The 57,671-nt window shown below is 37.6% G+C and carries 56 protein-coding genes and 2 pseudogenes (2 of these 58 cut by a window edge); 28 read left to right on the top strand and 30 right to left on the bottom strand.

The window, feature by feature from the left end:
- Positions 1 to 314, top strand: the final stretch of a protein-coding gene (ftsH2, locus tag DSM106972_RS31860; RefSeq protein WP_127084446.1) for an ATP-dependent zinc metalloprotease FtsH2. Its footprint begins 1,573 nt before the window's first position; only the last 314 of its 1,887 coding nucleotides appear in the window; the start codon falls outside the window, past its left edge; the stop codon is at positions 312 to 314.
- Between the two features lie 187 nt (positions 315 to 501).
- Entirely contained in the window at positions 502 to 759 is a 258-nt protein-coding gene (locus DSM106972_RS31865; protein ID WP_127084447.1) for a peptidoglycan-binding domain-containing protein, read from the top strand.
- Between the two features lie 59 nt (positions 760 to 818).
- Here the strand turns inward: DSM106972_RS31865 and DSM106972_RS31870 are convergent, their stop codons facing one another.
- Positions 819 to 1,256: a BON domain-containing protein gene (locus DSM106972_RS31870; RefSeq protein WP_127084448.1), complete on the bottom strand. Its 438-nt coding sequence runs from the start codon at positions 1,254 to 1,256 to the stop codon at positions 819 to 821.
- A gap of 547 nt (positions 1,257 to 1,803) precedes the next feature.
- On the opposite strand from DSM106972_RS31870, the gene DSM106972_RS31875 reads away from it, so the two are divergent.
- Positions 1,804 to 3,285 (top strand): sensor histidine kinase, encoded by a 1,482-nt coding sequence (locus DSM106972_RS31875; RefSeq protein ID WP_127084449.1) that lies wholly within the window; start codon positions 1,804 to 1,806, stop codon positions 3,283 to 3,285.
- A gap of 62 nt (positions 3,286 to 3,347) precedes the next feature.
- On the opposite strand, the gene DSM106972_RS31880 is transcribed toward DSM106972_RS31875, so the two are convergent.
- From DSM106972_RS31880 to DSM106972_RS31900, 5 genes are all read right to left on the bottom strand, one after another.
- Positions 3,348 to 5,966 carry a CHAT domain-containing protein gene (locus DSM106972_RS31880; RefSeq protein WP_186538393.1) on the bottom strand — a complete coding sequence of 873 codons (2,619 nt, stop codon included), beginning with the start codon at positions 5,964 to 5,966 and terminating at the stop codon, positions 3,348 to 3,350.
- A gap of 106 nt (positions 5,967 to 6,072) precedes the next feature.
- Positions 6,073 to 7,389, bottom strand: coding sequence for a sensor histidine kinase (locus tag DSM106972_RS31885; protein WP_127084450.1), 1,317 nt, complete (start codon positions 7,387 to 7,389; stop codon positions 6,073 to 6,075).
- Positions 7,386 to 10,118: a CHASE2 domain-containing protein gene (locus DSM106972_RS31890; RefSeq protein ID WP_127084451.1), complete on the bottom strand. Its 2,733-nt coding sequence runs from the start codon at positions 10,116 to 10,118 to the stop codon at positions 7,386 to 7,388. Before DSM106972_RS31890 ends, DSM106972_RS31885 begins: the two co-directional genes overlap by 4 nt.
- 50 nt (positions 10,119 to 10,168) lie before the next feature.
- A complete protein-coding gene (locus DSM106972_RS31895; RefSeq protein WP_233787045.1) occupies positions 10,169 to 10,909 on the bottom strand; it encodes a DUF928 domain-containing protein in 741 nt (246 codons plus the stop codon).
- A 258-nt stretch (positions 10,910 to 11,167) separates the two neighbouring features.
- On the bottom strand, positions 11,168 to 11,896 hold the full coding sequence (locus tag DSM106972_RS31900; protein WP_201800811.1) for an ABC transporter permease: 729 nt from the start codon (positions 11,894 to 11,896) through the stop codon (positions 11,168 to 11,170).
- Positions 11,897 to 12,606: 710 nt separating this feature from the next.
- On the opposite strand from DSM106972_RS31900, the gene DSM106972_RS31910 reads away from it, so the two are divergent.
- The 7 genes from DSM106972_RS31910 to DSM106972_RS31940 all read left to right on the top strand — a co-directional run bounded on the left by DSM106972_RS31910 (position 12,607) and on the right by DSM106972_RS31940 (position 17,385).
- On the top strand, positions 12,607 to 12,933 hold the full coding sequence (locus tag DSM106972_RS31910) for a hypothetical protein (RefSeq protein WP_127084454.1): 327 nt from the start codon (positions 12,607 to 12,609) through the stop codon (positions 12,931 to 12,933).
- 365 nt (positions 12,934 to 13,298) lie between these two features.
- On the top strand, positions 13,299 to 14,036 hold the full coding sequence (locus tag DSM106972_RS31915) for a hypothetical protein (protein ID WP_127084455.1): 738 nt from the start codon (positions 13,299 to 13,301) through the stop codon (positions 14,034 to 14,036).
- Between the two features lie 259 nt (positions 14,037 to 14,295).
- Positions 14,296 to 14,664, top strand: a complete 369-nt coding sequence (locus tag DSM106972_RS31920; protein WP_127084456.1) for a hypothetical protein — start codon at positions 14,296 to 14,298, stop codon at positions 14,662 to 14,664.
- A 4-nt stretch (positions 14,665 to 14,668) separates the two neighbouring features.
- The gene (locus DSM106972_RS31925; RefSeq protein ID WP_127084457.1) at positions 14,669 to 15,244 is read left to right on the top strand and encodes a bilin-binding protein; all 576 of its coding nucleotides are present in this window, start codon (positions 14,669 to 14,671) and stop codon (positions 15,242 to 15,244) included.
- A 93-nt stretch (positions 15,245 to 15,337) separates the two neighbouring features.
- Positions 15,338 to 15,892: a phycobiliprotein lyase gene (locus tag DSM106972_RS31930; RefSeq protein ID WP_127084458.1), complete on the top strand. Its 555-nt coding sequence runs from the start codon at positions 15,338 to 15,340 to the stop codon at positions 15,890 to 15,892.
- Positions 15,893 to 16,645: 753 nt separating this feature from the next.
- A complete protein-coding gene (locus DSM106972_RS31935; RefSeq protein ID WP_127084459.1) occupies positions 16,646 to 17,053 on the top strand; it encodes a CpcT/CpeT family chromophore lyase in 408 nt (135 codons plus the stop codon).
- Positions 17,054 to 17,079: 26 nt separating this feature from the next.
- On the top strand, positions 17,080 to 17,385 hold the full coding sequence (locus DSM106972_RS31940; RefSeq protein WP_223983890.1) for a CpeR family transcriptional regulator: 306 nt from the start codon (positions 17,080 to 17,082) through the stop codon (positions 17,383 to 17,385).
- A gap of 154 nt (positions 17,386 to 17,539) precedes the next feature.
- On the opposite strand, the gene DSM106972_RS31945 is transcribed toward DSM106972_RS31940, so the two are convergent.
- Entirely contained in the window at positions 17,540 to 18,325 is a 786-nt protein-coding gene (locus tag DSM106972_RS31945) for an MlaE family lipid ABC transporter permease subunit (RefSeq protein ID WP_186538394.1), read from the bottom strand.
- 380 nt (positions 18,326 to 18,705) lie between these two features.
- On the opposite strand from DSM106972_RS31945, the gene DSM106972_RS31950 reads away from it, so the two are divergent.
- Together DSM106972_RS31950 and DSM106972_RS55490 are read left to right on the top strand one after the other, a co-directional pair.
- A complete protein-coding gene (locus DSM106972_RS31950) occupies positions 18,706 to 19,101 on the top strand; it encodes a Uma2 family endonuclease (RefSeq protein WP_325052232.1) in 396 nt (131 codons plus the stop codon).
- Positions 19,079 to 19,258 (top strand): Uma2 family endonuclease, encoded by a 180-nt coding sequence (locus DSM106972_RS55490; RefSeq protein WP_325052233.1) that lies wholly within the window; start codon positions 19,079 to 19,081, stop codon positions 19,256 to 19,258. The genes DSM106972_RS31950 and DSM106972_RS55490 overlap by 23 nt, the downstream gene beginning before the upstream one ends.
- Positions 19,259 to 19,276: 18 nt before the next feature.
- Here the strand turns inward: DSM106972_RS55490 and DSM106972_RS31955 are convergent, their stop codons facing one another.
- The 4 genes from DSM106972_RS31955 to DSM106972_RS31970 all read right to left on the bottom strand — a co-directional run bounded on the left by DSM106972_RS31955 (position 19,277) and on the right by DSM106972_RS31970 (position 23,289).
- Positions 19,277 to 20,371: a hypothetical protein gene (locus DSM106972_RS31955; protein WP_127084460.1), complete on the bottom strand. Its 1,095-nt coding sequence runs from the start codon at positions 20,369 to 20,371 to the stop codon at positions 19,277 to 19,279.
- Positions 20,372 to 20,422: 51 nt separating this feature from the next.
- Positions 20,423 to 21,916, bottom strand: a complete 1,494-nt coding sequence (locus tag DSM106972_RS31960; protein ID WP_411675351.1) for an alpha-amylase — start codon at positions 21,914 to 21,916, stop codon at positions 20,423 to 20,425.
- Positions 21,917 to 22,130: 214 nt separating this feature from the next.
- Positions 22,131 to 22,667: a GNAT family N-acetyltransferase gene (locus DSM106972_RS31965; protein WP_127084462.1), complete on the bottom strand. Its 537-nt coding sequence runs from the start codon at positions 22,665 to 22,667 to the stop codon at positions 22,131 to 22,133.
- Between the two features lie 40 nt (positions 22,668 to 22,707).
- Complete coding sequence (locus DSM106972_RS31970; protein ID WP_201800812.1) at positions 22,708 to 23,289, bottom strand: class I SAM-dependent methyltransferase; 582 nt, start codon at positions 23,287 to 23,289, stop codon at positions 22,708 to 22,710.
- Positions 23,290 to 23,883: 594 nt separating this feature from the next.
- Between DSM106972_RS31970 and DSM106972_RS31975 the strand changes: the two genes are divergently transcribed.
- A complete protein-coding gene (locus DSM106972_RS31975; RefSeq protein ID WP_127084463.1) occupies positions 23,884 to 25,227 on the top strand; it encodes a cytochrome P450 in 1,344 nt (447 codons plus the stop codon).
- Positions 25,228 to 25,440: 213 nt separating this feature from the next.
- On the opposite strand, the gene DSM106972_RS31980 is transcribed toward DSM106972_RS31975, so the two are convergent.
- The 5 genes from DSM106972_RS31980 to DSM106972_RS31995 form a co-directional block, all read right to left on the bottom strand.
- Positions 25,441 to 25,665, bottom strand: coding sequence for a hypothetical protein (locus DSM106972_RS31980; protein WP_127084464.1), 225 nt, complete (start codon positions 25,663 to 25,665; stop codon positions 25,441 to 25,443).
- A 241-nt stretch (positions 25,666 to 25,906) separates the two neighbouring features.
- The gene (locus DSM106972_RS31985; protein ID WP_233787046.1) at positions 25,907 to 27,175 is read right to left on the bottom strand and encodes a phthiocerol/phthiodiolone dimycocerosyl transferase family protein; all 1,269 of its coding nucleotides are present in this window, start codon (positions 27,173 to 27,175) and stop codon (positions 25,907 to 25,909) included.
- Positions 27,176 to 27,250: 75 nt separating this feature from the next.
- Complete coding sequence (locus DSM106972_RS51045; protein ID WP_145837556.1) at positions 27,251 to 27,421, bottom strand: PIN domain-containing protein; 171 nt, start codon at positions 27,419 to 27,421, stop codon at positions 27,251 to 27,253.
- A gap of 2 nt (positions 27,422 to 27,423) precedes the next feature.
- On the bottom strand, positions 27,424 to 27,642 hold the full coding sequence (locus DSM106972_RS31990) for a hypothetical protein (RefSeq protein ID WP_127084465.1): 219 nt from the start codon (positions 27,640 to 27,642) through the stop codon (positions 27,424 to 27,426).
- Between the two features lie 430 nt (positions 27,643 to 28,072).
- Positions 28,073 to 28,336, bottom strand: a complete 264-nt coding sequence (locus DSM106972_RS31995; protein WP_186538396.1) for a hypothetical protein — start codon at positions 28,334 to 28,336, stop codon at positions 28,073 to 28,075.
- Positions 28,337 to 28,533: 197 nt separating this feature from the next.
- On the opposite strand from DSM106972_RS31995, the gene DSM106972_RS32000 reads away from it, so the two are divergent.
- On the top strand, positions 28,534 to 29,145 hold the full coding sequence (locus DSM106972_RS32000) for a TetR/AcrR family transcriptional regulator (protein WP_127084466.1): 612 nt from the start codon (positions 28,534 to 28,536) through the stop codon (positions 29,143 to 29,145).
- Between the two features lie 97 nt (positions 29,146 to 29,242).
- Positions 29,243 to 31,141: a DEAD/DEAH box helicase gene (locus tag DSM106972_RS32005; RefSeq protein WP_127084467.1), complete on the top strand. Its 1,899-nt coding sequence runs from the start codon at positions 29,243 to 29,245 to the stop codon at positions 31,139 to 31,141.
- A gap of 27 nt (positions 31,142 to 31,168) precedes the next feature.
- On the opposite strand, the gene DSM106972_RS32010 is transcribed toward DSM106972_RS32005, so the two are convergent.
- Positions 31,169 to 31,984 carry a metallophosphoesterase family protein gene (locus DSM106972_RS32010; protein ID WP_127084468.1) on the bottom strand — a complete coding sequence of 272 codons (816 nt, stop codon included), beginning with the start codon at positions 31,982 to 31,984 and terminating at the stop codon, positions 31,169 to 31,171.
- A gap of 262 nt (positions 31,985 to 32,246) precedes the next feature.
- On the opposite strand from DSM106972_RS32010, the gene DSM106972_RS32015 reads away from it, so the two are divergent.
- From DSM106972_RS32015 to DSM106972_RS32040, 6 genes are all read left to right on the top strand, one after another.
- Complete coding sequence (locus tag DSM106972_RS32015) at positions 32,247 to 33,869, top strand: Ycf46 family AAA ATPase (RefSeq protein WP_127084469.1); 1,623 nt, start codon at positions 32,247 to 32,249, stop codon at positions 33,867 to 33,869.
- Between the two features lie 109 nt (positions 33,870 to 33,978).
- Positions 33,979 to 34,353: a DUF1257 domain-containing protein gene (locus DSM106972_RS32020; RefSeq protein WP_127084470.1), complete on the top strand. Its 375-nt coding sequence runs from the start codon at positions 33,979 to 33,981 to the stop codon at positions 34,351 to 34,353.
- A 120-nt stretch (positions 34,354 to 34,473) separates the two neighbouring features.
- Complete coding sequence (locus tag DSM106972_RS32025) at positions 34,474 to 34,881, top strand: DUF1257 domain-containing protein (protein ID WP_127084471.1); 408 nt, start codon at positions 34,474 to 34,476, stop codon at positions 34,879 to 34,881.
- Between the two features lie 286 nt (positions 34,882 to 35,167).
- Entirely contained in the window at positions 35,168 to 35,419 is a 252-nt protein-coding gene (locus DSM106972_RS32030) for a DUF4258 domain-containing protein (protein ID WP_127084472.1), read from the top strand.
- Positions 35,420 to 35,432: 13 nt separating this feature from the next.
- Positions 35,433 to 35,672, top strand: coding sequence for a DUF2283 domain-containing protein (locus tag DSM106972_RS32035; RefSeq protein WP_019491880.1), 240 nt, complete (start codon positions 35,433 to 35,435; stop codon positions 35,670 to 35,672).
- Positions 35,673 to 36,011: 339 nt separating this feature from the next.
- Complete coding sequence (locus tag DSM106972_RS32040) at positions 36,012 to 36,296, top strand: hypothetical protein (RefSeq protein ID WP_127084473.1); 285 nt, start codon at positions 36,012 to 36,014, stop codon at positions 36,294 to 36,296.
- Between the two features lie 58 nt (positions 36,297 to 36,354).
- Here the strand turns inward: DSM106972_RS32040 and DSM106972_RS32045 are convergent, their stop codons facing one another.
- Positions 36,355 to 36,918: a GUN4 domain-containing protein gene (locus DSM106972_RS32045; RefSeq protein WP_127084474.1), complete on the bottom strand. Its 564-nt coding sequence runs from the start codon at positions 36,916 to 36,918 to the stop codon at positions 36,355 to 36,357.
- A gap of 276 nt (positions 36,919 to 37,194) precedes the next feature.
- Between DSM106972_RS32045 and DSM106972_RS32050 the strand changes: the two genes are divergently transcribed.
- Entirely contained in the window at positions 37,195 to 37,884 is a 690-nt protein-coding gene (locus DSM106972_RS32050; RefSeq protein WP_127084475.1) for a histidine phosphatase family protein, read from the top strand.
- Positions 37,885 to 37,918: 34 nt separating this feature from the next.
- Positions 37,919 to 39,541, top strand: a complete 1,623-nt coding sequence (locus DSM106972_RS32055; RefSeq protein ID WP_127084476.1) for a diacylglycerol/lipid kinase family protein — start codon at positions 37,919 to 37,921, stop codon at positions 39,539 to 39,541.
- 138 nt (positions 39,542 to 39,679) lie between these two features.
- Here the strand turns inward: DSM106972_RS32055 and DSM106972_RS32060 are convergent, their stop codons facing one another.
- The 8 genes and pseudogenes from DSM106972_RS32060 to DSM106972_RS32090 all read right to left on the bottom strand — a co-directional run bounded on the left by DSM106972_RS32060 (position 39,680) and on the right by DSM106972_RS32090 (position 44,725).
- Entirely contained in the window at positions 39,680 to 40,378 is a 699-nt protein-coding gene (locus DSM106972_RS32060; protein WP_158632909.1) for an Ig-like domain-containing protein, read from the bottom strand.
- A 254-nt stretch (positions 40,379 to 40,632) separates the two neighbouring features.
- A pseudogene (locus DSM106972_RS54020) lies at positions 40,633 to 40,836 on the bottom strand (hypothetical protein); the annotation flags it as partial.
- A gap of 249 nt (positions 40,837 to 41,085) precedes the next feature.
- Complete coding sequence (locus tag DSM106972_RS55925; RefSeq protein ID WP_411675352.1) at positions 41,086 to 41,370, bottom strand: lysozyme; 285 nt, start codon at positions 41,368 to 41,370, stop codon at positions 41,086 to 41,088.
- Positions 41,371 to 41,667: 297 nt separating this feature from the next.
- On the bottom strand, positions 41,668 to 41,871 hold the full coding sequence (locus DSM106972_RS32075; RefSeq protein WP_127084478.1) for a hypothetical protein: 204 nt from the start codon (positions 41,869 to 41,871) through the stop codon (positions 41,668 to 41,670).
- 1,053 nt (positions 41,872 to 42,924) lie between these two features.
- Positions 42,925 to 43,239, bottom strand: a complete 315-nt coding sequence (locus DSM106972_RS32080) for a hypothetical protein (RefSeq protein ID WP_127084479.1) — start codon at positions 43,237 to 43,239, stop codon at positions 42,925 to 42,927.
- Positions 43,240 to 43,664: 425 nt separating this feature from the next.
- A pseudogene (locus DSM106972_RS32085) lies at positions 43,665 to 43,790 on the bottom strand (AAA family ATPase); the annotation flags it as partial.
- The gene (locus DSM106972_RS51645) at positions 43,778 to 43,936 is read right to left on the bottom strand and encodes a hypothetical protein (RefSeq protein ID WP_158632910.1); all 159 of its coding nucleotides are present in this window, start codon (positions 43,934 to 43,936) and stop codon (positions 43,778 to 43,780) included. The gene DSM106972_RS51645 and the pseudogene DSM106972_RS32085, both read right to left, overlap by 13 nt.
- Positions 43,937 to 44,089: 153 nt before the next feature.
- On the bottom strand, positions 44,090 to 44,725 hold the full coding sequence (locus DSM106972_RS32090; protein WP_127084480.1) for a DUF8812 domain-containing protein: 636 nt from the start codon (positions 44,723 to 44,725) through the stop codon (positions 44,090 to 44,092).
- Positions 44,726 to 44,880: 155 nt separating this feature from the next.
- On the opposite strand from DSM106972_RS32090, the gene DSM106972_RS32095 reads away from it, so the two are divergent.
- Positions 44,881 to 45,063, top strand: coding sequence for a hypothetical protein (locus DSM106972_RS32095; RefSeq protein WP_127084481.1), 183 nt, complete (start codon positions 44,881 to 44,883; stop codon positions 45,061 to 45,063).
- On the opposite strand, the gene DSM106972_RS32100 is transcribed toward DSM106972_RS32095, so the two are convergent.
- On the bottom strand, positions 45,060 to 45,458 hold the full coding sequence (locus DSM106972_RS32100) for a hypothetical protein (protein ID WP_127084482.1): 399 nt from the start codon (positions 45,456 to 45,458) through the stop codon (positions 45,060 to 45,062). The two genes, DSM106972_RS32095 and DSM106972_RS32100, sit on opposite strands and share 4 nt — an antisense overlap.
- 55 nt (positions 45,459 to 45,513) lie before the next feature.
- Here DSM106972_RS32100 and DSM106972_RS51650 point away from each other — a divergent pair, with 55 nt between their 5' ends.
- From DSM106972_RS51650 to DSM106972_RS32110, 3 genes are all read left to right on the top strand, one after another.
- Complete coding sequence (locus DSM106972_RS51650; RefSeq protein WP_158632912.1) at positions 45,514 to 45,678, top strand: hypothetical protein; 165 nt, start codon at positions 45,514 to 45,516, stop codon at positions 45,676 to 45,678.
- Positions 45,679 to 46,191: 513 nt separating this feature from the next.
- Complete coding sequence (locus tag DSM106972_RS32105; protein WP_127084483.1) at positions 46,192 to 51,870, top strand: ATP-binding sensor histidine kinase; 5,679 nt, start codon at positions 46,192 to 46,194, stop codon at positions 51,868 to 51,870.
- The gene (locus DSM106972_RS32110; protein WP_127084484.1) at positions 51,845 to 52,591 is read left to right on the top strand and encodes a response regulator transcription factor; all 747 of its coding nucleotides are present in this window, start codon (positions 51,845 to 51,847) and stop codon (positions 52,589 to 52,591) included. The genes DSM106972_RS32105 and DSM106972_RS32110 overlap by 26 nt, the downstream gene beginning before the upstream one ends.
- 29 nt (positions 52,592 to 52,620) lie before the next feature.
- Here the strand turns inward: DSM106972_RS32110 and DSM106972_RS32115 are convergent, their stop codons facing one another.
- Together DSM106972_RS32115 and DSM106972_RS32120 are read right to left on the bottom strand one after the other, a co-directional pair.
- Positions 52,621 to 54,282 carry a HEAT repeat domain-containing protein gene (locus DSM106972_RS32115; RefSeq protein WP_127084485.1) on the bottom strand — a complete coding sequence of 554 codons (1,662 nt, stop codon included), beginning with the start codon at positions 54,280 to 54,282 and terminating at the stop codon, positions 52,621 to 52,623.
- Between the two features lie 180 nt (positions 54,283 to 54,462).
- The gene (locus tag DSM106972_RS32120; RefSeq protein ID WP_127084486.1) at positions 54,463 to 54,759 is read right to left on the bottom strand and encodes a hypothetical protein; all 297 of its coding nucleotides are present in this window, start codon (positions 54,757 to 54,759) and stop codon (positions 54,463 to 54,465) included.
- A gap of 70 nt (positions 54,760 to 54,829) precedes the next feature.
- Here DSM106972_RS32120 and thrS point away from each other — a divergent pair, with 70 nt between their 5' ends.
- Positions 54,830 to 56,032 (top strand): threonine--tRNA ligase, encoded by a 1,203-nt coding sequence (gene thrS / locus DSM106972_RS32125; protein WP_127084487.1) that lies wholly within the window; start codon positions 54,830 to 54,832, stop codon positions 56,030 to 56,032.
- A gap of 105 nt (positions 56,033 to 56,137) precedes the next feature.
- Here the strand turns inward: thrS and DSM106972_RS32130 are convergent, their stop codons facing one another.
- Positions 56,138 to 57,671 carry the 3' portion of a pentapeptide repeat-containing protein gene (locus DSM106972_RS32130; protein ID WP_127084488.1) on the bottom strand. 281 nt of this gene lie beyond the right edge of the window, so the window shows 1,534 of its 1,815 coding nt (coding positions 282–1,815); its start codon lies off the right edge, out of view; its stop codon occupies positions 56,138 to 56,140.

Raw genomic sequence — 57,671 nt, forward strand, 5'->3', positions numbered from 1 at the left:
CAAGGTTCGGAATGTCCGAATTAGGACCTCTTTGCTTAGAAAGTCAACAAGGTGAAGTTTTCCTTGGTCGTGACTGGACAACACGCTCAGAGTATTCTGAATCAATTGCAGCGCGTATTGATGCACAAGTACATACTATTGTTGATGAGTGCTACGCAAACGCGAAGAAAATTATGCGCGAACAGCGTACTGCGTGTGACCGTTTAGTAGATTTGCTTATCGAAAAAGAAACTATTGACGGTGAAGAATTCCGTCAAATTGTAGCAGAATACGCTGAAGTACCCGAAAAACTACAGTTTGTACCTCAGTTGTAATTATTACAAGTTGAGATTCTATTAGAAACCAGGTTTCTTGAATAAACCTGGTTTCTTTGTTTTATTTCCGTATTTATATAAATCATGTTTGTAGTTTCTATAGCAGGTAATTAACTTGTGAGTAAGCAATAAAGCCAAAGCAATACGGTTGAAACTACACGCATTAAGATTTTATAAAGGATTTAATATGGAAACCTCAGAATCTCAACAACCAACTATGCGATTACTAGCCAACACTAATGGGCTACCTAATTTACGTTTCGGCAATTCGGGTGAGTCTGTTAGAGTATTGCAAAGGCTATTACGCTCTAATGGCTATCCTGTTACTATTGATGGCTCGTTTGGCGCCATAACAGAAAGTGCAGTTAAAGCTTTTCAAGCTCGACGTGGTTTAACTATCGATGGAATAGTAGGTGCCATTACTTGGCGTGAATTAACTCGATGAACTAACTTATTAAAAAATAGGACTTACACGTATCAGTAAGTCCCATAATTTGAAACTAATTATTGTGCTTTCTGACCAGCAACAGTAGCTTCAACCTTAACGGTTTTAACACCTTGGAATTTGTACTCTTTTACAGCAGGCTCAATTTTATTGAGGGTTGCTTGATCAGGTACAGTACCTTTAACTGTTAGTACACCTTCTTTCTCTTCTACAGATAGTTTGCTGCCAGGAAACTTTTCTTCTAAACGGTTTTTAACGATGGTTTTTACTCCACCTGCTCCCGTTACTGCTGTCTTGGCGCCATCGGTAGTACTTTTAGCAGCATTAGTTGCTTTAGTAGCTGTGTCTGTAGCAGTTTTGGAAGTTGCTTCTTTTGCAGTGGTTGCAGGAGCTTCGTTAGTAGTGCCTGCGTCTGAAGTTTTCGAGGCATCTTGTTGGCAAGCTACGGCACCAACCATCAAAATACCGCTAACTAAAAATGGGATTATCTTTTTCATTTCTATCTCCGCTTTTGAGTAATGAACAGCGATTAGTTAATTGGGTGTGCGGTGCTGAGGAGCAAATCTTAAAACAAAATTAAATGTGAAATGGCAAAGGCATTTTAGTCAAGCACTCAAATAACTGAGTACTAAACTGTTAAATATCTTTATCAATGGTGAATAGATAGTAACAAATTTAAGAAAATCTGCTATCTCTAGACGCGCTTTAACTGAACTATTTTATTGCAATGCTTTTATTAGTCAATTAGTAGTTTAATTTTAAAATAAGTATTTTATATTACATTACCCTCTTGTGGAGCGGGCATCCTTGCCCGCCTTTGTATAAAGAACAGGCAAGGATGCCTGTTCCACAAGATTATTTACTGATGTACAATTTGAACAAGTACGAGTTTTAATTACGGATAAAGGTATTTGCGCGGAAATTGCCCTTTGCATGTTCGGTTCTACGACTTTCATACAGACGCAAATGCATATAACCTCGTAGTAGTTGTGTATGCTTATCAAACCTATTGATATCGCGCTCTCTCTGAAGGGGTGAAAAATTGTGTATAAATGGATTCTGCCAAGCCTGAGTGATATTTTAGCCGCCAACCAAACACCTATGGCGCCTGCTTGCTCTGCAAAAGCGGAAAGCCAATGGCGCCTGAGTTTAGCAGCAACCGAAAAATTACTGTTAAATACACTCGGCAATAGTATTAACGATAACACTCAAGGCTTAGTTTTAGCTGCACCTGCACCGCTTTTTAGCCAGCTTGAACTAACCCAGAATCTTCAAACAATTACTTTTACAGCAAAGCCATTTAACCCGTTAGCATTAATGCCGTTTCAGATGCCTACTGTAAAGGTACCAGAATTTAGTTCGCATCCATCTGAACCTGTACTACCGTTACTTGCACAAGACCCATTAGGTTCAGAACAATTTTGCTTAGTGTTTACAAATGCCTTTCAACTAGTGCTGGTTTTGGGTGAAGATGAAAATGGTAATAGATTATTTTCATTTTCGTTTGACCCCGAAGTTGTACAACAAGCTTGGAAAGCTTTAGGTGCGCGTATAATGTTGGTCAACCCTGATGAATTCGCTAATTTAGCTTCTTTAGTACAAAAGTATGGAGAAGTGGCGCCTGATTTTCGGGTAGTAACACAGTTTAGCCAATTGGTTTTAACAGAGTTTTCAGAAAACAAAGATATAAAATCAGCTTCTACTAATGATAAAGATGATTCGCTAGTTGTAGAAAGCGATGGAAATCAATCTCATCACATCCCAATTTCCTCAGCTAGCTCATACCGTTCTGACGTGGAACTTCTCCAAGCTTTTGCTCACGAAGTTCGTACTCCTTTAGCAACTATTCGTACAATGACACGGTTATTACTTAAATATAAAGATTTGCCAGCGAATGTCATTAAGCGATTACAGATGATAGATGCAGAGTGTACAGAGCAAATTGACAGGATGGAGTTATTGTTTAGAGCAGCGGAATTAGAAACATCTAATACGTCGGGTAATTCCGGGACACAGTTAACACCAATGTGTTTAGAGCAAGTATTACAAGAAAGTATTCCTCGTTGGCAACAAGCAGCAAGCCGTCGTAATTTAAATTTAAATGTAGTTCTACCGCAAAAGCTACCAACAGTTATAAGTAACCCTAATATGTTGGATAGAGTTCTCACCAATTTGATTGAGAACTTTGCTCGAAATTTACCATCTGGTAGTCAACTTCAAGTGCAATTTGTCACTGCTGGCAACCAGCTTAAGTTACAACTGCTGCCTTTGTTACAAGGTGATGATACAAATGCTAACAAACATGAATGTACACCACCAATTCGCAAAGCTATCGGTCAGTTGCTAATGTTTCAACCAGAAACTGGAACCATCAGTTTAAATTTGGCAGCGACAAAGCATTTGTTTCAAGCTATTGGCGGTAAGTTAATTGTACGTCAGCGTCCTAAACATGGTGAAGTTATGACTATTTTCTTACCATTAGAAGCTGTTAATGAGCCAGAAAGCGGGTTTTTGGTATCGAAATAGAAACCAGGTTTCTGATGAGAACTTATAATAAAAAAGCTAAATCGAAATAGAAACCAGGTTTCTTAAAGCCAGTCACCAATTAAAACGAACGGCGCCCAGTAAAATGGATGTAAAAAGTCTTTATCTTTTAAGAATGTAATTTGAGTGTTACGTAATGCTTGAGCTTTAGTTATGCCAGGAGTACTGAGTTGTTTATAAAATTCCACCATAAATTTTGCAGTTGACTCGTCTTGTACTGCCCATAAAGTTGCTATAGTACTACGGGCGCCTGAACGCACAGCGACTCCAGCTAATCCTAAAATTGCACGGTTATCACCTTTAGCAGTTTGACAAGCACTGAGAACAATTAAATCTACAGGTACTGACTCTGGTTCAGAACGGGTTTTTAATAGTTCATCTAAATCCTTAACGTTAATTCTGCCATTCCAAGTAACAATATATGTGTCATCTGACCTGCTACTAAATTGACCATGTGTTGCCAAATGTAAAACAGAAAAAGGTGTAGATTTGATTAAGTTTTTTAAATTTGAGTCAGTAAATTTATCATTAAGTAGTAACTTTGCTGACAATTCGTCAGAAATTTTTGTGACTTCAAATTTGACGGCAGGTAATGCTTTATATCCTTGATTTGCTTCGCTTAACCCTGCTGCGATTATTTTCAGGTGCCTGTTATTTACAGATTGCGAGCGCATAATTTGTAAGCCAGGAGACAGTGCAACATTATACTTTTCTAGCAAGTATTGTTTGCCATCGTGTAAAGCAGCCATTGGGATATTGCGAAGCGAACCATCAAGCACAAAAACTAAAGTTTTAATACCGTGACTTGCTAATTTGTCTTCTGCTGAACGAATTAGCCAGTTATATAGTTGTTGTGATGCCTTTAATCTTAATTCATTAGAGAATACAGGATTAAGCGATTGACGCATTAATTTTATTGTATTTTCAATCTCGCGTTGCCCAAGCTGTGTACGGTAACTTGAAAGTGCTTCACCATTGGGCATTGATAAAATGACTTCTAGGCGGTCTTGTAAGATAATTGGATATATTACTGCTGCTTGTGTATCGATTGTATCGATTTTTTGCTGTTTGGCATCAATACAAGCTTCGCGGAAAAAATTATCGAGTTCAGCAAGTTGCAACGCTTCTATAATTTCTCGTGCTTCTTTAAGGTTTTTTTGATTCGGATTTGAGGTTAGTAGTAATGATACGTATTCGCGATAAACAGGTTCAACACTTTCTTGAAACGAAAACTGAATATTCGGATTTACTGCCACTAAATCACTACGTAGTGATTTGAGAATTTCTACAGCAGAGCTATATGCTGAAGATGCTACTTCAATATTACCTTTACTTTTATTCAGGCGCCCAATTTGCCAAGCAGCTTGGTAGGCAATATCAGAAGCATTAATCGCTTGTGCAATAGAAAGAGCTTCATTACTCAATTTTAACGCTAATTCTGGCTGCTGCGAAGACTCGTATAATTTTCCTAACTCGTTTAAAGAGTAGGATAAGGCGCGCAAATCACCTATATTTTCAGAATCTTTTATTGCACGAGCTAAAATTTTGGCTGCTTGATGTTGCCAAGGTGTACTGTTGTCTTTCTGGGATAAATGCTTAATACTTGTAGCAAAATTAACTTCTGCATAAATTGACATCCGACTCGTTGGAAGCTTTGATAATAGCGGTTTGATTTTTGGTACAAGTTCAACAGCTTCGTTTATTTTTGATGTTTCAACATAGATACTTAATTGGTTAAGTAAAGCTTCTACCTGAACTCTAGGATTCGTAGCTATTGAGAAAGCTTGTTTATAATAAGAGAGAGCTTGTTCGTTTTGTGGCAAGCTGCGTTTAGTATTGCCCAAACTAAATAAAATTTCACTTGTGTCAGCAATTGAACCTAATTTTTGACTTATCGTAAGACTTTCTTTTAAAGCGTTTTCAGATTGCTGTAAATCACCAACAACTTGCAGTGCAACACCCAAACTTCGTAAAGCTTTGAGTCTAAGCGATAAATCTTGTTGATTTCTTAATTTTTTATTAACTTCTGTTAACACGTCTTTAGCACGACGGTATAAACCTAAAGCTTGCAATGCTTGAGCTTGATTGATTTTGCTACCAATTTGACCGGATATATCGTTCGCTGCTGTATAAGCTTGTTCTGCTTCTTGCCAGCTTTTTAAGGCCGCTTCGGGTTGCCCGATGGAAATTTTTAAGCTACCCTTAGTATTTAAAACAACTGCTAATAATAGCTGATTTACGGTTTTGTTCGAGTTATTTTGTAGTATTTTCAGACTATCATCAATTGCAGCTTGGGCTTTTTTCCACTCTCCTAAATTTTGGTAAGCAAGCGATAAGTAACTTAAAGTCCATGCTTGATTATTTATATCTCCTTGACGTTGATAATTAACTGCTGCTTGTTGCCAGATGTTGGCAGCTTCGGTAAACCGTCCAGCTTCATATCGAATTCTACCTTGGTCAAGAGATAATGTAGCACTTTGAATTTGAGCGGATTGAGCTAAACTATGTGATGATTCGTGCTTATTTGCATTTGCAGGCGCCATATTTACTACCAGCAAAAAAGCTAAAAATCCGATACTGAATTGGAACAGCGCACGAATTAAAAAATTACTTCTTAGTTTTGTACTAGTAATTAGACTAACATATTTTTTGGGATTGGTCATACTCACGCTAATTGTAATGAATTATTTTTGTGATAATTTATAATGAGAATAGTATAGTTTGTTATAAAGTTCATATATATAATTTCTTTAAAATTGATTTAAAAAATTAAGAAACTGGAATTTTAATGGTAAATTCTGTACCTTGACCTAAATTAGATGTGCAAGAAATTGTTCCTCCATGCTTTTCAATAATTTGCCGACTAATTGATAATCCTAAACCTGTTCCTTTACCAATAGATTTTGTGGTAAAAAATTGGTCAAAAATTCTTGCTTTTGTTTCTGCATTCATTCCTAATCCATTATCTTTAATTCTAATAGTGACGTACTCTTCTTTTTGCTGTTTGGTAATAATATTTATTGTTAAAATAACTTGATTTTTTTCTTGCTTTTCTAAAAGTTCTACACATTGTTCTAAAGCATCTATAGCGTTAGAAACAATATTCATAAAAACTTGATTAAGCTGCCCAGGATAACAGTTAACAAGAGGCAAATCTCCATACTGTTTGATAATTTCTATTTGTGGATGCTTTTTATTTGACTTTAAACGAGGTTTTAAAATCATTAAAGTGCTTTCAATTCCTTGATGAATGTCAAATTCAATTTTACTAGAAGTATCCGAACGCGAAAAATTTCTTAAACTGGTACTAATGTTGGAAATTCTATCAATTCCAACTTCCATTGAAGAGATAACTTCTGGAATTTCTTTAATTAATTCATCTAAACAAATTTCTTTTTCATTCTGAGTAATTTCTATAGCTGGTTCAGAATAATGACGACGATAAATTTGTAAATGATTAATTATTTTATGAGTATAATCTGCTAAGTGACTTAAATTACCTGTAATAAATCCAACCGGATTATTTATTTCATGTGCAACACTGGCAACTAATTGACCCAGCGTTGACATTTTTTCGCTTTGTACTAGCTGTAGTTGAGATTGCTGTAATTCGTGTAGTGCTTGCGATAGTTCATTAGTACGCGCTGCAACACGCTTTTCTAAATCTAGCTTTTGCTCTTCGAGTTGTTTATTTAAAGAGCGTAGTTGAAGATGTACATTAATGCGAGCTAAGACTTCCTCGGTGTGAAATGGCTTTGTAACATAATCAACACCACCAATAGAAAGACCTTTTACTTTATCGATTGTATCAGATAAAGCTGTCATAAAGATAATTGGAATTTCACGAGTTAAAGAATTAGATTTAAGATGTTGACAAGTATCAAATCCATCGATTCCTGGCATCATGACATCGAGTAGTATCAGGTCTGGGTGAGCATATTGAGCTTGTTCTATAGCGCTTTCACCATCATTAGCTACTAAAATTTCCCAACCAGAATCTGCAATTGCCTCACATAACACTTTCAAATTATTTTGATTATCATCTACTATTAAAATAGTGGCTTTATTAAATGTGTTTTGTTTCATACGTTTGCTTGACTAATAGTTTGAATAAATATTTTAATCTTTTTAGGTTGATAACTATCAGCTAGTTCTCGCACTTTCCAGACAAAAGGAGTAAATTCTTCACCCCTGCTTTCCAGTATATCCAATATTTTATGAATGTCTTTAACATTCCCTCGCATCGCGAGGTCAAGAATCTTATCTAAATCATTTGTAGGTGGAAGTACTAACTCTTGATTGAGGAGTGTATCATTTTTAATTGGTTCTGGTTTATCTATATAAATCCATTCCAGGTTTAAATATTTTTTTAACATGTTTAATAACAAATCAAGCTGTATAGGTTTTGGAATAAAATCATCTCCCCCGGCTGCCAAACTATTATTTTTATCGGTTTCAAAAGCACTAGCAGAAGAAACAATAAGTATAGTTTGTTGTAAACTTTGATATTTTTTAATGCTTCGCATTAACTCAAAACCATCCATTACTGGCATTGCTAAATCAGTAATAATTAAATCAGGATATATTTGTTCAGCTTGTAATAATGCTTCTTTCCCGTTGCTTGCTTCAAAACAGTCAAAACCAATCGGCGCCAGTAAATTACTAATTACCGAGCGGTTTTCCCATTGGTCATCAACAACAAGTATTTTCTTTTTATCACCTCGAAAACCAACAATATTTTTAATTGACTGTATTATTGGAGGTTTAATTAATTCGCGCGAAACGACTAAATCAACATCGAACCAAAATCTACTTCCGGCGCCTAATTGGCTTTCAACATTTATTTTGCTACCCATCAGTTCAATAATTTTAGAACTAATAGCTAACCCAAGTCCCGTTCCTTCAGACTGCTTTCTATTCTCTCCGACTTGTTCAAATGGTAAAAAAATCTTTTCTATTTGAAGAGTAGACATTCCAACTCCAGTGTCAATGATTTCAAAGCGAATTTTATTAATTAAGGTTTGTTGCTCATTTGTGCTGGAATTTAAAAAATTAACATTCAAATAAACTTGCCCTTCATCAGTAAACTTAATTGCATTACCAATCAAATTAATTAAAATTTGTCGTAATCTTTTTTCATCAGCATTAATCGCTAAGGGTAGCTGTTCATCTAGATTGGCAACGAAAACAATATTTTTTTGCTCCCCTCGAATTCGGCACATTTCAATAATGCCTGTTAGAAATGAATAAAAATGAAAATTACTATTGTGTAATTCTAATTTACGCGCTTCTATTTTGGATAAATCTAAAATATCATTAATTAAGGTTAAAAGATGTGTGCCACATTCCTGAATAATATTTACACCATCAAGCTCGCGCTTCGCCATAGTTTGAGAACGTTGAAGAATTTGGGCGTATCCCAGAATACCATTAAGAGGTGTTCGCAACTCATGACTCATCGAAGCCAAAAATTCGCTTTTTGCTTGGTTCGCAATATCCGCACTTTCTTTAGCTGAAGCTAGTTCACGTGTACGTAAGTAAACTTTTTGCTCAAGGGTACGTGAGTATTCTTGAAGTTGTAGATTAGCTTGTTCGAGTTGAAACTGTTTATGATAGATAGTGCTAATAACTGTAGATACAAGTAAAGCTAAAATTGGCGAAATCGAAGGAATCCACCAACCGAATGTAAAAGCAGTAAAGTTAAAAACTAGTATTACACCAGCAGAAAATGTAATTACAAGTAACAATCCTGGAAAGGGTTTTTTGTATGATGCTCTGACTTTCAATAATTGCCAGCTAACCGAACTACCAAACAATGACCAACTCAATATCCAAACCCATGTTCCTGGTAAAGATAATCCACGTAGTAAAGGTGTTCCATCAATTGCCGCGCTCAAAATTTGACTTGTTAAGTTGGCATGAATAATTACTCCTGGCATTCGTTTGTATTGGCGCCAACCACGTTTAAAGCCAACACTATGAAAGTCATTGCTGCTAGGAGCTATTGAACCTATCAAAACAATACGTGAATTGATTTTATATGAAGGAACTGACTCATTCAGTACATCTTGCAGTGTAACCGTTTCAAAGTTATCTTGATAACCACGGAAATCAAGCAGAATTTGGTATCCTCCAAAGTCGGCACCATGATAATTAAATTCTTGATTTTTCTGGAGTGGTTGAAAGACAGCTTTACCCAAACCCAAAATAGTGCCACTTTCGTCAAGGGCTTTTAATTCTATTTTTTTGGGTTCTAAATACATTCGGCTTAAGCGTACAGCTAAACTTTCATAGATATTTCCATTTTTATCTCCTGCCGTCAACAAGCCTCGTCGCACTTTCCCGTCCGCGTCTAATACAAAATCTGCGAGTGCTACACGGTCTAATAAAGCTAAAGTTTGAGGAGGCGCCACTCCTTGCCCTGCTAATTTTTTAACCCCAATCAAATTAGGTGTGCTTTTCATGACATCAACTAATTGTTCATGCCCTGATACCACTGGTAAGTCTCGGTAGATATCCATACCAATGGCAGCAGGATTTTGGCGCCTGATTTTTGTAATTGCAGAGGCAATAACACTATCAGGTATTAATGCTTTACCTGTATTGGTAATGTCTTTTTCGTCAAAAGTAACAACTAGTACGCGCTTTTCAGGTGGTTTTTGCGGACGCATCGCGAAAAACTGCTCTAGTGTTGCCCATTCTAATAGCTGAAACCATCCCAACATACTCCCGGCAATAATCATGATTGCTACGCTGGGAGATGTTATTAAGACAACACGCCATTGCCAAAGTCGTTTTTTTAGTTGGAACCACATCCGCAACCTTTGAAGTTAAATTAAAAAATAATTACAATTGGGAGTTGGTGTTACTGTACCAACGGTTCGTTTGCAATTGCATCCAAACCAACCGAGTCTAGAAGTTCTTGCCAAGATGTTGCTAATAGCTGGTTATTAGGTTGATTCATTCGCAATTGTGCCAAAGTTGCAAGCGTATCGTACCAAATGCCTCTCTCAGCTAGCTTAGATACAGAGTCTAGGGTTATAGTTTTACTTTTATTTCTGATGTTTGTTTTATATTCAACGCGACGAATCCATCCACTTACAAATGGGCTGTCTGGCTCTAAATCTGCGGTACATATCATTACCAAAGACCATTTGTAGTTTTTATTAGCTTTTAGCCCAGGTGCATCGGGTGGTAGTTTTAGCTGAATTACACCTGGCTGAGATGGCAACTCGATATCTGTCTGGTAAACATTATTATTTTCTTGATCTTGAACGCTAAAAAATGCTTTACGTGCGGTTGAAAGCGGAATATAAACAAACACTGTTGGATGTTCGGTCAAAGTAAAGCCAATGTTAGTTGTTGGTAACACTGGTGTTACAGACTTACCAATACCAGTACGTGCGGAACTACAAGCGGTAGTTTCACTAACACCAGTTCGTGACGCTCCTCCCGCAGTCTCTTCTGGTGCTGGCTCTCCAGGTGGTTTGAAAGTTATCTTTCCTGCCGTACTAGGTAGTGATAGCAGGGGTATGGCTATCAATGTTACTAGTGCGGCTCTCAACACCCGTAAATACATGAACGAATGCTTATGGCTTTTAGGCATAAAAGACTTAACTCTGAGCAATTTATGCAAAACTATATTGACTCTAATTTACTAGAATATCAGTAGACGTTGGCATATAACTAGTCTATTTATATCACTTATTCTATGACATCCGTGCAATTGCGCGAATTATTTTTATATAGACTTTTATCGCCCTTACAATTGCAACAAATCAATAAAGAAACCAGGTTTCGCTCGCAAAATCTTCATATTTACTATAAGATATCAACAAAGAAACCTGGTTTCTAGGGTTTCTAGCTAATGCTTTGCTTCGCCTCTTATTCTTACATACTCAGCAATGCCAGCAATTATTGCAGATACAGCGATGAGAATCACACTTAAAGCATTAATGTCTGGTTTCACACCTGTACGAATGCGACTAAATATTTCCATCGGCAATGTACTGGCGCCACTACCAGCGGTAAAAGAGGCAATTAAAAAATCATCCAAGCTCAGTACAAAAGCTAGCAAACAGCCAGCTACAATCGCAGGTGTTAACTGTGGTAGCAAAACTTGGGTAAATGCTTGTAATGGCGTGGCGCCTAAATCAAGGGCAGCTTCTTCTAAATACGGGTTAAGATTATTTAGCCGTGAAGATACTACTAAACCCACGTAAGCAAGGCAAAAAACTATATGCGCTGCAATAATTGTTGAGATACTTAAAGGCACAGCAAACGCAGCTAAAAAAACAAGTGTTGCAACTGCAATCGCAATATCAGGAATAATCAGAGGTAGATAAGCAATACCTTGATATAAACTTTTACCAGGGAATCTATAGCGCGCTAAACCCACTGCCATCAATGTTCCCAGCACTGCCGATATTGCCGTTGCACTAAAGGCAACTATCAAGCTGTTTGTTAACGCTGAAGAAAGACGCTCATCACTAAATAATTTTTGATACCAAGTTAAAGTAAATCCTTGCCAAGCAGCACTATAAGGTGATTGGTTAAAGCTATAAAAACCAAGCACTATAATTGGTAGATACATAAAAAGGAACATTAGCAATGAGAAAACCGCCTGCCATGATGCGACACGCGGCTTCTTAGTAGTTAATGGTATACTCACGTTTTTATTTAATCAAATATATTTTTACCCTATGTAATTTCGTTGATAGCATATATCTAAAACCATGTCAAGTCTATTATAAACATTAGTTTCAACAAGTTAATACACCGTTCTTGAAGGTTTTGCAGAACGCGACAAACAAGATTCAAGATGTTCACAATTTTCACACTCTATTTCTTTACCAGGGTTTAGGCAACCACACGGTGGGTTAACGTAGCAGCTTGAAGCTTTATTCTGAGTACATTTATCAGCAGTCATACGTAAACAAACTAAAAAATCGTTAATTAACATAAGCGAGTAGTCAAATTACCGTGTATACACTTAATTGCTGTATATATTATATTAAACACGAGCAATTAGAAATTTTATTTTCTCAACTATAATTATCAAGATTTTTAATGATTATTTCTTCATCCCTAAAGCATGTATGGCGCCATCTCAAGTTATATTTATTAGTCTAGTTCAAAGATATTAAGGATATATACTTACTCGTACCTCTAAAGTTATACTACTCGACAGGGTAAAAACTAAGACTTTAGTTGGTACTAAAAGTCTTACTGATGAAGGATTAAATGTGTAAATGATTTGTCTAGATTGTAAAGAGCGTTGTTTAGAAATTTTTATATAGCATTATGAGTAGTAATTCCCACGAACCTATCAATCAACCCGTTAGTGTAGATAGACATTCCAGAAATGAGCCAGACGTAAACGAAAGACATTTAACGGCGAACCCTGGAGATAGAATTGCTGACGAACCTCAGTCGATTGAGGAAAAATCTAAGCAAATCGCCGTTGATTCTCCAGATATTACAGGAGACCATATTACTGTACCTACCTATTTTGTCGCAGAAGATGAAAGTGGTGAACAGAAAGCACTTCATCACGTCAAAGATGCAGAAGAAATATCTGACTTAATTCGTAAAGCGCGTGTAGATGAAAACGGTGAGAGAGTTTGGTAACTTTTTAACGATATATCGATTCGGAATGTGAAAGCATAGGAAACTAAATAGTGGAAAGTTATTTGTGAAGAAAGGAAGCAGTTAACTCTGGTTCTCCTTTCTTCTTTTTATTATAATCCTAGAAACCGGGTTTATTCATTAAAATATTGTAATAAAAACGACAATTTGTCTGCGACAATGAATGCATAGAAACCCGGTTTCTTTGTTTTCTATCTTGAGTCATAAAAAATTATAACTATTTATTAAATATTTTATTCCTCATGAAAGGGGTTAAAAGTTATATGAAATGCTCCACTAGAGAAAGAAGCTAGTAGAAACGATATTAGAACACTCAAGAATTACTGAACAATTAAAGGTTAATTTTAATGGTTAATTTACTTAACAGCGATAAACTAAGCTATCGCAGCACTCAAGAATTGAAGAATGAACTTTTGGATTTGGTCAAAGACAAAGACACAGAAGCATTGAAGAGCAAAGTTTTATTTTATCAAAATGAACTGCTGCCATATTTTGAAGAGTTAAGCAAACGTAATCCACATCCAGTAGTTGAAAATCAGATACCTATAGTACTTGGTGTTTGGACTCCAGTTTGGTCAACAATACCATTTCATGATGTATTACCTGGACGTATTCACTCGTCATCATATCAGATTTTTCACGCGGATGGATTGTATGCTAACATCGCGCGTTATGCACCTGGTCAGCAATCATCATTATTAAAACAAGTCTCTGCAAAGCTTCCAGCTTATGACTTGATGGTGATGCAAAAGTATGAGGTAAAAAATAACCAGTGGTATATTCAAAATGTGGGAATATTCCAAGCATTTAGAAGCAGAGACATACCCTTAACTATTGATGATGCGGATGAGTGGTTTACTAACGTTGTAAACACAAAAATCAAAGACAAGTATCAAAATGGCGAATTACCTAGTACTTTAAAGTTGGAAAATCTAGACAGAAATACAGTTCGCAAACTTGAGAAGACTTATTTGGCAACTCCTGCACTAGAACACGTATATGTAGATAACGACTTACGACTGGTGAAAACTCAACGCGAGCAAAATCAGCGACCTAGTTATACAATTGCAATTCGCAGACGGTAATATTTCTTTAAGTGCGGCGCCGACGACTCTTATACAGTTGTAACAAGAGCCTTTAAGTAGAGAATTATGGAAAATTTGGGTTTAAAACCCCGTCATAACGGACGGCTTTTGAAGATGTTTGTATATATTTTTTAATAATTTCAATTGGCGCACCTCCTAGTCTCGCTTTTCTTAAAGGGTTGTCAACATTTACAGACCTATGTATACTTTAATTGACAGACCAAATATAGCACAAGCCGGATACAAGAGGTGATAACGGTTGGGAAAATCTAAAAAAGATAAATGTTTGATGGGGATACAGCAAAACCTAATATATTGTGATGCAGACACAAAAGCTATTTTGACGTTTCTTTTAGATGGAGACTCCCTGCCCGAACATGGTAAAAAACCAGTCGGTTGGAAAGCGTCTGGAAGAAGATATCCACGTGGTTTGTATCGTACAAAAAACGGTAGTTTAATTAATGCTGACCTACAGGCGGCAGCTAATATTTTACGCAAAGTAGCCGGAAACTTAGGCATTGACCTAAGCAGACTGGGTAGGTGCTGCTTGACCAGCACTTCTAGAGTTCGTATTTGGGCAACCAAATTGGGCTTGACGAAAAAGAATCCCCTTAGCCAGGGGAGTTAGTCAAATGGCTCAATTAACGCAAAAAGTTAAAGAACTGATTACAAAAGCGAGAATTGTCAGCTTTGCCCAATGGCAACAAACGCACCCAAGCGAAGCTGTACAGATATTCCAAGCAGCAGATGACGCAGGCAAGTATCTGACAGATGAAGAGTTAACTTTTATTGAGTCGCTCACACCGCAGAGCAGTGAATTTATTTCGGTTGTGAAATACTTACGCGACCATGTTACTGAAATTATAGATGAAGCCCGTGAACAAGTTTTAACTACTTTTCCTGATATTACTAGTCCGGGTGGTGGTCTTTATCCAAGCGAGCGGACAGCGGCTTGTTGGCGTGATTTTTGGCACTTTGAGCGCTGTATTACTTACGGTCTTGCTGGGCAACATGTTGAATATACTAGTCCTGAAGGGTTGCATTATATGAAGCTATTGTATCAAGAGTTACAAGTACCTTTAGATGCGATGGTGGTGGGACTAGAAGGACTGAAAGCTGCAAGTTTAAAAAGATGTAAAGAAAGTCAACTATCTCTGGCGCCATATTTTGACCATTTAATTCAAAAAATGGCAGCTTTTAAGAATTAAGTGTGGTTATGAGCTTGTTGTAAGCTGCGTGAAGGCTACGCTTGTTACTTGCTTCGTTGTAAAATTGTTGATAGCCTTCACGCACCCTACTCTATGTCTACCTCAGAATTTCAACAATTTTTTGATGATTGTGTTGGTAACTGGTCTACTGAACGTACATATCATTATTTGACACAGCAAGAAGTCGAGCGTTCACACACCAAGTTTGTCATTGAACCAATAACAGAGTCGCTTAAGCTGAAAGTACTTGCAGATAATGCTTTTAGCGTCCCACCTCATGTTGACAGTTTACCTGGGTATCATCTCAAGTTTGAAACTGTTTCAGAAAAAGGTGAGAAAGTTTCGCAGCAGTTGAATATGTTATTTGTGACACAAGAACAAGAGTCAAATTCTTTACAAGGAAAATATTTAAGAGACCGCGCTTACGAGGAAGAGCGACCAATTATTGCTGATTTTCGCTTTGATAACACTAAGCGTGAACTATTGATGACTACTAATTATACTCGTGTAATCGCGGTTGACTCTATTACCATGATTAATCCGAGTTTACGTATTCGACGCATCTTAACATATCGGCGCCCGACAGAAGGAGAAGCTCTATCGGATGTTGTATTGGTGGGGTTTGGAGTTGAGCAGAAGGTAATATGAGTCAGTAGGGGGAGTCTCTATTCCCTCTGGTATAAGAAAAATTTACAATTTTTAATAAATATCGTTCCAAAGGCATACGAAAATTAAAATAGGGAAAGATGTTTTTAAGTATATAACTTGCAAATCATCGCTACCAAGGCATTTTCAGTGCTTGCGCGGATGTTGTCTTTGGTCATAAATTATCATGTATTTACTAATTAAACATCACCCGCAAGGGACTTAAGATGGCAAGTTTTAGATATCGATGATAAAGTGTAAGTAGTTATACCCTAATTCAAAAAAGCGATTATCCGCGCGATAGTTGGCATGTAACACAGTTAAAGTGATTTATTTCAAGGGAGGGAATTTTGATGTATGGTATAGCAATTACTATTTAATCGTTTGTCGCAAACTATACAAAGTATTGCTCGAATTGGAGGAAAGTTGTAAACGTAACGATGTCTTCACTAGATATTAAAGACAAAAATAGCTTCGCAGTTAACTTTTGTTTCTGCTTGAATCGTGCTTGCTATGACTTTAATTTTTAGTTATAAAGATTAAGTTGTAAAAGGGCATGGTCATAAGCAACTCAAGATTTTAAATATTTTAATCTACTTTTAAAACTTGTTTTGTGATGAGTATTATTCAATTCCTTGAACTATCGTTTGGACGATGGCGGTCGCAACGTAATTCGTTGAAGATAAGAGAATATTAAATTTTGAAAAATTTAGGCTACAACAATATAGTAAACATTTCTTTTTGGTTTTTTTTGATATGACTATATCACTGACCAGTCAGAGTGCAAATACTAGTGATTTGTTGACTCTAGCACAGTGGATGGCGGTAAATTTTAGTAATCCTAATCTTCGGAAAGCGAATTCTAAACAATATGCCCACATCCACGTTTTTCGACCTTTACCATTCAATTGCTTTATTGCCATTGGCTTTTACTCCGAGCAAGTTTATGATTATGGTTTATGGGCGCCATATTCGATGGTGTTTACTCGCGTTGGTGACGTATTTAGGAGGGATGTAGAACCAGACAATACTTGGGATAGCCTAGATAAAGGCATGGATGTAGAAACTCCGGAACAAATATGGGGTTCAAGACCAGGGCCTTTATGTTTTGAAAAGAAACAAAACTTTGCAAACGAAGTACCTGCGGTGAGCGATTTATGTTAATGCAATTAGAAACAAAGAGTGCCAAAATGTTGCCGCCACAGGCTGAAAGAAAGATGCGTTGCTGGGTTCGCAGTCGCCATCTGATTTGTTCGGGTCACTTTTTCATATTTGAAACTGTGGAATACACGACTATTGAGCGCTTTGCAGAATGTGTTGCAGCGCTGGGAGGCACTTTAATCTCAGTTGAACCTATCAACAAAATCTGGATGGGTGCCCATCGTCAAGTGATTCTTTATCAAGCCAAAGCGAGTTTACATACTCCTCATCACACCTTGAAACAATACTGGATTAAATACGGTGGTTTCTATACCCGTTTTGATGAGCGATGTTAATGTAATATTTAATCATTGACCAATTAATTTCATTGATGTACAACTTTATCGCTAATAGCTGGTGGCTAGTTTTTTGCCTGTGGTTGACTATTAGTCATTGGTTATTAGCAATATTATAGAAACCTAGAAAGTCGGTTTCTATATAGCCACTAAACTAAATTGGTTTTTCCAAAAATAGTAACGAGATAAAGAAATCACACATAAAGATAGCGACCCAAGAACTAACAACTGCTGCGGTTGCCGCTTCTCCAACTTGCTTAACACCTCCTCTAGTCACCAGTCCCCAACTACAACTATTAACGGCAACCATCGTGCCAAAAAGAAATGCCTTGAGTAAAACGATTAGTAAATCAGATGTTGATAAAAGCGTTCTAATTGACTCTAAAAAAACTTCTGGAGCAATTTGGTAAAACTGTGCGGCAACAAAAATACCACCAAGAACTCCCACCACTAAACCAAAAATAGTAGCAATGGGCACCATCAAGGAACAGGCTATCACTCTTGGAACAACTAAATAATTAATTGGGTCAGTTTTGAGCATATAAAGAGCATCAATTTGCTCAGTAACTTTCATCGCACCTATTTCTGCTGCAAAAGCTGAACCTACTTGTCCTGCAATAATGCTTGATGTTAAAATCGGCGCTAATTCTCGACAAAAAGCTAAAGCAAAGGCGCCTCCAACGCTTTCTACAGCACCATACTTAACTAACTCCCTCGCAGTTTGAATTGTAAAAATCATACCTGCAAAAAAGTTAACAAGTAACACAGGAGACAAAGAACCAGGGCCAACTTTGACCATGTGTTCCATAACCTTGCTGTAACAGGTTTTTCCTTGAATAAAGCGTAACCAAACTTGACCGAACAGTAGTACAGATGCAATGAAATGTACAAAGCCATTTAGGGAATTGACGCTTTGCTTTTGTTGCAATTTTATAGCCATTATCACAAAGTATTTTTGCAACTATGTTAGCGTGAATTTTGTAGATTGTTGTAAAGACATAATTCTTATATGTATAGACACCTGTGGGAATTGTATCTTTACACGTTAAAAGTCAACAACACAGGAACATCTTAACAATTCTTAACAATATCTATATCTATAAGGATAAAAATTGACGAAATATATAGATAAGTCTTTAGGAACGAGATATGAGCGACCAACAACCAACACCAACTCTTCTCTCTATGTGGTAATAGTCTCTGTGGTAAAAAAATCTTATACTACAGAGGCGCCTATAAAAATTCACTATAAAAAAAATTATGCTTAACTCGCATCCAGCATCAAACATAGTTTAGGATAGGAGAAAGTGAGGTAAAAACATGACTATAACCAGAGCCAAATGGACAGTTGATGATTACCATCAGATGATTGAGAAAGGGATATTATCTGGGCGCCGCGTTGAATTGTTAAAAGGGGAAATTGTAGAAATGGCTCCAGAGCGAGAACCACATGCTGTATATAGTAGTTCTGCTGTTGAGTATTTACGTTTAAGGTTGGGCGAACGAGCAACAATTAGAGAAGGACACCCAATTACACTACCTAATGATTCGGAACCAGAACCAGATATAGCAGTCGTTGTTCCTCCTCTTGCACAATATCTAGCCCATCATCCATATGTAGAAGATATTTATTGGGTAGTGGAATACTCAAATACTACTTTGGAAAAAGATTTAGGAGCGAAAAAAGAAGCATATGCTTTTATCTGGTATTCGTGAGTATTGGGTTGTTGATTTACAAAATTCACAACTCATCGTTTTTCGTAACCCAAGTTCAAATCAATACCTTTCAGAGGTAAAATTAACTACTGGTTTTATTTCACCTCAAGATTTTCCGAACATACAGCTAGAAGTACAAAAAATGTTCAGTGTATAGGTATGGTAAGTTAGTTTTTCAAGCAAGCCAAGAAGCTCTAACTACCTCTGGAATACGAAGATTATCAAGAGCAGCTTCGCTGATGGTGATTCTACGTTCTTGCGCCAATAATTTTAAAGTTTCGTTAGGAGTTGCTATATTTTTAGCTATTTCTCTCAATACTAACCGATGCTCATTTTCAACTAGCGCCATTTGCTTGAGCGTTTTTTGTGGTGTTTTTCTATTACCTGCAACGTAAATGCGTATTTTGCGGATATCAGATGTTGATAAGTTTTCTAGTGCATAAGGATTGACTTCATGACTTGATGCAATCCAAGTAAGGAAAGATTCAGCATCTTCGCGCTGCTTGAATTTATTTAAAAGGGCATCTATAATTTGTGCAGGCGCCTTTCGATTAGAAATAACGCCTAAATTTACATCAAGACTTCGGTCGTTAGCTAAATTTAATATTGATTTTATCGAGATATTAGGGTTTTGGGCAACACTAGAGCGAACATAGGAACTTTTATCTACTACCAATTTCTCTAATATGTGAACTGGTGCATTCCGATTAAACGCAATACCATAGCGGGCATGTTCATGATTATCTATTGCTAACTGCTCTAAAATATCTAACGGTGTGTTAGGATGTTTAGCGATACAGAAACGAACCGACGAGTCGCAATACATGATGAACTGTTGCAATACTTTTACAGGCGCCAAACCATCGTATGTCTCTTCTAAAAGAATTCCTTTATCAGAATAACAATGCTCTAAAATATAATCACGCAAACTGATAATTGTATTTAAAGGGATTTGTTGAAAAAAATTTGGATTTTCTAGCAGTAACAGCGACAATATAGGGTTTTTGAGAAATTCAAGAGGAAATCTCTTGCCTAGGTTACACAATATTTCTGTTGGAGTGTTGGGATTAGCTGTAACATTAGCCAAAATAATATTATCCCTGCGTCTTGCCATGATTTCAAGCAATTCTGGTGGGGAAGTTGGATTTCCTGCAATTAAGCGTGCTAAATCCAGATTTTTTTGGGATAACTCTTGAAGACGTTCAAAGGAAATACCATCACTCGTCACTTCCTTTACCAGGCTATCAAAATCAGGCAACTTTGCTTTCATACTCGGATATTAAATGATATTTGTTTGGTGGGCAGTGCCCACCCTACTATTTTATTTACCAAATAATGCTTTTAAATCCAAACCGGAATCTTGTACCCAAACTGATACAGAACCACCTTTACAACGAAACTCAGCCCAACCTTGGTCATTGGTATAAATTGGCTCTTTGATATGTTCGGTGATATCAATAAATTTGGTTTTGCGTTTACCAACTTCCATCCATTTGGAACCCTCGGCGCCATCACTCATAATAACAGCCATCGCTTTAGGGTGTTTTTCATTACCTAAGCGTGTCCAGCCGATAGTATTAAAGTGGTCAAAGTATTCGTATTGCGAACCGTGAGCGTAATGTTGACGCGCGTAGAGTAATTTATCGATTATCCAACGATGTGAAGGCATGTGGATATCATATCCTTTGTCGTTGTAATCGGCGCCGTAGTAATCGGCATGGAAAACGCAAGGATATCCTTGATCGCGTAGTAAGATTATTGCGTATGCAAGAGGTTTAAACCAAGGTTCAACAACAGACTCTAGTGCTTGCAGTGGTTGAGAATCATGGTTTTCTACGAATGTAACAGCATGAGTTGAGCGTTGTTGCATTAAAGTGCCATCTAAAATGCGACGCATATCGTAGTTACCACCCGACTTGCTAGCATAGTGAAAGTTGTAATGTAAACTCACATCGAAGACTGACATCCTGGCGCCAACCGAGTCGATATACCACTTTAGAGTATCAACATCGGGAACCCAGTACTCACCAACAACGAATAAATCTTTACCAACATGCTTTTCTAAATCATCCAACCACTGGGGAAAGAACCAAGAGGAAATATGTTTTATCGCATCTAAACGAAATCCATCAACACCAGTTGTATCTAAATACCACTTACCCCAATCAGTAATTTCACGGCGTACCCATTCATCCTGAAAGTCTAAATCGCAACCCATTAGATAAGCAAAATTGCCTTTTTCAAGAGCCACATAATCATCAAATCTTTTACCCTCTACCAAATAAACAGTACTGCGGTCATCAGATTTATACTCGTTGTAATCAACACCATCGAAATGCCACCAATGCCATTCAAACTGAGAATACTTGTTTTGGCGCCCAGGAAAATGAAAATGAGTATAGCTTTTAATTTCTTCTAAACCACCTTTGGGACTTTGCCTATTATCCTGCCGGAAAGGGGTAGCTTTAAAGACTTCGGCAGAGTCGGCGCCTATTTTATGATTAAGAACAGCATCAGCGTAAACTTGTATCCCTTCACGATGGAGTGCTTTAATCGCATCGAGATACTGTTGACGAGTTCCATACTTAGTGCGAACAGACCCTTTTTGGTCAAACTCTCCTAAATCATATAAATCATAAACACCATAACCAACATCGTATCCTCCCCCAGTTCCTTTATAAGCAGGAGGCAACCACATTGCCGTGAAACCCTTCTTCTTCAACTCATTGGCATTGTTTTTCACCTGATTCCAAAGAGTACCGTCGCTACTGTTGTACCAGTGGAAGTACTGCATTATCACGCCGTTAATTGCCATAATTTACACCTATATATAGGTCAATGTTGCAAATTATGACTTTAGCTCGTTAATTGGTCAAGCTGATTTAATCACTTGGGCACCAAATTAATCGTAAAAAATTATATACACGTAGAGACGCGATTTAATCGCGTCTCTACAACGCACAATTTTTACGTCGGGTTGCGTGAACGGATACAATAATATTAAGGTTTTAAAATATCACCCGGTTTGTTTATAGAGCAGGCGCCTCAAGTTTAAATAACTCAAGCTTCATATTATAATATTTAGTTGTACTACCTAATGGAACCATTCCCAACCTTTGAGTAACTCTTATTGATGCTGTGTTATGCTCGTTGACAATCGAGTAAATTTCGCGTAGCTTCAAAACGTTAAACCCGTAATTAAGAATAGCTTTTGCTGCTTCCGTCGCATAACCTTTACCCCATGCGGATTTTTTCAAATGCCAGCCAATTTCATAATCTGCTGTAAATTGTCCATCATTCTCTTTTAAAAGTATTAAAACAATAGTTCCGACAATTTCTCCAGTTTCTTTAAGAACCATTGCCCATAAACCAGTACCATTATTAAGCTGATTAGCTATTTTTACCCATCGCTCTAGTATATTTACCACTTGTTCAATGTCTAAAGCTTTAGTTATGAGAAAGCGAGTCACTTCGGGGTCACTATACATCTCTAAAGCTTGCTCTGCATCTTCTTTCGGCACCCAAGTACGAATAATTAAACGCTCAGTTTCAGTTATAACAGTCATATTCAGCAATGTATATTATTTTGCACTTCAAATTAAGTAATTACTTAACTGCAACTACAGTCATTGCGACATCTTTGATTAAATTACAATAAATTTCGCTCTCTTTGAGTAAGAATTCTTTATCAGAAGCGTTATTAGGATAACATTCATACCATACCTCACTGGGAGTATACTCAACATCTATTAACTCAAAGTCAACATCCAGGTACAAAGCAAGTAAAGTAAAAGCTTTGCCGCACGCTTTCCATTCTTTGTTAAGTCGCTTTGAAAACATGCTTAAACCAACAGGTGTAATAGGACGAACATGAGTAGGGTCATGGAAAAACCTATCGCTACGATGATGAGGAACTGTAATATGTATTTCGGCGCCTGCTTTACAAATTCGATACAGTTCTTGAATTATTTTCAGATACACCTGGGTTTGCTGTCCCAAATGCTCTAACACATGATGCATCCTAATTTCAGCAACACTATTATCTTCCCAAGGATAAGGAAACGTTTCCAAATCAAATTTTAAGTCAGGGTTGCCAAACTTATCAACATTTAGATAACCATCGAGAAGATTGGCGCCGCATCCAAGATTTAATCGTAAATTATTCATATTGACGGTTTCTTGTAGCATAGGCGTCCCCGCCTGTGCTGTTATATAATTTTATTTACCACAGAGACACAGAGCGCACAGAGAGAATAAGAGCTATTTAAATATTTAAACCAAATGTGTCAGAAATTTGTTCTGAACTGGCGCCTACTTTCTGCAATTGTGGAACAAGCTTTAGTTTTTCCACTAATTGTACTAGTTCAGATGGATTAATATTTTGGGAATATTGCTGTAATTCCCCTTATATCTTGCACCTTCTCAACAAGGGTAAGGTGAGCAGTGCCCACCCTACGTAAGAATAGTATAGATTGTTTACTGAGTTAACAGCAAACACACGTAATACTTCCGTTCTTTACAATCTTTAATAATTACTGCGCTAACAACTTAACTTTAGTCTAGTGTAATTTATTTAAATATGTGCTTAACGTATAACTGAATTAAAACTCAATTGGAAAGATAATACAAGTAATGCTGATAAAGCAGAGAAATAAGATTTAATTTTGTTGAGACAAAAAGGTTATGTCACTCACGCATGTTAAAATTTTAGACTAAACGAGGGTAATAATTATTAATTATTGTGTAACAGATAACTGTTAGCTATAGTCAATACGAGGATATATGACAAATAAGCAAATTCAGAAACTCAAAGCTCCTAAGTTTATTCAACAAATTGAGTCAACCTTAAAACCATTAGAGTTTTTAGACCGTTGTGCTAAAAATTATGGTGACATTTTTTTTACTAATTCATTTGGCGATTTAGAAACTTTAGTTGTTAGTCACCCCCAGGATATTCAAGAGTTATTTAATCCCGTAAATAAAATTCTTGATGCTCCTGGCACCGCCAACGAAATCTTCAAACCTCACCTTGGAGAAAACTCAATCATGATGCAAGATGGTGAGCGCCATCAAAAACAGCGTAGGCTAGTTATGCCTCCCTTTCATGGAGAACAAATGCTCAGTTACGGGCGCCAGATTTGTGAGATTACCCAACAAGTGATGCAACACCTTAAACCTGGTGAAACTTTTATTGCTCGTGATTTATGTGAAGAAATTACCATGACGATTATTTTAAAAGTAGTCTTTGGTATTGAGCAGCAAGCAAGATTTCAAAAATTGGAAAATTTAATGACAACCTGGTTGTCGTTGACTAGCTCACCACTCGGCGCCACTATTTTACTGCTTCCATTTTTGCAAAAAGATTTAGGTGCTTGGAGTCCTTGGGGAAAATATCGCCGTTTACGACAACAGATTGATGAACAACTAATGGCGGAAATATTAGAGCGGCGCCAAAAAGTTCAATTAAATAGTCGTGATGTTCTGAGTTTGCTAATACAAGCAGGATATGACGATGGGGAGAGCATGACTAATCTCGAATTAAGAGATAATCTCTTAACTCTACTTAATGCTGGTCATGAAACAACTGCTACTAGCATCGCTTGGGCTTTATACTGGATTTATCAACAACCAGAAATTTATCAAAAAGTGTTGCATGAATTACAAGGTTTAGATACTCCCGACCCACTTAAAATTACTCAACTTCCTTATCTAACAGCAATTTGTCAAGAAACTTTACGGATTTATCCTGTATCTGTTTTTACTTTTCCTCGCATTACTCTACGGTCTATTAATTTGAGAGGGCATCATATTGCTTCTGGGACGTATGTTATGCCTTGTATTTACTTAACTCATCAGCGAGAAGATTTATATCCCCAACCAAAAAAATTTCAACCTGAAAGATTTATTAATCGTAAATACTCATCTTACCAATTTTTGCCTTTTGGAGGAGGTTCTCGTCAATGTCTAGGTCAAGTATTCGCTTTGTTTGAAATGAAATTAATTTTGGCGACGATTCTCTTAAATTATCAGTTGAAATTAGAGGAGGTCGCACCTGTTGCTCCAACACGTCGAGGTTTTTTAATAAGTCCTCAAAGCGGAATAAAAATGAGTTTAGAGCGCGTTTGATTTAGTAGTGATAATACCAATGTTTATCGTTGGTTCGTGTTGTCCCTCCGACTGGCGCCTTAAACGCTTGTCATTGCAGGCGTATAGATACACTACTCGCATGAGCAGCTAGTGTACGGCATGAAGTCAATAAACGGCGCCAAACCATATTTCATGAGAAGTTTTGATAATAGAATGATTGGTTGACGAGGTTTGTCGTTATCATCCCTGCTATTAATTTCCGAAGCGAAGTATCCGCGCGCGCCAGCTAATAGTATCAATATCTTTATTTAATTCTCTCAAAGTACCTTTTAATACTTTATTGTTCATTTCTACTGGCAAGTTATCAAAGATTTTGTCTAGCGCTTCTGGTTCGCGGCGCCGGGAATAATCCACTGCTTGTCCAATTAATTGGTCGAGTTTAGTGGGCTGGGTTTTACCGAATCCTCTAGATGCCATAAATATCTGTGTTTTTTCAAATTATCATGCAAAGCGCGAGTATATGAGAGGCGCCTGTAACTATTTTATAAGAAAAATGCTAACTTAGTATTTGATTCATTTGAGATTCTAAGAAGATTAATTCCTTCTACGAATCGAATTCCACCATTGAGCAATATTTGATGGTGGTTTTACTTTCAGGCGCCTATTCAAGTTAAAATTATTCTCCGCCGCAAAAAATACATATGTAATTACTTTATCATTATTGACAAACAGCCTCTAATTGTTCCATAGCTATGTTTTTTATGTTATGGGCGTTTGCACCAGGTATAAGAGACTCTTCGTAACGACAAATAAAACACATGTTCTGCTTAAGTGTAGCAACACCTATAAAAAGTGGTAGAGATTTTCTTCCTGTAGCCATCAAATAAAGTTCCTGTAGCTGTAATTTTCCGAACTGCTGTTTAATATTTAAATTTCCTAAATTAGTAATTGCAATATCTATTTCTACTTTACTTCTAGTATCTACTGAAGAACCACTTGTATTAAAGTTACTAGATAATAAAGCTCTTGCTTTTAGTACATTGTCAAATAATTTTCCATCCGCTATGAATTGATTGAGTTTATACTTAACTTCACGTGCTAAATCCCAAAAATCGGTCTTTTGGCTTAATCGATGAGCAATTATTGGTCGAGCAATATATTCACCTAGATTTTCGTTAACCGGGATAGTTAAATGATTGCGGATATTTAATGGTGTATGACATCTAAGGGTAATTTCGTTAGAAGAGTTTACTTCTGTAGCAATTGCTAAAAGAAATGCAGCACATAAAGCACCGTGAACAGAGGTTTTTTCTTTTTGGCAACAAGCTGCAAGAACCGTACTTTTTGCAGAACATAAAGTCCAACTAAACAAGCGCATTGGAAGTTTTTCTGAAGTATTTTCTTGATGATTTCGATAATTCGCTGTTAATATAGATTCAGCTTCTATCGAATTAGGCAAATTTTCCTCAACCCAACTATCTGAAATATTAGGGATAATTTCATCAACAGGAGGCAAATCTGGTAAAAGCTCACGAGGGCTGCCTGGTTCACCAATAAATTGCAAGATATCTCGGATAAGATAAGCTCCTGATAAACCGTCACCAATGCAATGATGAAAAGTAATTATTAGGTTAGAAACATCAGGTGAGTGCAGTAATAGTACGCGCAGCAGGGGTTCTTCGCTCCAATTTAAAGGGTGACGTAATTCTTCTACCATCTGCCGACACCAATGTTCTTCTCCCTGTCTCTCAATTATTTGCAGTGCAATGGGTGGAACATTTTCTGAGGAAAATTCTGGCTGCAAAAGATTATTAGTGACTATTTTTAATTGTAACCGAGAATGGCGAAGTTTTAGCCAAGCCAGAGCTTCAGTTAATAAATCAATAGGAAATGACCCTTTAACCGTTGCTGACAAGCTAACATTTTCCAGGCTGTTCTTGTATGACGACCACATCAAATATTCTGATGCTGAAAGAATGCGATTCATAATTTATAATTACAAGAATTTAGAGGTATGCTTTAAAATTTAATATTCATCAATTTGCTATTTTTTTTACATGGCTCAAGTGTATTCAAGTAAATCAACTTGTGTACTCACCACTAAATCTATTTGTTGCAAAACATTTGAAGCCAGCTGACGTTTTCTAAAACGCTCTTCAGCAGGAATCCGCTTATCTAAGGCTAACCAGTACAGCCAAACATTAGAATCTACAAAACACCGTGACCCATTCATAACTAGCGTTCGTTAGCCTCTTCACGACTTAAAAAATTTTCAATTTCAATGGGATTACTTGCAAGTTCAGCCAAAAACCCAGTATCAACTATTCGCTTCTTCTTCTCTTTTTTTAAAACAACAACTTTGACAGCTTCAGCCTCTATAACATCATTTTGATAGGCTTGAGGAATCTCTATTATCCCATCCTTAACCGTAACTTTAAATTCAATAGACTGCATTATTTGCTTCTCCATCAGAACTAAAATTATCTAAGCTCTAACCTTAATTGTAAAGTCAAGCTTTAATGTTTGGCTTGTAATTCAATATAAAGCATATTGAAGAGCCATTACTTATAACACAGAGTGAGAGCATTCTTAGAAACCAATGCGTTCAGTATCTGCCTACTTGCTATATTATATCGTTTACTCTTTACATCAAGAAGTATATAGCTTTTAAGTTATATTTGCAATAAAAATATACTATTAATTACCATTCGGTGCTACTGGTTTACAGTTAACCAGTAGTACCATCATTAATTTATAACCTAAGCTGTGATTAAGCTGTTTGTTGGGTCATCCTATGGGAAACTCTGTTTACGTTCCTCGACACCAACCTACAACCTAAAGCAACATGGTTATAAAAAATATACGTACTGCACAGGCGGGACGCCTATGCTACGAACTGTTTATATCCTTGTTTTAACTTTGCTTTGGCGCCTGTTTCAACAATACTACCGTGAGCCATAATAACTTTATCAAAGTCCCACTCAAATACTTTTTGAAATGATTGTTTTACTTTTTGTGTTTCTTTTGATGCAAGTTTTTCTAAAAAAGATGGCGCCAGTTTTCCGTATATTCCCAGTAACCTTGCAGCTAGCTGCGTTTTAAAAGTAAAGTTGCCATCAAAATGAAAAGCAGTATCGGTAAGTATCAAAGTACGACTATCTCTATGGAAAAATACGTATTCGTTGAGTGGTGAGGCGCCGTTTATATCAAGAACTTTAAATCCATCTATTAATAGATAATCTACTTGATTTTCAAGACTCCCGTTATTATCTGCAATAAATCACTCATGGAAAACTGAGATAATATACATACTGTTGGTATGAATTTAAGATACATACTGTTTGTATGCCTGTCAAGCCCCGTCAAACGAAGAAACGTACTAAAGCTGAACAATCTGCTGAAACTCGCGCGATGTTTATAAGTGTTGCACGAGAGTTATTTACGTCTCAAACTTATGCGAACACTAGTACTGAACAAATTTTGTTAAGTACAAATGTAACTCGCGGCGCCTTGTATCATCAATTTGCTGATAAAGCTGATTTACTACGTGCGGTATGCGAGCAGATTCAGCAAGAGATAGTAAAAGATATAAATGCAGCAATCGAAAAAGCAAAAGATTCGTTTGATGCACTAATTATTGGGTGCGATGCATTTCTAGAAGCTGTCGCCAAACCTGATATACAACAGATTTGGTTGATTGATGCACCAGCAGTTTTAGGTTGGGAAGAGTGGAACCGTTTAGATAGAGAGTATGGGTTTGGATTATTACTAGAGGGAGTCAAACAAGCAATTAAGGATGGATACCTGAAATCTAAATCTTCTGAAGTTGTAGCTGTAGTGCTGAATGGTGCCATTAATGAAGGTGTAATTTGGGCTGCGCGCTCACATAATCCAGTCGAAAAGCTAGCAGAAGTTCGTAGTGCTTTGCATGAAATATTACAGGGGTTACGTATTTAACTTGAATAAATTAATTTGGAAGTTAACACGAGCGCCAGAACTTTAGTATTATTAGTAACTATTGTTTATCTAAATATAAAGAGGTAAAAAATATAGTATGCTTGTCCTACGCGATTACCAAGAGGAACTCGTGTCAAAAACGCTTGGCGCCTGGTCTGGTGGAACTCGGAAAGTTTTACTACAACTCAGCACAGGTGGTGGTAAAACAGTTATTTTTGCAGCAATAGCTTCTCAGTTCGCACGGCACCAAGAAGGAGTTTTAGTTATTGCCCACCGCGAAGAATTGATTTTACAAGCTGCATCTAAGTTGGAATCTGTTACTTCCCAGGCGCCGGGTATTATTAAAGCTGGCTATAAACCAACTGACTCATTAATACAGGTCGGTAGTATTCAAACTCTTGCGCGTCGTAAAAATTACCCAGGCGCCGGATTGGTGATAATAGACGAAGCTCACCATGCGAGTGCAAATAGTTATCGTAAATTAATTGAAGCTTACCCGAATGCATTGATTCTGGGAGTAACTGCGACACCACGACGGGAAGATGGTTACGGACTGCGTGATGTATTCGATGAGTTAATTTGTTCTATTAGTACTAAGGAATTAATCGCGTTTGGCTATTTGACTGATTATAGGTTAATTGCAGGATTTAAGTACTCAAAGCATAAAGTACCAAAAAAGCGTGATTTCACAAAGAAGGAATTATCCGAAGTTGCCCAAGACTACAAACCCGAAGAAGTTTTAAAGCAATGGAATAATTTTGGTGATAATAAGAAAACTATAATATTCGCGGTTGATGTAGCACACTCCAAATCTATAACTACTCGATTTTGCATGAATAGTATTGCTTGCGAACACATTGATGGAGAAACACCCCAAGACGAACGTAAGGAAATTTTAGATAGATTCCGTAAAGGCGCCACACAAGTAATATCTAACTGTGCCATTTTAACCGAGGGATTCGATTGTCCCGATTCGGAAGTCGTAATTATCGCGCGTCCAACGACAAGCGTTACCTTATGGTTACAAATGATAGGGCGTGTATTACGTCCTTATCCTGGTAAAACTCATGCTGTCATTATAGATATGACTGATAACTGGTATCGGTTGGGGCGCCCATGTGACCATCGCGAATGGAGTTTAGAACCTGTTACATGTGACCCCGATACAATGGGCGCCCGTTGTTGTTCTAGTTGCCATCACGTATTTAAACCGATGCCCGCCTTAATTCGTACATTTGAGATTTTTAATACGAAACAGTGCGAATTTGTCACTACTTATGAAGCTGATTGTGCTAACTGTGGTAAACCGCTTCGATGGGTATTAGAAGAGGGGCGAGTCGTAGAAGGTGGTGGTACACCTATGATTGCTTCATGTGAAGGCGCCGAATGGTTGGAAGTTCCAGCTAGTGTACGTCCTGCGGTGTTACGTCCTATTGTTGAGAATAAAAAAAGAAAATATCGAGGTAATAAAACATATACAGAAAAAGTCCAAGCTATTAAATACTGGATTGAAGAAAACATCGACGTAAATTTAGATGAAATTAAATATGCCCTAACTTTAATGGATTTGAAGGCATCACAGCCGTTTGTACTCAGTAATGTATTTGCGTCTATTGCTAATAAAATAAGAACATCTTCTGATTGGGACGATGTAGTTCAATATATGTCTTCTCGTTCTGATGATTTAAAAAAAGCAGTTTGGGAAAAATTTAGTATAGAAGAAAAACAGAAGTTAACTAGATGGAAAAATCGTTACACCGAAGAACTCGCTGTCTGGGGAAGTGAAGAAAATCTTAGGGTGATACAAAAAGATTTGGAAGCATGTGAAAAATTTGAGATGTTCGAGGAATTGTGGCAAATATACAATAAAACAGCAATACGCGATGCCTCGAAGCGCATTACTGGAGAAAAAGGCGCCGATGTACAAAGATGGATTTCGAGAATGGATTATTTAAGAGAATTAAACAGCATCAATAAAAACGGCGTCTTTTCTTGAATTAAAGGCGCCTTTAAGAGCGGGTATTTAGGGAGATTTCTTTTGTACAAGTACAATGACTCTGCTATCTGATTTAACGACTTGAATACCGTTTTTTAGTACTATCATGGGAATTTTCCAGTACGAGTGACCGCAAATAACCAGTAGCTTAGTATTTTTATTTATTTCTTCTAGCTCTAATCTTATAGAACTTTTGCCAAGTAAGTTGTGCCTTGGATAGTCGGGACCTTCGTGTAATACTAAAATGTCAGGCGCCTGTTTGACTAGTTCTCTAATTTCGTGGATAAAGTCATTTTCACGGCGCCGAAATGGTTTACTTGGTCTTCCAATAATTCCAGAAACACCTGCTATATTTAGTTCACCGTTTTTTGCTATCTCACCATCAAGGTAGTAAATACCCTTAGTTTGCTTGAAAAGCTGAATATCTTCTTCTGCCGTCCCAAAACTATCGTGGTTGCCTGCTACTCCTGCAACCCAGCGAAATTGGCGCCTAAAAGCGTGCCATACTTCGCGTACATCTCCAACTACTCCACTACGCTTATTGGTTTCAGCGTATAAATCGCCTGCTAGTATAACACCCGTGTTTTTTAGTGATGGTATTTTTTGCTGAAGAGCTAGGTTTTCTAGTTCTTCGAGGACAAGATGACCTACGAGTTGTTGATTTTTTGGGTCTATTCCTTGTAAATCGCTGGTTACAATAATCGCATCTAAATGATTTGGTAGAACATCTACCTCCCCTATTAATATAGGTATATATTTCTCAACCAAACAGACACCACCAGAGGCTACTGTTAAGTAGCGTACCTGATGAATCGGTTTGTGTGAGATTTCTAGGATGTACATTGGATATATAATTTTTATTTATAAGTTACCGCATCCACTTAATATAGCCACACTTAATATTATTTCACATGATAGTATAAAAAACGCCGTCGTTGTAAGCACTTCAGTGCTTGTCATAATTTAAGCACTGAAGTGCTTACAACGAGTTCAACGAGTTCAACGAGTGTGCCATAATACTACTATGTACTACAAATAATCACAAGGGCGCCTGTCGCCAATTTCCCATTCTCAACGGTGCAATACTTCCCCACGAGGAATCATAATGGATAACATGCATCAAAATGGAGCATTAGACAGCCAACAGCGTTATGCAGCTTTGGTTGAACAGTTAGATTTGATGATACGCGCGCGGTATCCGCTTCTTTATTTAATATGTGTAGAAGAAGAACCTGTTGAGGAAGTATTAACGCAAGTGGCAAAGCGAGCGCAACCCCAAAGGCAAGTTTTGTTCTGGGATATTGTCAGGGGTTGGAGCGACAATAATGCTGATAAAGGTTCGGTGATGGCTGCTTTGGGGCGAATTGCTAAAGCCGATGCTCAAACGGCTACAATGTTTGTGCTGCGTGATTTGCATCCGTTTATCAAAAATCCGACTACAGAGAAAAGTGCCCCTATAGTACGAGAACTGCGGAATTTAACGCGGGAGTTAAAGCGCGCGCGTAAGACTATAGTTGTTACTAGCCACACATTAGACATTCCTGACGAGTTGCAGCAAGAGTTGACGGTGGTTGATTTTCCACTACCCAGCGTACAAGAAATAAATTATTTAATCGAGCAGCTAGTAGTACCAGACAAATTAAATATAGATGGGTTAGCGCGCGAACAGTTAGTTAAAGCTTGTCAAGGTTTGAGTCGAACTCGTATATCTAGGGTTTTGGCAAAAGCGCTAGCAGCTAAACAGCAAGTTAACGAAACAGATATTGATGGTGTTTTAGAAGAGAAAAAGCAAGCAGTTCGCCAAACTGGTATTTTAGAGTTTTTTACTCCGAGTGAATCTTTAAAACGGGTTGGTGGGTTAGACCAACTCAAGCAATGGGTACTAATGCGTCAAGATGCTTTTACTGACGAAGCGAGACGATATGGTATTCCCAATCCGAAAGGGATGTTACTTGTAGGTATTCAAGGAACTGGAAAATCTCTAAGTGCCAAAACTATCGCTCATGAATGGCGCCTACCTTTATTGCGGCTTGATTCTGGGCGCCTATTTGGTGGTATCGTCGGTGAAAGCGAAAGTCGTGTGCGCCAAATGATTCAACTAACCGAAGCAATGGCGCCTTGTGTATTATGGATAGACGAAATCGATAAAGCCTTTGGTAATATTACCAGCGGTGTTGATGGTGACTCTGGAACATCACGGAGAGTATTTGGTAGTTTAATTACCTGGATGCAAGAAAAAACCAGCCCAGTATTTATTGTCGCAACAGCCAATAACGTCCAAATATTACCCGCTGAGTTATTACGAAAAGGTCGATTTGATGAAATATTCTTTTTAAACCTGCCCAACGAAGCTGAACGGCAAGAAATATTTAAAGTTCACTTACAGCGCTTACGTCCGAGTCGCTTGCGTGAATTCAACTTGCCAGCACTAGCAAAACAAACAAATAATTTTAGCGGCGCCGAAATCGAGCAAGTAATAATCGATGCCATGCACCAAGCATTTTCCACAAGAATTAACGGACACCGACGTGACTTCAACACCGAAGATATACTACAAGCAACATCGCAAACAGTTCCATTAGCAGCAATAGCGCGCGACCAAATAGAAGCACTCAAACAATGGGCAGCACAAGCAGGCGCCAGAGCAGCATCAAACGATATTCAATTAGTAGAGGAGTTAAAACAGTATTCAACACAACAAGGAATCGGGCCATTAGAAGTAGATTAAACCAACCGAAAATACCGTAGGGGCGGGTTAACCCACAATCCAAAACCAAAATTACAATCTTACTAAACCCGCCCCCAAAACCCATACACACAACAACCCAAAATAAATTATGTCACATTTTACAACCATCAAAGTACAAATCAAAAACGGCGAAGTATTACACCAAGTATTGCAAGAACTAGGGCACAAAGTCGAATGTAACACCAAAGTACGAGGATATCACGGAGATACCACCCAAGCCGAATATGTAATTCGTCAAAACAACGGTTACGACCTAGGATTTCGGCGCAGTGGCGATAATTATGAAATCGTCGCCGACTTTTGGGGCGCCCAGATTAACCAGCAAAAATTTGTGAACTCAATTACACAAAAATATGCTCATAAAACCTTAATGGCAACAGTACAGGAACAAGGATTTAATATCGAAGAAGAAGAAGTTCTACAAGATGGAACCGTAAGAGTTGTTGTTGGTAGATGGGCATAATATACCCGCCTTGGATTCAAATCCAAGGCTGATAGCCGAAGTCCATTAAAATGGACTGAGTATATCTAATATTTCTTTGTGTCCTTTGTGCCTTTGTGGTTCATTATTTAAACTAACACTATGTCACACTTTACAAGTATCAAAACCCAAATCAAAAATCGTGATGCATTAGTTACAGCATTATCAGATGTTGGATTTAAAAACATCGAACTTCACGAAACAGCACAACACCTATATGGCTATCAAGGTGACGTGCGCGAACAAACAGCAGAAGTAATAATACGGCGCCAATACATCGGTAGCTCCAGCAATGATATTGGTTTTAAACAACAAACAGACGGACAATTTGAAGCAATAATCTCCGAATACGACCGACATCAATATAATCAACAATGGATGAACAAGCTAATGCAGCGCTACGGTTATCACGCATTAAAAGCAACCGCACAAGAACAAGGATTTACAATAGAAGAAGATGAAGTCATGCAAGACGGTACAGTGAAAGTTGTTGTCGCACGCTGGGCATAGATGCATAATACATTGGTTCTTTATTGTCATTCTGAGCGTAGCGTAAACGGAGTTTTCCCGCAGGGTAGAATCTAAAGTTTGATTGTATATGTAAGATAAATAATTCGATAGCTAACTGCATTCGTGGCGAGAATGGATATTTTTATCAAACTGCCTAAAAGTCATCATTGCTCTAATCAAAATTTTATGTATCTAATTATACTAAATTGTTAGTACTAAAATAAGACTAGAACTCAAAAATCGGTTAAAATATAGGCATCGGCGCCTATATTCAGTCAACTATTTTATGAGCATTAAGTTGCATCCCCACGCTCAAGCACGATTAATCGAACGTGGTGTAACAGAGGAAGAAGTGATAAGTACTGTTGAGGGAGGTGTTAACTTTCCTGCTCAACTTGGTAGAACTGGGTTTAGGTGTAATTTTGTTTTTAATGCTGAGTGGGGTGGAAAGTTTTACAGTACGAAAAAAGTGGAGGTTATAGCAGTACAAGAAGCTGAAGACTGGTTGGTTATAACAGTTATTGCCAAGTATTTTTAAGAGGATAAAGTATATGAAAATTACCTATGACCCAAGATATAATATTGCTTATATACATCTAAGAGAAAAAAAAGCACAAGTAAATACAATTCAAGTCAGCGAAGAAATGAATGTTGATATTGCTCCGGATGGAACAATTTATGGAATTGAACTTCTCAATGCTAATCAACAGTTATCGTTGGATGAGCAGGGTAAATTGACTGTTGTTAATGAAGCATTGGGAGAATCTTCTGAGATTAAACTATTAATTTGAAGTTTGAGAAGCTATTTATATTACATGCAAAAATGTCGGTGCAAGATATGAGATACGGACATTTACTAGAAGGTGTGGTGGTTAATTTTTCTGGGCTTGGTTGTAAAAATGTACTGGGAAATCTATAATCTAAAGGTTGAGGTTTACAAATACGTTTAAATTTTCCTGTTCGCCAATCCCAAGCGTTAATACTACTATCTTCTTATTTACACTGCTTTTATCTACTGATATACATATGTATTAAATTATACTAAACTCATTTTGCTCAAATAAGACTAGAATTCAAAAAAACGTTAAGATATTGCCGAGGCGCCTATACTAGTAAGCTATCTTATAAGCATGTTTGTTGCTCCCGGCAAGGATGATACAATGTTTGACCAATGGATAGTAGACAGTGCCGATGATTTTTACAATGATATCGAAATTCCAAGTACTGTTAAAAAAGTTTTGTTTTTAATTTATGCAGAAAGAAGGAAAGGGAAAACTATTATACAAATTAGGGATGCATTGAATGCAATGGGGTACGAAATAAGCAAAAAAGATGTGCGCGGGGTTTTAAGCGTACACGAACAATATACAGGAGTCGATATGCAGTTGAATTGGTATGGTAATTTTAATGCTTAATTGATTGACGCGCGTGAACTTGAACTATTAAAACAGAAAGTGAGTTATCTATCTAAGGTCAAATAATTCCGCAGCTATCTAATTTTTCAGCGAGTGCGGACATTTTTCTGCAACCTGTCCAAAAATCGCCTAAACCCCAACCCGGGAGCGCACCTCCACGTGGTAAATGTCCAGCAGGCGCCTTTAAATTAAATGTAACATCGTTCCAGTGTAGCCATTTCTCGTTAACATACCATCCTACAGACTCGCCAAAACGGCACCAAGCGTCCCAGTCGGGTTCTGATGTATTGCTCACAGCTTGCCAAATTTGCTTTTGAATAGTAAAGCCAAAACGACCGTTACTGTTTTTTAACCAGAGATTATTAATAATTTGTAATTTTTCGCAATCAAAGTTATTGATATTGAGTTCAGAAAGAGAACCTTGGTCTGTACGGTTCGCTAATTTCAACATTATTACTGTGGTCTCTAAATCAGCTTGTTCCCACATCCCTTGTTCGAGGAAATTTTTTAAGTTTCGGTGTGATCTTGCAAAATCTCCCAATACTGCACCATACTGTGGTGGTGGCACTTGCCCACCAAGTACTGCATCAAATTCGCGTGGTTGATTGGAATGTTCTGGCATTGTGTAAGTCCTATATACTTATAGCTTCAATTTTTTACTAAGTAATTTCTGAAAAGTTTATATTATAGGGTAGGCAAGATGTTTGTAAAATTAGTCACATCAATCAATACGTTAATCTGGTTTTAATAAATAACTTTTGTATTTTTGATGTATCAGTGTTTAAAATTACCATCGTTGTTAAGTATCTGCTGTTATTCTATATATGGATATGGAAATTTTATTTATATAGAAACAATTACATTTTCTGCTATTGAATAGTAAAATAACGAGGTAAACATGGGTCAAACAGTCTGGATTGCAAGACACGGTATTCGACTCGACTTTGTTAATCCTGCCTGGTTGAAAACTGCCGAGCGTTTCTATGATTCGCCACTTTCGGTTGATGGTTTTAAACAAGCTCAAGCATTAGGAAGATATTTGAAGGGTAAAGAAGTCGTTCACATATTTTGTTCCCCGTTTCTACGTACAGTACAAACAGCCCATTGTATTGCCGAAATACTTGATTTGCAAGTCAAAGTTGAATCGGGTTTGAGTGAGTTTTTATTCCCTTTATGGTTACCACCAGGCGCCGAGGAATTTTCAATCGAGAAATTAGCGGTATTATTTCCGCGTATTGACCAGAAATATACTTCGTTTGTTCGGGCAAAGTATCCTGAAATTACCTTGCAGCAAATACGAGAGCGTGCTGGTAACACTGCCGATAATTTAGTTAAACACTTTTCTGAGACAATATTAATAGTTGGGCATGAAGCTTCGGTAGTTGGAGCAGTCCAAGGATTAGTTAATCAGGTGCCTTCTTTGAATGCTTCAAAATTATGTTGTTTATTCAAAGTTGTCCAAAGCGATTTAGAGTGGAATCTAGAGAATCACGATTATACACCAAACCCAGAAGGTGATTCATCTCATTTACCATTGACTTACTATCGAAACCACCTGAAACGGCGCCTTCAAACTATATGGGATTAATTTATTTTATCCCGTTAAAGCTCGTTATTTGAACATGAATATGTATAAACATGCCCATGTCATCGTTAACCCGAAAAATGACCGTTATATAATTGATAGAATCACCTATCTAATCAAAAAAGCAAATCTCGACTGGCAGGTATTTACTACAACGCAGCAACCAAATAGTGCTTATATCTTAGCAAAACAAGCTATTGCATTAAAAGTTGATGCCGTAATTGTCTATGGTGGAGACGGGACAATTATGGAATGTGCAAGCGCTACAGTGAATCAAATTCCTCTAGGTATTCTTCCAGGTGGAACTCTCAATATTGTAGCACACGCACTCAATATTCCACTGAATTTAGAAGCAGCTTTCGCACTTATATATCAAGGTAATAATATTATTAGATATATAGATGTTGGTGAAATATCAAGTCATGATATAACAAACAAAACATTCTTAGTGCGTGCATCATCAGGTTACGAAGCTGCATCAGTGGCAAATACCTCTCACGAAGCAAGAAAAAGAGAGGGACAAGATATAGCGTTTGCTAGAACATATATATGGGAATTGTTAAAAAACCGTTTTTCTAATTGCCAGTTCAAATTAACTATTGACGGCAAAACTATCAAAGTTCGTGCCCAAGAATGCATTATCGCCAATTCTGGGATTTTAAAACGTGAACCGAACAACATCATGGCTCTGGATAATTGGAGCGAATCCTCTTGTGATATTGAAGATGGTTTACTTAATATAATACTTCTAAATATTCAAGGTTTAAACATAAAAGTTGTTGATCAACACGTAGCAAAAGAAATTATCATCAACGCATCTCCACCGCAAAATGTACAGTGCGATGGAGAATTTATTGGTCAAACACCGCTAACTGTTAAAGTTTTAGCAAACGCTCTCAGTATTATTAGTCCAGCTAATTATACACAAAAGACAAATGTAACAAAAAGTTATAAACCTAGATACACTTACCAAGAAGTTATAAGAAAAAGACAATTTCCAAAAAACTTTATTTATCGACAAAGCAATAATAATTACATAACAAGCCTTGCATACGGAAACGGCAAATGGACAATTATAGTATCAAATAACACTGATTTTTGCGACCAAATTTATATATCTAGCGTTGAGTTTCCATCATATGAAATCCAAAAATACTGGGAACAAGATTTTTATATAACTAGTTTGGCATATGGCAATGGAAAATGGGTTGTTATTATGTCCAAGCAAACTATATATAGTTATCAGAACTATCAGACTTATATAATTGACACATACCCACGCGAGAATCTGCTTCAAGAACAATTAAAAATTGGATTATCTATTACTGCTGTAGCATACGGAAACGGGCAATGGGTTATAGTGATATCTGTAGGAACTGGTATTGCCAACCAAACTTACTTTATCAAAGAAAATTTTCCTGCACTCAGTCTACGTGAAAGCTTAGTTAAGAACCACCGATACATTACGTCTCTTGCAAGTGACGGGCAAAAGCTGCTGATAATAGCATCCCAAGATACTAATTTTTCAAAACAAGTATATGTAACAAGAACTTATTTCCCAAAAGAGGCAATTCAAGAATATCTTATGCAATCTTACTTTATTACCGATATTATATATAGATATGGAAGTTGGACAGTAGTACTGAGTGCTTTGCATTAAAAGGTTATATTTTCGCAATTCGTCTTGCTTCTCTTTCTCCAGATAAGAAGGCGCCGTGAACTGTAGCTGCATATTTGCGCCAAGTTTACTAGTTGTAGAGACCGAATTAAATACGGTCTCATCTCACATCTGTTCGGGCTATAAATCGCGACAAATAGGTAATTGCGGAAACTCACTTCGAGACTCATTAGACACACATAGTAATGGGTTTGTGTTTCCTACATTCTCCTCTTCCTTATTGTTTTCGATTTGACCTTGTAAATCTTGACCTAGGGGTACTAAATTTTCTTGCAAAATCGTTTCGAGTTGATTAGTTAAATTAAAATTGGCTCCTTGGGCAACACCGTTAATGTAAACACTGATTATGTAGCTACCTGGTATTGTATTTGCTGTCACAGGTATGGAAACCTGAGCATTTTTATTACTACTCAATGTGCTAGCTGTGATACTACCAGAAGCTCCCGATGTCGGTACGGTAAAAGTAATACTGGCATTGGCAACAGCATTACCGTACTGGTCTGTGACTAGTGCTTGCAAGTCGGTTGCAAATTGTCTGTTCACAACGGTGCTTTGGTTGTTTCCTGCTGTTGGAATAATTTTACTTGGTTTATCTGGGTTATTGGTTAAGTTAAATTGAGCGCTGGCGCCACTATCACCTAAACTGACAGTGTAACCACCAGCAATTGTGTTTGCCTTCACTGGAATTGAAACCTGACCGTTGATGTCTGTAGTAACAGTATTACTCGTGACAGCAGAAGCTCCCTTACTTGGTGCATTGAAAGTTATTTTGGCATTAGGAACAACGTTACCGTACTGGTCTAGAACTAATGCTTGCAAATTTGTTGCAAACGTAGTGTTAACTGTGGTGGTTTGATTGTTTCCTGCCTTTGCGGTAATACTTGCAGGTATATCTGCTTGGTTTGTTAAATTAAAGCTAGTAGAGTTAGCTATGGCATTACTGCTAACGTTGACATTATAATTACCCGCAGTTGTATTTGCCCTAGCTGTTACACTTGCTTTTCCAGAGGTATTAATTATTGCTTGATTTGCACTTAGATTTGCACTGGCGCCTCCCGATGGTGCAGTGTAAGTTACAACACCACCTGCAACTCTATCTGCCTTGCTACCAATCGTGCAAATAGCCCTTCTTGCTGTAAGAGTTCCGTAAAATTACCTACTTGAATAATTTGACCATCTGCAATTACATAAATTCGGTCAGTATTGCAAATAGTGCTTAAACGATGGGCTATTACTATTCGTGTTGCTTGTAATTTGTTTAAGCTGTTGGTGACGATTCTTCATTCTTTGTGCAAACAACCTGGAATATATATCCTACAAGTCGCATACATTTTATGTAGATGGGGAATACGTAACGGTCTTGGGGCATGAACGTTGTAGGGTAAAGGTAACAGAGCGCATCTTCGATAATGATTTGGTACAGGTGGTGAGGGTGGTAAATGGCAAGGTGGTCAAGTTTTTAGAATTCAGCGATACCGCCGCCATGCAGGCTGGCTTCCTTCCTAGGGCAAGTGCATCTTAAAGTTTCACATTCGTGGTGAAATTTCATGAGAAAAAGGTTTCAGGAATAGTTCAGCTTCAGCTTTTCTTCGTTTCAAAAGTCCTTGCTCAACATTTGTTCGGGGATTGCAATACTTGATGAAAGTTTCGCTGATTTTCGGCCAATCGCGATCCGTTAAGACTTTAGTCATTGAATTAAATTTTGGAGAACCGTAGAATTTACTCCCCAAATTGTAGCCAAAGCTGAGTAATGCTCCTTGCTGATTAGGGTTTAGTTCGCCCCAACAAGGAATTTTATATTTATAAGGCAGATTTGAACTTCCCGTGCTAACTCGGGGTCTTGACTCAAATAATCAAACTTAAAGGATTGGTTAAGCTTAATAATATCTTGAAGTTTCATATTTTTTCCTATTAATTGTCGTTTAGTAGCTCAGAAAACTTTATATTCACCCCAGCAAGTTATCATTGAGAATGATTATATGCTCAACATAAATTAGAGTTATAAGAATTCTTATTGCCGTAGCGTTAATGTAAAGAATTTGACAAGACACTCAAGAAATTGAAAATTGATACTTTTGGAGCACGTCGTTACATGCTCCTGATTCATTTTAATGCATTACTGCCTTGAAACCGATTAGTCCCTCTCCCTCGTAGGTCATGGTGCCATTGAGCGTCATCCCACCGTCATTAGAGGTGGCGCTTAGTTGAACTACCTTCTGCTGCCCAGTTCGGCCACCAACTACCCAATTACCACCAAAATTCCAAGGGGCATCTTCCCCTCCCCACTGGTTTTCTACCGAATACTGTGCCATAGGTTTGTCTCCTTGTTGGTATGTTTATAAACTGGTATTATTGACTGTCACTGTCAAATCCGGCGCCTAATTGATTGAAAAGTGTTTCACCTGTGTTTGGCACTTGCCGAAACTTGCGGATAACCAAGTGAAGCTAGCTTAAAGTAAGGCTGAAGTTTTATGATTGGAAACTGTGCGCCGTGGTACGCACTGAATGAATTGCCAACGAAGTTGGTTGGAGTTTGGGGTAAACGACTCCAAGGCGAACAACTAACCTAGACCCGAAAGGGCGAGGGGACAAGAGCATGTTCGTAAAGCGGAGAGTAACAGAAAACGTGTATGTCACAGCTCTGCAACGCCTGAATGATATGGCTAAAGCTGTATTGCTTGAACCCTAATATCCTGCGGTGGAACTTCACATCCTTCGGTACCACGTTTATACACCGATGTTTGAGGTAGTCATTAAATCAGGTTTCTTTAATGATACACCCTGACCTCAAAGCGATGAGTAATGAACTCATTCAAGGATATGAGTAGGAGCCTAAGTCGTTCTTTATACGTTTATCAGTGACGGAACATGGGATTGCCTAACGGACGCGAGTCCTACGGTAACGGAGTTCTAATAGTAGTCGTGGGAGTTACGCCCCACCAGGGAAAGCGGGAGAGCCGCTTACAGGGCAAAGTAGAACAGGTGAATTGATGTCTTGTTGTAAGGTACGCGAGATGCGGATAGCCAATAACAAAGTAAGCATCAATACACTGGAGAGCGGAGTGATACGGAAACGGTCATGCTCCGTTCGGAGGGGGGTGGTTGGAAAAGTGCCAGTAATGGTAACTCGCTGGCTACCTACCCTACTTCACGCACGGTTATTGTACTAAGTTGCGTTCAAACGTAGTATTCAGCGATTCTTACCAGAATGGTATACAAGGAAGCAATCTTACCGACTCGCACTACTACATTAGAATGCAACTTAGTATTAGGGAAGTATTTCAGGGTGCCCCCTAATCTGACCCGCTTTACTAATTCTCAATCAAAAGAGGGTAGAACAGTTTTAATCTTAGTTTTAAGATTAATTAAATTTTGTCTAAGCCTCCATTCCCTTTCAAGCTAAAGGTACCATCAGGATTTATTAGTAATTCAATTACTCCTCCCCCTTCATATCGAAATACCCAAACAGAAGAACGAGACGTGATAACTACTCCCCAAGTTGCCTTACCAGGTCCTAAAGGTTTATCACCAATGTCTACAAATCTGAGACTATCTTTATCCCCGATTTCGACTGTTGCACAGCCTAAAACATCACTACTGGTGAAGCTTCCTTTGTTGTAGTCGCGTTTTACTGATACATGACCGTCGTAATTGTTTTGAACCTTTATGTTGTATGCCATTGTTTTGTCTGTCCTGTTTTATTCTTGTCAGATCGGAATTAAGCTATTATTCAATTGAATTAAAATCTACAAATTTGATAATTCGTGCTATCTCAAAAGAGTAGTTAGCACGCATTATCTAAATAATCTCCGTAAATAATTCAACAAAATAAGTTTAAGTTACTATTTTTATATTTGACTACTAATGGCCATTAGGAATTTATAAACTTATGGTGTATTGGGCGTAAGCATCTGTTTTACTGTTATTATAATTCTGATAACTACCGTCACTAAATTATCGAGAAAGGCTATGGTTCCCTCAGCATCTAATCTCAACTTTAGTCCATTATAAATTATGTAAATATTATAATTACTAACCCATTTAGATTTATTTATTTACCACTAAAACGCCGGATGCCATTGAGTCAGCCCCTGAGCAATACTTGTCGGTTAAGGATAAAGGAATCAGCTTCGTCAAAAAGCAGGATTGCGTTGGAGTTTGCGGCAGCACTAAAAACGCGGTTAAGATTTTTCTCAGTTTCACCAATGTATTTACTAACTACTTGGGAGAGGTATCTGCTTCTTGCTCGTACTTATCTCCCACGGCGCCGATAGTTAGCTTGGGTTGAATTGACAGTTCGCTCGATAAACCGCCAAATAGTGGCTTTGCTTGAATTGTTTTTGGGATAAAGCAAATGGCTCGTTGCTCTGTTACCAATATCGGCTTGCATTTGCAATACTGGATGTGTATCCGATGTCGTATTTGTTGCTGTTTGCGGGGACTAGTTTGTTTTAGCCGCTTGGGTTTTGCTCAGATGTTGGTGTTTCATAGCACTTAGTATTTTGTAAAATTTAACATAAAGATTGTAAATTAACCCTTCACGGCTTTTTCAATCAAAGCGGCTTCAGCTTCTCGACGACGAGCCATACCCTTTTCAATTTCCTGTCCTTTCCACAAATCCTTCATCGCACGAATTTGTTCGGCAATCCCTTTCAAATCTTTCTTTGGTACAAGGTCGCGAATGTTACGCATTTGTAGCCGACTTAACCCAGGAGGCTTATCTTCCATACCCCCACCCCGATTATAAACAAGGCTTACTAATGCCCCTTGTGCATCTGCTGGTAAATTTTCTAGTCCGGGAAATGCTATACGTGTGGTTTTGTAATACTTTGGTACAGTTACATTTTGAAACACATCCCATACAATTTCCCAAGGAATAACAATATCTTTAACGCTATCTAAAATATCTTTTGCTTTCACACCTTTTAAACCGCAACATACCTTCAAGCGCTCCAATGAAGCTTTGTCTAAGCGCTGCCAATTTTGTAAAAAGTCTGGTTGAATGCTGTATCCCAAATCATAACCAATGCCAATAGTAATTCCAGATTCGCCCTTGGGCCACTCTGGATTTTTATAATTCTTCTCATAGCTGGCTTTACCGCCAACTTCAAACTCTAGTATCAAATTAATCGCTTTTTCCGAAATTATAGATTTTGCATCCGGCATATATTTAACCCAGTAGTAAATTAACAGTGCGTAAGATAGAAGCGTAGTTGCGTTAGCACAACTACGAACAAACCGTTAGTGTTTCTGATTTCTTTTTTGTTGTTTAATAAAGTTACTGTTGTATTCTAGAACAACCCTGCAGAGCCAAAGAAAAAATGTCATTTAGAACGACTAGTTCAGATGTCATATCACAAGCCTTTAGCCGAGATAATTCTTTCCAAGTAGCGGCGCCAACAACACCATCAGCTTTTGTCCAATATACACCAATAAAACTCTATCTAGTATTACGTCTGATGGCAACATTTAACCAACATTCCAGGCTTACAAGCCATTTTTAGTCGGAACGTACAACTTTCTCCTTTGATACCTTGCCTTCCTTGGAAGTAATTGTTAGTAATTTCTTCTCAGTATCTAATGTATAGTTAGTGCCATTAGTTGTAACAGCAGAATATACAGGATGTTTATTACTGGCTAAAGGTAGAGTAGTAATCTTACTTTTTCTTGTGGTGCGAAATGCTAACACACTAACTTCCTTTCCTGGTTGACCACAAAGATTGATATCATGTTTTGTCGTGACGATAGTCGCAGAACGCTCCATTCCCTTGGGGCAGATAAAAAACTTCGGTTTCGTACCCCTAGTTTGAGCGTTTGTAGCTGGTATCAATAGAACAAGAGTTCCCGCACTAATGAAAACTAGTTTCAGTAACTGTTTGTAATTAAATTGAAATTTCACATTTTTCATATGGATGCGTTAGTACATATATTCTGGCATTGTTAGCAGGAAGCTCATGATGAGAGTAATCTTAGGTGGACAGCAGTTGCGCTCTGTGCGCGCGGCAGATTTGAGAGTTCTTAAACTTAATTGCAATTCAGTAACGGTGGCGCCAGTTGAACCTTGTTGTAATCTAAATAATGTGGTAGACATGGCTTTAATTATTCAATGTGTTTATTGACACCTGGTTACTACAGCTATGGTTTCAGTAGTTATGGTAACTATTCAAATACTTTTTTTACCAGAACCTTAGCTTGTGGTTAATATTAAGAGGTATTATTACATACTGCAACTAATGGACATTAGGAATTTTTAAAGTTGTCTTCATTACATACTCCCATCAATAAATATTAAAATTTGATAAATTTATGTTGTTATAATTACAATAATATAGCATAATTACAGGGACTTTATAGTGCTAGGAGAAGCCCACAAAATAATTGATCCAATGTTGTCATGCTGAGGAACGAAGCATCTCAAAGCGTGATGTAAACGTAGTTTTGCCGCTTTATTAGCATATCCGCGAGATTCTTCACTGCGTTCAGAATGACCGAAGAGCATTTTTTTAGTGGAGTTCTCTAGAAGTAAACTGACCCTAGATGACGCTAGTACTATTGTCGTAATTTATACTAAAATAATTATTGCATATTGTTAATAATATTTATACCAGCGAAATGGAGAATAATTCGTAGTTATGCTAATGATTCCTGGTATTTTAATTACTGCGAAAATATACGAAAGTTCTAATTCTTTAGTTTACCGAGGTATCAGGAAGCACGATAATCAACCTGTTGTTCTCAAAATCTTAAACTCAGCCTATCCTACGCCAGAGTTACTCAGTAGATATAAGCAGGAATTCGACATAGCATACAATTTAGAGCTAGCAGGAGTAATTAAGCCTTATAGTTTAGAGAAATATCAAAATACTTTAGTAATTGTCTTTGAAGATTTTGGGGGAGAGTCTTTAAAGATACTAATGTCAGAACGTAGATTCAGCATAGAAGAATTTTTGAAAATTGCTATAAAAATTTGTGCAGCTTTAGGACAAATTCACGCGGCTAATATTATCCATAAAGATATTAATCCCTCTAATATAGTTTTCAATCCAGCGACTGGAGAACTCAAAATTATTGATTTTGGAATTTCTAGTCTTTTATCGTGCGAAAATCCCATAATTTGCAATCCCAGTATTTTAGAAGGCACTTTGGCATATATATCGCCAGAACAAACGGGTAGAATGAATCGATTAGTCGATTACCGTACCGATTTTTACTCCGCCGGCGCCACTTTTTATGAACTGCTAACCCAGAAACTACCTTTTGAAACATTAGATGCAATAGAATTAGTTTACTCTCACATTGCCAAACAACCTCGGCGCCTAGAAACTTTAAACCCAGATATTCCCCAGGAATTAGCAGAGTTGGTAATGAAACTTTTAGCGAAAAATGCTGATGATAGATATAAAAGTGCTTATGGTATTCAAAAAGATTTAGAGTATATATTAAATAATTTTCACTCCAAAATTAAACTTAATAATTTTACACTAGCCAAAAAGGATGTTTATGGTAAACTACATATTTCGCAAAAATTGTACGGAAGAGAGTCAGAGATTAAAGCTCTAATATCAGCCTTTGAGCGCCCAGAACTCAGAATAAAAATGATATTAGTTTCTGGTTATTCGGGAATTGGAAAAACGGCTTTAGTACGAGAAATATATCAACCTCTTATCAAATTTAAAGGTTACTTTATTGCTGGAAAATTTGACCAGTTAGGGCGCCACATACCATATAGTTCTTTGATTCAAGCTTTACAATCTTTAATTCAACAGGTATTAACTGAGAGTAACGAAAAAATAGCTGAGTGGCGAGAAAAAATTTTAGTTGCTGTCGGTGAACAAGGCAAAATTATTACTGATGTAATTCCCGAATTAGGACTTATTATTGGCGAACAGCCGAATGCTGCAGAACTAGAATCGGCAGAATCGCAAAATCGTTTTAATCTATTATTCCAAAAGTTTATCAGCGTTTTTACAATAAGTAAACAACCTATAGTATTATTTTTAGATGACTTGCAGTGGGCAGATTCTGCATCATTAAAACTAATTAAATTACTGATAACAAATACTGATAGCGGACTATTATTGATTGGGGCATATCGCGACAATGAAGTGAGTCCGACTCATCCTTTACTATTGACAATAGATGAAATCAAACAAGCTGAATATATTGTTAACCATATTTCTTTAACACCTTTAGATTTAAATAATATCAGTCAATTAATAGCAGATACCTTTAACTGCACAATCGAAAGAGCAAAGCCACTAACTGCATTAATTCTCGATAAAACTGCTGGTAATCCATTTTTTATAAATGAGTTTTTAAAATTCATTGATACACAAAAATTACTCAAATTTGATTTAGAAAAAGGAGAATGGCATTGGGATTTAGAACAAATTAAATCAGCAAAAATTACAGATAATGTTGTTGAATTAATGTCGAGTAAAATCCAACAACTTCCAAGAGCGACACAACAAGTTTTAAAGCTAGCTGCTTGTATAGGTAATCAATTCGATTTAAATACATTGTCCATTGTATGTGAACAATCGCTATTATCAACAGCCTCTGAAGTTTGGCAAGCGATTATAGAGGGGCTTATTTTGCCAATTGGTAATGACTATAAGTTATTAGCGGTAGCTGAACATGGTGATAATTTCAAAGTCAGATATAAGTTTTTACATGACCGAGTACAGCAAGCTGCTTATTCGCTGATTACCGAAGATGTTAAAAATTCACTTCATTGGCAAATCGGGCAACTATTACTAAATAATACTTCACCAACAGCCTTAGAAGAAAAAATATTTGATATTGTTAATCATTTGAATATTGGTATTGAATCAAAAGAGTTAAGTTTACGCGAAGAAAAAGATGAATTAGCACGCTTAAACTTGATTGCAAGCAAAAAAGCTAAGGCATCGTCGGCAAATCAACTAGCCTTTAATTATTTACAATCCGGAATGCGATTGTTATTTAGTGATAGCTGGACTCAACAGTATAATCTTACACTATCGCTTTACGAAGAGTCTGCCGAAGTTGCTTATTTACAAGCAAACTTTAACCAGATGGAGAAATTTGTAGATGTAGTTACGCAACAAGCTACAAATATTTTAGACAAGGTGAAAGTGTATGAAGTAACAATTTTGGCGTATATCGCTCAGAGCAAATGCGTTGAAGCTATCAGTGTCGGGTTAGAAATTTTAGAATTACTGGGAGTCAAATTACCCAGAAAGCTCAACCAAATTAATGTTGTAATTTTATTGTTGCGGGCAAAGCTAATGTTGAGGCGCCACAAAACTGCCAGCTTAATTGATTTGCCTCAGATGTCCCATCTACAGTATAAAGCAGCGATGCGTATTCTTAACAAAATAATATCTCCTGCTTATACAGCCGCTCCAAATTTACTGTTACAGATTGTATTTACACAGATTCGCTTATCTCTTAAGTTCGGGAATACTGCTGAATCGGCTTTTGCCTATGGCAGTTATGGATTTATTCTCTGTGGTGTTGTGGGAGATATTAAATCAGGTTATCAATTCGGGCAACTAGCATTAGACTTATTAGAGCGACAAGACGCAAGAGAAATTAAGGCTAAAACAGTATTTATCGCGCATGGTCTGATTAAACATTGGCTAGAACCTGCTCAAAAAACCCTAGACTCATTGCTAGAAAGTTACGTCATTGGTTTGGAGACTGGAGACTTAGAATATGGCGCCTATTCATCTATGTTTTACTGTTTTCAAGCATTTCTCGCTGGCAAGGAGTTAACAAAACTTAAGCTAGAAATGGAGAACTACTCCGAGGTTATGCTTCAACTTGGACAAGAAAGAAGTGTAGAAATTCTCCAACCATTTTATCATGCAGTTATTAATTTAGTAAATCTGTCACAAGATTACCCTAGCGTGATAGATGGCACCTCAATAGAGGTAAAATTAATGAATAATCAAAATGCTAACGCGCGTGCTGCAATATATCATATACACTTTGTCAAATTAATGCTTCACTATTTATTTGGCAATTATTCTCAGGCAATAGCAAATGCAAAACTTGCTGAACAGTATATAGATTCCAGCATTTCAACTCCAGTTATTCCAAATTTTTATTTTTATGATTCTTTAACGCATCTAGCACTAATTATAAATAATCCTAAATTGCGCTCAAAAAAAATAATTCAAAAAGTTAAGTCAAACCAGAAAAAAATGCGGGAATGGGCTTCTTTTGCTCCAGATAATTATCTACATAAATTTTATTTAGTTGAAGCAGAATACTTGAGAGCTATAAATAAAGATACTCAAGCAATAGAATATTATAGCAAAGCCATTAAACTAGCTGAAAAAAATGAATATCTCCATGAAGAAGCATTAGCCCATGAACTCGCTGCTAAATTTTATCTAACTCATGACTCAGAGATTGCTGCCCAAGCATATATTGTCAATGCTTACCATTGTTATCGGCAATGGGGCGCCAGTAATAAAGTAAAATATTTAGAGTCTCAATATCCAAATTTACTTTCTATCAAGATTAAAGAAAAAACAATAGATATTTTTGATACAAATACTTCTCATGCAGGAAGTAATCAACAATTAGATATCACAACTGTAGTTAGAGCATCTCAAGCCATTTCTAATGAAATTATGCTTCCGAACCTTCTTTCTAATCTCATGAAAATAGTTATGGAAAATGCCGGAGCGCAAAATGGATATTTGATTACGTCAAAAAATCAGGAACTTCTCTTAGAAGTAACTGTCAATGCAGAAACAGATTGGCAAGTAGTGCAACAATACATTCCAGTAACCGCGAGCCAAAATTTGCCAGCTACGCTAATTAACTATGTAGTTAGAACTCAAGAGACTGTTGTAGTTAATGATGCGACACATGATGAACGTTTTCAGTATGACTCTTATATAATTAATCATAAAGTTAAATCTGCCCTTTGTATACCAATTATTAGTCAAGGCGATTTAATTAGTATTATTTACTTAGAAAATAATTTAATTAGTGGAGCTTTTACAGAAGATAGGTTAGAAATATTACAGCTATTATCTTATCAAGTTGCTATTTCTTTAGAAAATGCCAGACTATATGAAAAATTAGAGTCATATTCACGCAACTTAGAACAAGAAGTGCAAAAACGGACTTGTGAATTGCAATTAAAAAATGAGCAGCTTAACAAAAACGAGCGGCAATTTCAAAATATGGCGGCAAATGTCCCAGGAGCAATTTATCGCTATGTAGTGCATCCTGATAGCTCAGATGCATTTATTTATATCAGTTCGAGTTGTGAGGATATTTTTGAAGTGGCGCCAAGAGAATGTCAACAAGATGCTAAAATTTTATGGAGAATGGTACATCAAGATGATTTATTATTTCTCAAAACTTCAATTGCTAACTCCGCTAAAAATCTAGAAGCACTATCCTGGGAAAGACGAATAATTACACCATCTGGTAAGCTGAAGTGGATACAAAATATTTCTCGACCAGAACTACAGATAAATGGAGATGTTATTTGGGATGGTGTACTTATAGACATTACTGACCGCAAACAGGCAGAAGTAGAAATTATTACAGCTTTAGCGAAAGAAAAAGAGCTAGCCGAACTTAGGTCACGATTTATTTCTATGACATCCCATGAATTTCACACTCCGTTAAATATAATTAATTCTTCAGCACAGTTGTTAGAACGCTATGAATGGAGTCGAGAGGAGCAGTTAGAGCAATTACACAGTATTCGTCAAGGGGTTAAACTAATGACCCAACTAATAGATGGAATATTAGATATAGCCAGGACTGACCCAGAAAAACTGCACTTTAATCCAATTAAAATAGATTTAGTTGAGTTTTGTTATAACTTAATTAAAGAAATAGAAATAGGAGTCAAGAACGCTTACCAAATACAGTTTACTCATGAAAGTCTTGATTACAGTGATAACTACAATGCTTATGTAGACCCAATACTTTTAAAGCTAATGATGAGCAATTTACTTTCCAACGCCATTAAATATTCACCCCAAGGTGGAAAAATACAGTTAAAGTTACAGCGCTTGGTAAACTGTATTGTTTTTGAAGTAGAAGACTGTGGTATTGGTATTCCCGTCAAAGACCAAGCTCAACTATTTAGCCAATTTTATCGAGCTAGCAATGTTGCTTCCATTCCAGGGACAGGGTTAGGGCTAGCCATCGTAAAGAAATGTGTAGATTTACATAACGCTACTGTCACATTTATTAGTAAGATTGGAATAGGAACTATTTTTAAAGTTACTTTACCTATACCAATAGATGGCATAAATAATACAAATGAAGAAAAAAGTTTTAGTAATTGAAGATGAAAAACTAAGTCGTAATAATTTAGTCAAAATCTTGCGAGCAGAAGCATTTGAACCAATAAGTGTAGAAAGCGGCGCCATAGGCATACAAGTTGCGATTGAGCAAGAGCCAGACATAATTATTTGTGATATCATGATGCCTGATATGGATGGTTACGAAGTGTTAAGATTTTTGAGACAAGAGCCAAGCACAACTTTAATTCCTTTCATTTTTCTAACCGCCAAAACAGAACGAACCGACATGCGTCAGGGCATGAACTTAGGTGCCGACGATTATCTTACAAAACCATTTGAAATTGATGAATTATTAGAAGCAATTTCCACAAGATTTAAGCGACAAGATGTACTTGAGAAATACGTACAAACTTTGCTTCTTCAACTACAGCAATCTCCAGATATCAACAATGCCTTAAAAGTTAATCCCACCTGGAATATAGAAAAATTATACGTAGATTTATCACAAGCCAAGCAACAATTGAAAGATTCTAATCGGCAGCTAAAGCTGACACAGTTAGAAAAAGCTTGTTTACTACAAATTTTGAGTGGTCATAGTCCTAGTATTATTGCTACCCAACTCAATCGAGACCCAAATGGGCTAGCGGTTGATTTATCTAGAGGTTTATACCGCTACATTGAAGCATTAACAGGTGGCAAACTAAAAAATTGGCGAGATATTCCCTTGTTGCTCTCACAAAAGGGATATTTAAGCAATATTTGAACCCTTGAGGGCGCCGAATTTCTGAAAATTTATTTTTTTGGCATTAAATTAGGAGCTTTAGCACGTATTTTTGAGAGTGAAACAGCTACCGCACCACGAACATCTTGGTCTGAGTCGGTATTTCCTGCTAATAAATAGCGTATGGTTTCTTTTGTAGGAGTGCGGATATCTCCCAAAGCATAAGCAGCAGCAACACGCACGTTTTTATCTGGATTTTTGAGAGCATTACCAAGATAGGGGAGAACTGTAGATTTGTTAGCATGAACGTTAATTAAAGTAGAAACAACATCTGTACGTATTAGTGCATCTTTATCTTGTAACATAGCTGCAATCTGTGGAGATACTGATTTTGCTTGTTCTCCCATAGAGCTTAGAGCATAAAGAGCAGATTTACGCACATCGCTGTTTAAGTCTTTGAGCGCGCGCGTTAGTTCGGGTATAGCAGCTTTGGCAATGGTGCCCATATTTAAAGACTTTGCTGCTGCGTTGCGAACTAGAGGATTATTATCTTTGAGTAGCTGTGTGAGTTGAGGAATTAGGGTTTTTGCTTTACCGCTAAACTCAATTGCTCGAATTGCATTTTCCCGTACTTTCGCATCAGAATCTTTAAGAGCAGCTGTAAGTTCGGGAAGTGCTGGTGCTGCTAGTTCACCCATATCACCTAAAGCACTAGCAGCGTAACTCCGTACTCTTGGGTTCGGGTGTTTAAGTGCATTCCGCAAGTCGGGTATTGCTGCGGCGCCTATTTTACCTAAAGCATAAGCGGCGCCACGTTGTAAATTTTCATTCTCTGAAAGCAAAGCGGCAATCATTTCTTTTAAAGGACGAATTTCTCCTAAAGCTTCAGCAGCCATTTGGCGAACACCTTCATCGGGGTCTTTTAAAGCGTCAATTAAAGCGGGTACTGTAGATTTTGCCTTGGCACCGACTAATCTTAAAGTAACAACAGCATTTCTTCGCACTCGTGCATCTGTATCTTTCAACCCAGCAGTAATCACTTTTATTGTTTCTGGATTGTTGGTTCGTCCTAAAGATGCAATTGCCGCACCTCTAATTTGGGGATTTGGGTTTTTGGTGGCAGCAATTAGTTCTGGTGTTTCGCCAATTTGAAGTAAAGCTTGAACCGCATTGTAAATTAGGGTTGCATCTGGGTCATCAAGGATAGCAATTAAGCCAGGAACCGCAGCACGAGCATCTGTTCCTAATGCTTCAAATACTCTAATTATACTAACACGTATATTATTATCTTTATCTTTAAGAGTTTCTGCAAGTTGAGGTACGACAGATTTTGTCGCTTTACCCATATTTCCTAAAGCAAAAACTGCATTTGCACGTACATTTGTATCTGAGTCCTTGAGCAATAATGCTAAATCTGGTACTGCAACAGAAGCAACTGCACCTATTCTCCCTAAAGCAAAAGCGGCGCCACTTCGCAGGCGCGCATTAGGACTTTTCAAAGCATTTCTTAACGCTGGTACTGCCTCAGTTCCCCGTTTACTCAGAGCTTCAGCTGCTTTTAGCCACTGCTGTTCGTTCGACGATTGTAATTGTTCAATTAGAGGATTCACATTACTTCTAGTTTGTGCCCAACTTGTACTATTAATAACCGAAGGCGATATTAAACATAGTGAGATAGCAAAAGTACAACCTAATACTTTTGCACTAGGTCTCTGAATAAATTTATTCAACATATATAATTTAAGTAATATTACTCGTTTTGACACAAAAATCTCCAAATAGTTCCGAATTTAATCCAAAAGTTGTATTGACAATTGATTGAAATTTGTTTAAATGGGATTATAGGCTCAAATAATTTATCATCTTAATACTCATGATTATTAGCTTAGTCACAACCACCATAACTACTCGAACTACCAGCCACAGAGGGTTGTGAAACGTTGCGCGTGCGTATCTAAGCAATGATTCAACCCTCCAGGCGCCATTCCAGAGGGTTTTTTAGTAATTTTTCTTCTTGTGGAGCGGGCATCCCGAACCGCCCTCAGCTTTGAAAAATGTCCTAAGTCTGAAACAGGCAAGGATGCCTGTTCCACAAGAGATGTTCTTAAATTTATTATTCCCAATATGAAGAATCTCAAAACCATTACAACTACTACCACTACTACCACTATCACACCTGGAGGGGTTGTGACGTAATTAACTGCGTTCATCACCGAACCCCTCCAGGCGCCAAGCTTAGAGGGGTTTTTTAATTTCAAAATTTGAACAAGGAGTAAATCAATGTACGACCATAGAGAAATAGCAAGAGCAATGGATTTGTTTCATTTTGAAGAACACAGTCCCGGTATGATTTTTTGGCATCCGATGGGTTGGCGCCTGTATCGTGTAATAGAAGATTACATGCGCGGAGTATATGAATCATATGGATTTCTAGAAGTGCGCTCACCCATAGCACTAAGTCGCGCGCTGTGGGAAAAATCAGGTCACTGGGAAAAATTCCGCGAAGGCATCTTCGTAGTCGGTAGCTTAGATAAAGACAAAGAAGACTTAACTCCAGATTATGCATTAAAGCCAATGTCATGCCCTGCACATGTGGGTATCTATAAATCTGCAAGGCGAAGTTATCGGGAAATGCCTATCAGGTTAATGGAGTTTGGCATGGTTCACCGCAACGAACCATCAGGAACACTATCTGGTTGTATGCGGTTACGTCAGTTTGTTCAAGACGATGTTCATATATTTTGTCAGGAAGCAGACATTCAAAACGAGATTCGTAACTTCTTGAATATGGTAAGTGAAGTCTACAAAGCATTTGGATATGAGAAGTTTTCCATTAAAATTTCTCTACGACCAGAAAAACGCCTTGGTTCAGATGCTCTTTGGGATAAAGCAGAAGGCGCCCTTAGAGATGCATGTGAAGCGCTTAAATACGCATACGAACTATTGCCAGGTGAAGGCGCCTTCTATGGCCCCAAAATCGAAGTCAGCTTAGAAGACCACCTTGGACGCTCATGGCAGTGCGGTACAATTCAAGTAGACTTTAACTTGCCCCAAATATTTGACCTTGCTTTTGTTAACAGTGAGGGAATATTTGAACAACCTGTAATGTTGCATCAAGCAGTTCTAGGTTCAATCGAACGCTGGATAGGAATACTCTTAGAAAGTCATGGAGCTTTACCTTTATGGTTGGCGCCAGTTCAAGTTGCAGTCGCACCAATATCCGATAAATCTGCTCAATGGGCTTTATATGTAGCATCTAAATTAAGGCGTAACGGTGTTAGAGTCGAACTAGCAAAGCGCGACGCAACAATTTCTAAAAAGATTCGTGAACTATTTGAACGCAAAATTCCTTTAATTGCTGTTGTTGGAGAACAAGAAGCAGCCAAAGGTACAGTAAATCTTAGGCGCCTGGGTGTTTCTGGTCAACAAGAGATTGAATTATTAGACTTGGAGCAGGAATTAAGAAACCTGGTTTCTCACTGAACATAAAAATCTACAATGCGCGTCAATATTGGCGCCATTGTAAATAATAGGACGGGCAGGATGCCCATCCCACAAGATAAAGTAGAATGTTGGGAAGTCGGGACTTTAGATGAAGTCGAAGTCATTAGCAGTGATGTTTGTTACACCAGCAACAGTAATGCTATTTCCAGCACCAAACGCTGTAGAGGTGATAATCGAGTTGCCAGCACTGACATTGATAGATAAATTGTTAAAGCCAATTCCAAAGCTGACCAGATCAATTATGTCAGCTCCATTTCTGAAGCCATTAATAGTATCGACACCGAAACCACTAGAAAAGATTAGTTTGTCTGCTCCAGCACCACCATTCAGGCTGTCATTACCAGCCCGACCAATAAGAATATCCTCTCCGTCTCCACCAATCAGACTATCTGCACCTGCACCGCCATCTAAGTAATCATTCCCAGCTTGACCAGTCAAGGTGTCATTTCCTTGATTGCCAAACATGTTATCATTACCGCCACTTCCTGTGATATTGTTATTAGCTGATGTTCCTACATAAAGACCTATTGCATTAGTTGCTGTTGCACCTGTGAAATCGGCATTGAGCAGATTAACATTGGTAAAGTTGGCATTGGACACGTTGGCATTGGTAAAATTAGCGCCAACTGCTGAACCATCCAAAAAGTTTGCGCCGTTTAGGTTTGCACCCGTCAGATCGGCACCATTGAGTTGGGCAGAGCTTAAAGTTGCCCCAGTCATATTCGCATTATCAAATTGGGCGTTATTTAGGTTGGCACTGGTGAGGTCTGCTTCGGTCAAATTGGCACCAACTAGGAGAGTCGAGCCATTACCCTCAGTTAATTTCAGATTCGCATCACTTAAATTTGCTCCCGTTAAATTAGTACCGCGAATCTTTGTATTCTCCAAAAAAGCGTTATTTAATTCAACACCACCTGTGAGATTTGCTCCATCCAAGGAACCCAAGCCGAGGTTGAGTCCCGTCATCTTTGCGCCAATAGCTGTGGCATTGGTCAAATCTCCACCTGCTAAATTAGCCCCTGAAAGGTCTGTTCGATAAGAGGTACCGTTTGGTGAAACAAAGGTATTGAGGTTTGCGCCAACCAATTCTAGGTCTTCTGCAATCAAGTTCTGCATTTTGGCGCCACGCAAATCTGCTCCGTTTAGATTGGTATCGGGCAAAATGGCGCCTGTTAAATCGGTCTGAGTAGCAGAACCGTTAGGATTGACAAAAGCACTAAAATTAGAGCCTGACATATTCACATCTTCTGCCCTGAACCCAGCCATGTCGGCGCCTCGGAAGCTTAAAGCTGCTGCCTGAGCTTGTTGAGTTGGGTTCGTATCTGTAATCGCAACTCCACTTAAATCAGCTAAATCAAAGATGGAGTTTTGCAAGGTCGCATCTGTGAAATTAGTTAAGGTAAAGTTTGCACCCGTTGCATTAGTATTAACAAAGCGAATGCTTTCAATGTCGGCACTTTGGAAATTAGCTCTTGTGACGTTGGCGCCTTCAAAGTCTGCCCCTTTAAGCTTGGTACTGATTAATTGTGCGTCAGTTAGGTTCGCGTTCCTGAGATTATTAACAGTTCCATCCGGTTCACCACTTAGGTCGGCTTCGTTCAAAATTGCATTGGTTAAG

It is taken from the genome of Dulcicalothrix desertica PCC 7102 (genome assembly GCF_003991905.1).
Classification (GTDB): domain Bacteria; phylum Cyanobacteriota; class Cyanobacteriia; order Cyanobacteriales; family Nostocaceae; genus Dulcicalothrix; species Dulcicalothrix desertica.

Coding starts and splice junctions, on each gene's coding strand:
- DSM106972_RS31865 (WP_127084447.1), top strand. CDS start 502: ATGGAAACCTCAGAATCTCAACAACCAACTATGCGATTACTAGCCAAC.
- DSM106972_RS31870 (WP_127084448.1), bottom strand. CDS start 1,256: ATGAAAAAGATAATCCCATTTTTAGTTAGCGGTATTTTGATGGTTGGT.
- DSM106972_RS31880 (WP_186538393.1), bottom strand. CDS start 5,966: ATGACCAATCCCAAAAAATATGTTAGTCTAATTACTAGTACAAAACTA.
- DSM106972_RS31885 (WP_127084450.1), bottom strand. CDS start 7,389: ATGAAACAAAACACATTTAATAAAGCCACTATTTTAATAGTAGATGAT.
- DSM106972_RS31890 (WP_127084451.1), bottom strand. CDS start 10,118: ATGTGGTTCCAACTAAAAAAACGACTTTGGCAATGGCGTGTTGTCTTA.
- DSM106972_RS31895 (WP_233787045.1), bottom strand. CDS start 10,909: ATGCCTAAAAGCCATAAGCATTCGTTCATGTATTTACGGGTGTTGAGA.
- DSM106972_RS31900 (WP_201800811.1), bottom strand. CDS start 11,896: ATGTATCTACCAATTATAGTGCTTGGTTTTTATAGCTTTAACCAATCA.
- DSM106972_RS31910 (WP_127084454.1), top strand. CDS start 12,607: ATGAGTAGTAATTCCCACGAACCTATCAATCAACCCGTTAGTGTAGAT.
- DSM106972_RS31915 (WP_127084455.1), top strand. CDS start 13,299: ATGGTTAATTTACTTAACAGCGATAAACTAAGCTATCGCAGCACTCAA.
- DSM106972_RS31925 (WP_127084457.1), top strand. CDS start 14,669: ATGGCTCAATTAACGCAAAAAGTTAAAGAACTGATTACAAAAGCGAGA.
- DSM106972_RS31930 (WP_127084458.1), top strand. CDS start 15,338: ATGTCTACCTCAGAATTTCAACAATTTTTTGATGATTGTGTTGGTAAC.
- DSM106972_RS31935 (WP_127084459.1), top strand. CDS start 16,646: ATGACTATATCACTGACCAGTCAGAGTGCAAATACTAGTGATTTGTTG.
- DSM106972_RS31940 (WP_223983890.1), top strand. CDS start 17,080: ATGTTGCCGCCACAGGCTGAAAGAAAGATGCGTTGCTGGGTTCGCAGT.
- DSM106972_RS31945 (WP_186538394.1), bottom strand. CDS start 18,325: ATGGCTATAAAATTGCAACAAAAGCAAAGCGTCAATTCCCTAAATGGC.
- DSM106972_RS31950 (WP_325052232.1), top strand. CDS start 18,706: ATGACTATAACCAGAGCCAAATGGACAGTTGATGATTACCATCAGATG.
- DSM106972_RS55490 (WP_325052233.1), top strand. CDS start 19,079: ATGCTTTTATCTGGTATTCGTGAGTATTGGGTTGTTGATTTACAAAAT.
- DSM106972_RS31955 (WP_127084460.1), bottom strand. CDS start 20,371: ATGAAAGCAAAGTTGCCTGATTTTGATAGCCTGGTAAAGGAAGTGACG.
- DSM106972_RS31960 (WP_411675351.1), bottom strand. CDS start 21,916: ATGGCAATTAACGGCGTGATAATGCAGTACTTCCACTGGTACAACAGT.
- DSM106972_RS31965 (WP_127084462.1), bottom strand. CDS start 22,667: ATGACTGTTATAACTGAAACTGAGCGTTTAATTATTCGTACTTGGGTG.
- DSM106972_RS31970 (WP_201800812.1), bottom strand. CDS start 23,289: ATGCTACAAGAAACCGTCAATATGAATAATTTACGATTAAATCTTGGA.
- DSM106972_RS31975 (WP_127084463.1), top strand. CDS start 23,884: ATGACAAATAAGCAAATTCAGAAACTCAAAGCTCCTAAGTTTATTCAA.
- DSM106972_RS31980 (WP_127084464.1), bottom strand. CDS start 25,665: ATGGCATCTAGAGGATTCGGTAAAACCCAGCCCACTAAACTCGACCAA.
- DSM106972_RS31985 (WP_233787046.1), bottom strand. CDS start 27,175: ATGAATCGCATTCTTTCAGCATCAGAATATTTGATGTGGTCGTCATAC.
- DSM106972_RS51045 (WP_145837556.1), bottom strand. CDS start 27,421: ATGAATGGGTCACGGTGTTTTGTAGATTCTAATGTTTGGCTGTACTGG.
- DSM106972_RS31990 (WP_127084465.1), bottom strand. CDS start 27,642: ATGCAGTCTATTGAATTTAAAGTTACGGTTAAGGATGGGATAATAGAG.
- DSM106972_RS32000 (WP_127084466.1), top strand. CDS start 28,534: ATGCCTGTCAAGCCCCGTCAAACGAAGAAACGTACTAAAGCTGAACAA.
- DSM106972_RS32005 (WP_127084467.1), top strand. CDS start 29,243: ATGCTTGTCCTACGCGATTACCAAGAGGAACTCGTGTCAAAAACGCTT.
- DSM106972_RS32010 (WP_127084468.1), bottom strand. CDS start 31,984: ATGTACATCCTAGAAATCTCACACAAACCGATTCATCAGGTACGCTAC.
- DSM106972_RS32015 (WP_127084469.1), top strand. CDS start 32,247: ATGGATAACATGCATCAAAATGGAGCATTAGACAGCCAACAGCGTTAT.
- DSM106972_RS32020 (WP_127084470.1), top strand. CDS start 33,979: ATGTCACATTTTACAACCATCAAAGTACAAATCAAAAACGGCGAAGTA.
- DSM106972_RS32025 (WP_127084471.1), top strand. CDS start 34,474: ATGTCACACTTTACAAGTATCAAAACCCAAATCAAAAATCGTGATGCA.
- DSM106972_RS32030 (WP_127084472.1), top strand. CDS start 35,168: ATGAGCATTAAGTTGCATCCCCACGCTCAAGCACGATTAATCGAACGT.
- DSM106972_RS32035 (WP_019491880.1), top strand. CDS start 35,433: ATGAAAATTACCTATGACCCAAGATATAATATTGCTTATATACATCTA.
- DSM106972_RS32040 (WP_127084473.1), top strand. CDS start 36,012: ATGTTTGTTGCTCCCGGCAAGGATGATACAATGTTTGACCAATGGATA.
- DSM106972_RS32045 (WP_127084474.1), bottom strand. CDS start 36,918: ATGCCAGAACATTCCAATCAACCACGCGAATTTGATGCAGTACTTGGT.
- DSM106972_RS32050 (WP_127084475.1), top strand. CDS start 37,195: ATGGGTCAAACAGTCTGGATTGCAAGACACGGTATTCGACTCGACTTT.
- DSM106972_RS32055 (WP_127084476.1), top strand. CDS start 37,919: ATGAATATGTATAAACATGCCCATGTCATCGTTAACCCGAAAAATGAC.
- DSM106972_RS32075 (WP_127084478.1), bottom strand. CDS start 41,871: ATGGCACAGTATTCGGTAGAAAACCAGTGGGGAGGGGAAGATGCCCCT.
- DSM106972_RS32080 (WP_127084479.1), bottom strand. CDS start 43,239: ATGGCATACAACATAAAGGTTCAAAACAATTACGACGGTCATGTATCA.
- DSM106972_RS32090 (WP_127084480.1), bottom strand. CDS start 44,725: ATGCCGGATGCAAAATCTATAATTTCGGAAAAAGCGATTAATTTGATA.
- DSM106972_RS32095 (WP_127084481.1), top strand. CDS start 44,881: ATGTCATTTAGAACGACTAGTTCAGATGTCATATCACAAGCCTTTAGC.
- DSM106972_RS51650 (WP_158632912.1), top strand. CDS start 45,514: ATGATGAGAGTAATCTTAGGTGGACAGCAGTTGCGCTCTGTGCGCGCG.
- DSM106972_RS32105 (WP_127084483.1), top strand. CDS start 46,192: ATGCTAATGATTCCTGGTATTTTAATTACTGCGAAAATATACGAAAGT.
- DSM106972_RS32110 (WP_127084484.1), top strand. CDS start 51,845: ATGAAGAAAAAAGTTTTAGTAATTGAAGATGAAAAACTAAGTCGTAAT.
- DSM106972_RS32115 (WP_127084485.1), bottom strand. CDS start 54,282: ATGTTGAATAAATTTATTCAGAGACCTAGTGCAAAAGTATTAGGTTGT.
- DSM106972_RS32120 (WP_127084486.1), bottom strand. CDS start 54,759: ATGAACGCAGTTAATTACGTCACAACCCCTCCAGGTGTGATAGTGGTA.
- thrS (WP_127084487.1), top strand. CDS start 54,830: ATGTACGACCATAGAGAAATAGCAAGAGCAATGGATTTGTTTCATTTT.